Origin of the sequence: Actinocatenispora rupis, assembly GCF_016861975.1 — a bacterium.
GTDB lineage: Bacteria > Actinomycetota > Actinomycetes > Mycobacteriales > Micromonosporaceae > Actinocatenispora > Actinocatenispora rupis.
Genome location: NZ_BOMB01000013.1, coordinates 56,454 through 110,962, shown reverse-complemented (window position 1 = coordinate 110,962; position 54,509 = coordinate 56,454). Strand labels below are relative to the sequence as shown.

At 74.1% G+C, this 54,509-nt stretch carries 53 protein-coding genes and 1 pseudogene (1 of these 54 only partly in view); 24 read left to right on the top strand and 30 right to left on the bottom strand.

Annotated features, from left to right (window positions below; genetic code table 11):
* Nucleotides 1-83: 83 nt before the first annotated feature.
* Together Aru02nite_RS12740 and Aru02nite_RS37195 are read right to left on the bottom strand one after the other, a co-directional pair.
* Nucleotides 84-998, bottom strand: a complete 915-nt coding sequence (locus tag Aru02nite_RS12740) for a CDP-alcohol phosphatidyltransferase family protein (protein WP_373324862.1) — start codon at nucleotides 996-998, stop codon at nucleotides 84-86.
* Nucleotides 999-1,232: 234 nt separating this feature from the next.
* Nucleotides 1,233-2,159, bottom strand: a complete 927-nt coding sequence (locus Aru02nite_RS37195) for an NUDIX hydrolase (protein ID WP_203657682.1) — start codon at nucleotides 2,157-2,159, stop codon at nucleotides 1,233-1,235.
* Nucleotides 2,160-2,312: 153 nt separating this feature from the next.
* Here Aru02nite_RS37195 and Aru02nite_RS12730 point away from each other — a divergent pair, with 153 nt between their 5' ends.
* Entirely contained in the window at nucleotides 2,313-2,534 is a 222-nt protein-coding gene (locus Aru02nite_RS12730) for a PspC domain-containing protein (RefSeq protein WP_203657681.1), read from the top strand.
* Here Aru02nite_RS12730 and guaA read toward each other — a convergent pair whose 3' ends face one another.
* On the bottom strand, nucleotides 2,535-4,082 hold the full coding sequence (gene guaA / locus Aru02nite_RS12725; RefSeq protein WP_203657680.1) for a glutamine-hydrolyzing GMP synthase: 1,548 nt from the start codon (nucleotides 4,080-4,082) through the stop codon (nucleotides 2,535-2,537).
* Between the two features lie 56 nt (nucleotides 4,083-4,138).
* Nucleotides 4,139-4,738, bottom strand: a complete 600-nt coding sequence (locus Aru02nite_RS12720; RefSeq protein ID WP_203657679.1) for a hypothetical protein — start codon at nucleotides 4,736-4,738, stop codon at nucleotides 4,139-4,141.
* Nucleotides 4,739-4,864: 126 nt separating this feature from the next.
* Between Aru02nite_RS12720 and Aru02nite_RS12715 the strand changes: the two genes are divergently transcribed.
* The 3 genes from Aru02nite_RS12715 to Aru02nite_RS12705 all read left to right on the top strand — a co-directional run bounded on the left by Aru02nite_RS12715 (nucleotide 4,865) and on the right by Aru02nite_RS12705 (nucleotide 7,006).
* The gene (locus Aru02nite_RS12715; RefSeq protein ID WP_203657678.1) at nucleotides 4,865-5,773 is read left to right on the top strand and encodes a DUF72 domain-containing protein; all 909 of its coding nucleotides are present in this window, start codon (nucleotides 4,865-4,867) and stop codon (nucleotides 5,771-5,773) included.
* On the top strand, nucleotides 5,770-6,540 hold the full coding sequence (locus tag Aru02nite_RS12710) for a DUF72 domain-containing protein (RefSeq protein ID WP_203657677.1): 771 nt from the start codon (nucleotides 5,770-5,772) through the stop codon (nucleotides 6,538-6,540). Before Aru02nite_RS12715 ends, Aru02nite_RS12710 begins: the two co-directional genes overlap by 4 nt.
* Nucleotides 6,541-6,613: 73 nt before the next feature.
* Complete coding sequence (locus tag Aru02nite_RS12705) at nucleotides 6,614-7,006, top strand: DoxX family protein (RefSeq protein WP_239076638.1); 393 nt, start codon at nucleotides 6,614-6,616, stop codon at nucleotides 7,004-7,006.
* A gap of 11 nt (nucleotides 7,007-7,017) precedes the next feature.
* Here the strand turns inward: Aru02nite_RS12705 and Aru02nite_RS12700 are convergent, their stop codons facing one another.
* On the bottom strand, nucleotides 7,018-8,340 hold the full coding sequence (locus tag Aru02nite_RS12700) for an MFS transporter (protein WP_203657676.1): 1,323 nt from the start codon (nucleotides 8,338-8,340) through the stop codon (nucleotides 7,018-7,020).
* A gap of 233 nt (nucleotides 8,341-8,573) precedes the next feature.
* Between Aru02nite_RS12700 and Aru02nite_RS12695 the strand changes: the two genes are divergently transcribed.
* Nucleotides 8,574-9,419 carry a LysR family transcriptional regulator gene (locus Aru02nite_RS12695; protein WP_203657675.1) on the top strand — a complete coding sequence of 282 codons (846 nt, stop codon included), beginning with the start codon at nucleotides 8,574-8,576 and terminating at the stop codon, nucleotides 9,417-9,419.
* A 16-nt stretch (nucleotides 9,420-9,435) separates the two neighbouring features.
* Here Aru02nite_RS12695 and Aru02nite_RS12690 read toward each other — a convergent pair whose 3' ends face one another.
* A complete protein-coding gene (locus Aru02nite_RS12690) occupies nucleotides 9,436-11,133 on the bottom strand; it encodes an FAD-dependent oxidoreductase (RefSeq protein ID WP_203657674.1) in 1,698 nt (565 codons plus the stop codon).
* Between the two features lie 196 nt (nucleotides 11,134-11,329).
* Here Aru02nite_RS12690 and Aru02nite_RS12685 point away from each other — a divergent pair, with 196 nt between their 5' ends.
* Genes Aru02nite_RS12685 through Aru02nite_RS12675 form a run of 3 tightly spaced genes read left to right on the top strand, consistent with a single transcriptional unit; the run spans nucleotide 11,330 to nucleotide 13,925 of the window.
* Nucleotides 11,330-11,665, top strand: a complete 336-nt coding sequence (locus Aru02nite_RS12685) for a type VII secretion target (protein ID WP_203657673.1) — start codon at nucleotides 11,330-11,332, stop codon at nucleotides 11,663-11,665.
* The gene (locus Aru02nite_RS12680; RefSeq protein WP_203657672.1) at nucleotides 11,659-13,539 is read left to right on the top strand and encodes an alpha/beta hydrolase; all 1,881 of its coding nucleotides are present in this window, start codon (nucleotides 11,659-11,661) and stop codon (nucleotides 13,537-13,539) included. Before Aru02nite_RS12685 ends, Aru02nite_RS12680 begins: the two co-directional genes overlap by 7 nt.
* Nucleotides 13,536-13,925 (top strand): hypothetical protein, encoded by a 390-nt coding sequence (locus tag Aru02nite_RS12675; RefSeq protein WP_203657671.1) that lies wholly within the window; start codon nucleotides 13,536-13,538, stop codon nucleotides 13,923-13,925. The genes Aru02nite_RS12680 and Aru02nite_RS12675 overlap by 4 nt, the downstream gene beginning before the upstream one ends.
* Nucleotides 13,926-14,056: 131 nt before the next feature.
* On the opposite strand, the gene Aru02nite_RS12670 is transcribed toward Aru02nite_RS12675, so the two are convergent.
* Both Aru02nite_RS12670 and guaB read right to left on the bottom strand, forming a co-directional pair.
* Nucleotides 14,057-15,175, bottom strand: a complete 1,119-nt coding sequence (locus Aru02nite_RS12670) for a GuaB3 family IMP dehydrogenase-related protein (RefSeq protein ID WP_203657670.1) — start codon at nucleotides 15,173-15,175, stop codon at nucleotides 14,057-14,059.
* A 112-nt stretch (nucleotides 15,176-15,287) separates the two neighbouring features.
* Nucleotides 15,288-16,814 (bottom strand): IMP dehydrogenase, encoded by a 1,527-nt coding sequence (gene guaB / locus Aru02nite_RS12665; RefSeq protein WP_203657669.1) that lies wholly within the window; start codon nucleotides 16,812-16,814, stop codon nucleotides 15,288-15,290.
* Between the two features lie 222 nt (nucleotides 16,815-17,036).
* Here guaB and Aru02nite_RS12660 point away from each other — a divergent pair, with 222 nt between their 5' ends.
* Nucleotides 17,037-17,411, top strand: a complete 375-nt coding sequence (locus Aru02nite_RS12660; RefSeq protein WP_203657668.1) for a DUF5319 domain-containing protein — start codon at nucleotides 17,037-17,039, stop codon at nucleotides 17,409-17,411.
* Between the two features lie 30 nt (nucleotides 17,412-17,441).
* Here Aru02nite_RS12660 and Aru02nite_RS12655 read toward each other — a convergent pair whose 3' ends face one another.
* From Aru02nite_RS12655 to Aru02nite_RS12640, 4 genes are all read right to left on the bottom strand, one after another.
* A complete protein-coding gene (locus tag Aru02nite_RS12655) occupies nucleotides 17,442-18,353 on the bottom strand; it encodes a hypothetical protein (RefSeq protein WP_203657667.1) in 912 nt (303 codons plus the stop codon).
* Nucleotides 18,350-18,934 carry an RNA polymerase sigma factor ShbA gene (gene shbA, locus Aru02nite_RS12650; protein WP_203657666.1) on the bottom strand — a complete coding sequence of 195 codons (585 nt, stop codon included), beginning with the start codon at nucleotides 18,932-18,934 and terminating at the stop codon, nucleotides 18,350-18,352. The genes Aru02nite_RS12655 and shbA overlap by 4 nt, the downstream gene beginning before the upstream one ends.
* A 161-nt stretch (nucleotides 18,935-19,095) precedes the next feature.
* Nucleotides 19,096-19,731: a response regulator transcription factor gene (locus Aru02nite_RS12645; RefSeq protein ID WP_203657665.1), complete on the bottom strand. Its 636-nt coding sequence runs from the start codon at nucleotides 19,729-19,731 to the stop codon at nucleotides 19,096-19,098.
* A gap of 45 nt (nucleotides 19,732-19,776) precedes the next feature.
* A complete protein-coding gene (locus Aru02nite_RS12640) occupies nucleotides 19,777-20,625 on the bottom strand; it encodes a hypothetical protein (protein ID WP_203657664.1) in 849 nt (282 codons plus the stop codon).
* Between the two features lie 163 nt (nucleotides 20,626-20,788).
* Between Aru02nite_RS12640 and Aru02nite_RS12635 the strand changes: the two genes are divergently transcribed.
* Nucleotides 20,789-21,160, top strand: coding sequence for a WhiB family transcriptional regulator (locus tag Aru02nite_RS12635; RefSeq protein WP_203657663.1), 372 nt, complete (start codon nucleotides 20,789-20,791; stop codon nucleotides 21,158-21,160).
* A 200-nt stretch (nucleotides 21,161-21,360) separates the two neighbouring features.
* Here the strand turns inward: Aru02nite_RS12635 and groL are convergent, their stop codons facing one another.
* Together groL and groES are read right to left on the bottom strand one after the other, a co-directional pair.
* Nucleotides 21,361-22,998 carry a chaperonin GroEL gene (groL, locus tag Aru02nite_RS12630; protein ID WP_203657662.1) on the bottom strand — a complete coding sequence of 546 codons (1,638 nt, stop codon included), beginning with the start codon at nucleotides 22,996-22,998 and terminating at the stop codon, nucleotides 21,361-21,363.
* Nucleotides 22,999-23,091: 93 nt separating this feature from the next.
* Nucleotides 23,092-23,400 carry a co-chaperone GroES gene (gene groES / locus Aru02nite_RS12625; RefSeq protein ID WP_505712018.1) on the bottom strand — a complete coding sequence of 103 codons (309 nt, stop codon included), beginning with the start codon at nucleotides 23,398-23,400 and terminating at the stop codon, nucleotides 23,092-23,094.
* Nucleotides 23,401-23,676: 276 nt separating this feature from the next.
* On the opposite strand from groES, the gene Aru02nite_RS12620 reads away from it, so the two are divergent.
* From Aru02nite_RS12620 to ybaK, 3 genes are read left to right on the top strand one after another with little or no spacing between them, the layout of a single operon-like run.
* Nucleotides 23,677-23,871: a DUF1918 domain-containing protein gene (locus tag Aru02nite_RS12620; RefSeq protein WP_203657660.1), complete on the top strand. Its 195-nt coding sequence runs from the start codon at nucleotides 23,677-23,679 to the stop codon at nucleotides 23,869-23,871.
* 24 nt (nucleotides 23,872-23,895) lie between these two features.
* The gene (locus Aru02nite_RS12615; RefSeq protein WP_373324861.1) at nucleotides 23,896-25,116 is read left to right on the top strand and encodes a class I SAM-dependent methyltransferase; all 1,221 of its coding nucleotides are present in this window, start codon (nucleotides 23,896-23,898) and stop codon (nucleotides 25,114-25,116) included.
* Between the two features lie 11 nt (nucleotides 25,117-25,127).
* On the top strand, nucleotides 25,128-25,610 hold the full coding sequence (ybaK, locus tag Aru02nite_RS12610) for a Cys-tRNA(Pro) deacylase (protein WP_203657659.1): 483 nt from the start codon (nucleotides 25,128-25,130) through the stop codon (nucleotides 25,608-25,610).
* 3 nt (nucleotides 25,611-25,613) lie between these two features.
* Here ybaK and Aru02nite_RS12605 read toward each other — a convergent pair whose 3' ends face one another.
* Entirely contained in the window at nucleotides 25,614-27,794 is a 2,181-nt protein-coding gene (locus tag Aru02nite_RS12605) for an NHL repeat-containing protein (protein WP_203657658.1), read from the bottom strand.
* 267 nt (nucleotides 27,795-28,061) lie between these two features.
* Between Aru02nite_RS12605 and Aru02nite_RS12600 the strand changes: the two genes are divergently transcribed.
* The gene (locus tag Aru02nite_RS12600; protein ID WP_203657657.1) at nucleotides 28,062-28,631 is read left to right on the top strand and encodes a GNAT family N-acetyltransferase; all 570 of its coding nucleotides are present in this window, start codon (nucleotides 28,062-28,064) and stop codon (nucleotides 28,629-28,631) included.
* 630 nt (nucleotides 28,632-29,261) lie between these two features.
* Here the strand turns inward: Aru02nite_RS12600 and yidD are convergent.
* The 3 genes from yidD to Aru02nite_RS12585 form a co-directional block, all read right to left on the bottom strand.
* Nucleotides 29,262-30,728, bottom strand: a complete 1,467-nt coding sequence (gene yidD / locus Aru02nite_RS12595; RefSeq protein WP_239076637.1) for a membrane protein insertion efficiency factor YidD — start codon at nucleotides 30,726-30,728, stop codon at nucleotides 29,262-29,264.
* A 98-nt stretch (nucleotides 30,729-30,826) separates the two neighbouring features.
* Nucleotides 30,827-32,575 (bottom strand): ABC transporter ATP-binding protein, encoded by a 1,749-nt coding sequence (locus Aru02nite_RS12590; RefSeq protein ID WP_203657655.1) that lies wholly within the window; start codon nucleotides 32,573-32,575, stop codon nucleotides 30,827-30,829.
* Nucleotides 32,572-34,365 (bottom strand): ABC transporter ATP-binding protein, encoded by a 1,794-nt coding sequence (locus Aru02nite_RS12585; RefSeq protein WP_203657654.1) that lies wholly within the window; start codon nucleotides 34,363-34,365, stop codon nucleotides 32,572-32,574. Before Aru02nite_RS12585 ends, Aru02nite_RS12590 begins: the two co-directional genes overlap by 4 nt.
* Nucleotides 34,366-34,502: 137 nt before the next feature.
* Between Aru02nite_RS12585 and Aru02nite_RS12580 the strand changes: the two genes are divergently transcribed.
* From Aru02nite_RS12580 to Aru02nite_RS12565, 4 genes are all read left to right on the top strand, one after another.
* Nucleotides 34,503-35,381 (top strand): GNAT family N-acetyltransferase, encoded by an 879-nt coding sequence (locus Aru02nite_RS12580; RefSeq protein WP_203657653.1) that lies wholly within the window; start codon nucleotides 34,503-34,505, stop codon nucleotides 35,379-35,381.
* 294 nt (nucleotides 35,382-35,675) lie between these two features.
* Nucleotides 35,676-37,283 carry an alkaline phosphatase D family protein gene (locus Aru02nite_RS12575; protein ID WP_203657652.1) on the top strand — a complete coding sequence of 536 codons (1,608 nt, stop codon included), beginning with the start codon at nucleotides 35,676-35,678 and terminating at the stop codon, nucleotides 37,281-37,283.
* Between the two features lie 115 nt (nucleotides 37,284-37,398).
* Nucleotides 37,399-38,229, top strand: a complete 831-nt coding sequence (locus Aru02nite_RS12570; protein ID WP_203657651.1) for a helix-turn-helix transcriptional regulator — start codon at nucleotides 37,399-37,401, stop codon at nucleotides 38,227-38,229.
* A 9-nt stretch (nucleotides 38,230-38,238) separates the two neighbouring features.
* A complete protein-coding gene (locus Aru02nite_RS12565) occupies nucleotides 38,239-38,937 on the top strand; it encodes an HAD family hydrolase (RefSeq protein ID WP_203657650.1) in 699 nt (232 codons plus the stop codon).
* Between the two features lie 4 nt (nucleotides 38,938-38,941).
* Here Aru02nite_RS12565 and Aru02nite_RS12560 read toward each other — a convergent pair whose 3' ends face one another.
* From Aru02nite_RS12560 to tsaB, 4 genes are read right to left on the bottom strand one after another with little or no spacing between them, the layout of a single operon-like run.
* Nucleotides 38,942-39,196, bottom strand: a complete 255-nt coding sequence (locus tag Aru02nite_RS12560; RefSeq protein WP_203657649.1) for an antibiotic biosynthesis monooxygenase family protein — start codon at nucleotides 39,194-39,196, stop codon at nucleotides 38,942-38,944.
* A gap of 54 nt (nucleotides 39,197-39,250) precedes the next feature.
* A complete protein-coding gene (gene tsaD, locus Aru02nite_RS12555) occupies nucleotides 39,251-40,309 on the bottom strand; it encodes a tRNA (adenosine(37)-N6)-threonylcarbamoyltransferase complex transferase subunit TsaD (protein WP_203657648.1) in 1,059 nt (352 codons plus the stop codon).
* Nucleotides 40,306-40,749 carry a ribosomal protein S18-alanine N-acetyltransferase gene (gene rimI / locus Aru02nite_RS12550; RefSeq protein WP_203657647.1) on the bottom strand — a complete coding sequence of 148 codons (444 nt, stop codon included), beginning with the start codon at nucleotides 40,747-40,749 and terminating at the stop codon, nucleotides 40,306-40,308. The genes tsaD and rimI overlap by 4 nt, the downstream gene beginning before the upstream one ends.
* Nucleotides 40,746-41,420, bottom strand: a complete 675-nt coding sequence (tsaB, locus tag Aru02nite_RS12545; protein WP_203657646.1) for a tRNA (adenosine(37)-N6)-threonylcarbamoyltransferase complex dimerization subunit type 1 TsaB — start codon at nucleotides 41,418-41,420, stop codon at nucleotides 40,746-40,748. Before tsaB ends, rimI begins: the two co-directional genes overlap by 4 nt.
* Nucleotides 41,421-41,583: 163 nt before the next feature.
* On the opposite strand from tsaB, the gene Aru02nite_RS12540 reads away from it, so the two are divergent.
* A complete protein-coding gene (locus Aru02nite_RS12540) occupies nucleotides 41,584-42,408 on the top strand; it encodes an alpha/beta fold hydrolase (RefSeq protein ID WP_203657645.1) in 825 nt (274 codons plus the stop codon).
* Nucleotides 42,409-42,955: 547 nt separating this feature from the next.
* Here the strand turns inward: Aru02nite_RS12540 and tsaE are convergent.
* From tsaE to Aru02nite_RS12515, 5 genes are all read right to left on the bottom strand, one after another.
* Nucleotides 42,956-43,414 (bottom strand): tRNA (adenosine(37)-N6)-threonylcarbamoyltransferase complex ATPase subunit type 1 TsaE, encoded by a 459-nt coding sequence (gene tsaE, locus Aru02nite_RS12535; protein ID WP_203657689.1) that lies wholly within the window; start codon nucleotides 43,412-43,414, stop codon nucleotides 42,956-42,958.
* 11 nt (nucleotides 43,415-43,425) lie between these two features.
* Nucleotides 43,426-44,517: an alpha/beta fold hydrolase gene (locus Aru02nite_RS12530; RefSeq protein ID WP_203657644.1), complete on the bottom strand. Its 1,092-nt coding sequence runs from the start codon at nucleotides 44,515-44,517 to the stop codon at nucleotides 43,426-43,428.
* On the bottom strand, nucleotides 44,517-45,653 hold the full coding sequence (gene alr / locus Aru02nite_RS12525) for an alanine racemase (protein WP_203657643.1): 1,137 nt from the start codon (nucleotides 45,651-45,653) through the stop codon (nucleotides 44,517-44,519). The genes Aru02nite_RS12530 and alr overlap by 1 nt, the downstream gene beginning before the upstream one ends.
* A gap of 350 nt (nucleotides 45,654-46,003) precedes the next feature.
* On the bottom strand, nucleotides 46,004-47,434 hold the full coding sequence (locus tag Aru02nite_RS12520; RefSeq protein WP_203657642.1) for an NAD(P)H-hydrate dehydratase: 1,431 nt from the start codon (nucleotides 47,432-47,434) through the stop codon (nucleotides 46,004-46,006).
* Complete coding sequence (locus tag Aru02nite_RS12515; protein ID WP_203657641.1) at nucleotides 47,431-47,805, bottom strand: holo-ACP synthase; 375 nt, start codon at nucleotides 47,803-47,805, stop codon at nucleotides 47,431-47,433. Before Aru02nite_RS12515 ends, Aru02nite_RS12520 begins: the two co-directional genes overlap by 4 nt.
* Nucleotides 47,806-47,854: 49 nt before the next feature.
* On the opposite strand from Aru02nite_RS12515, the gene Aru02nite_RS12510 reads away from it, so the two are divergent.
* The gene (locus Aru02nite_RS12510) at nucleotides 47,855-49,873 is read left to right on the top strand and encodes a prolyl oligopeptidase family serine peptidase (RefSeq protein WP_203657640.1); all 2,019 of its coding nucleotides are present in this window, start codon (nucleotides 47,855-47,857) and stop codon (nucleotides 49,871-49,873) included.
* A 68-nt stretch (nucleotides 49,874-49,941) separates the two neighbouring features.
* Here the strand turns inward: Aru02nite_RS12510 and Aru02nite_RS12505 are convergent, their stop codons facing one another.
* A complete protein-coding gene (locus Aru02nite_RS12505; protein WP_203657639.1) occupies nucleotides 49,942-50,220 on the bottom strand; it encodes a hypothetical protein in 279 nt (92 codons plus the stop codon).
* A 111-nt stretch (nucleotides 50,221-50,331) separates the two neighbouring features.
* Between Aru02nite_RS12505 and Aru02nite_RS12500 the strand changes: the two genes are divergently transcribed.
* Genes Aru02nite_RS12500 through Aru02nite_RS12485 form a run of 4 tightly spaced genes read left to right on the top strand, consistent with a single transcriptional unit; the run spans nucleotide 50,332 to nucleotide 52,014 of the window.
* On the top strand, nucleotides 50,332-51,162 hold the full coding sequence (locus Aru02nite_RS12500; protein ID WP_203657638.1) for a helix-turn-helix domain-containing protein: 831 nt from the start codon (nucleotides 50,332-50,334) through the stop codon (nucleotides 51,160-51,162).
* A complete protein-coding gene (locus tag Aru02nite_RS37560; protein ID WP_203657637.1) occupies nucleotides 51,149-51,466 on the top strand; it encodes a DUF397 domain-containing protein in 318 nt (105 codons plus the stop codon). Before Aru02nite_RS12500 ends, Aru02nite_RS37560 begins: the two co-directional genes overlap by 14 nt.
* Nucleotides 51,467-51,520: 54 nt before the next feature.
* Entirely contained in the window at nucleotides 51,521-51,772 is a 252-nt protein-coding gene (locus Aru02nite_RS12490) for a type II toxin-antitoxin system Phd/YefM family antitoxin (protein ID WP_203657636.1), read from the top strand.
* The gene (locus Aru02nite_RS12485) at nucleotides 51,769-52,014 is read left to right on the top strand and encodes a Txe/YoeB family addiction module toxin (protein WP_203657635.1); all 246 of its coding nucleotides are present in this window, start codon (nucleotides 51,769-51,771) and stop codon (nucleotides 52,012-52,014) included. Before Aru02nite_RS12490 ends, Aru02nite_RS12485 begins: the two co-directional genes overlap by 4 nt.
* A 24-nt stretch (nucleotides 52,015-52,038) precedes the next feature.
* Here Aru02nite_RS12485 and glmS read toward each other — a convergent pair whose 3' ends face one another.
* Nucleotides 52,039-53,898: a glutamine--fructose-6-phosphate transaminase (isomerizing) gene (gene glmS / locus Aru02nite_RS36590; RefSeq protein ID WP_239076636.1), complete on the bottom strand. Its 1,860-nt coding sequence runs from the start codon at nucleotides 53,896-53,898 to the stop codon at nucleotides 52,039-52,041.
* A 139-nt stretch (nucleotides 53,899-54,037) separates the two neighbouring features.
* A pseudogene (locus Aru02nite_RS36585) lies at nucleotides 54,038-54,509 on the bottom strand (DMT family transporter); its annotated part runs 326 nt beyond the window's last position; the annotation flags it as partial.

The window sequence follows — 54,509 nt, the reverse complement described above, 5'->3', positions numbered from 1 at the left end:
CCCCGGGTGACGCTTGGACTTGGCCCAGGTTTGTCATGACGAAGGCCCCGCCGAATCTCGGCGGGGCCTTCGTCGTGCGTACGTCAGGCTGAGGCGGAACGGGCGGTGCGGCGGTGCTTGAGCCACAGCAGCGGGCCGCTCAGCAGGTAGATCGCGACGAGTACGAGGAACGTCGCAGTGAGGTTCAGCAGCGCGCCGGCCACCGGTACGACGACGAGCCAGAGCGGGAGGCGGCGGAGCTGGGCGAGCTTCGCGTACGGGAAGGTGGTGACCATCAGGATGGCCAGCACGCCGATGCTGGCGACGAGGGCCAGGCCTGGCCGCGGGTGCAGCAGGCAGGCCAGCGCGAGGATGCCGGCAACCAGCGTGGTCGGGATGCCCGAGAAGTAGCTGCCGTCCTTGGGCGACACGTTGAACCGGGCGAGCCGGATCGCGGCGCACGCGGCGACCAGGGCGCAGACCGGGGCGAGCACCGCGACCGGCGCGCCTTCGGCGAGCCACTTGTACACGAGGACCGGCGTGGCGATGCCGAACGAGCACATGTCGGCCATCGAGTCCATCTGCGCGCCGAACGGGCTGGCCACCTTGAACGCGCGGGCCAGGCCGCCGTCGAGGCCGTCGAAGACGACGCAGGCGATCAGGCAGAGCGCGCCGGCGCGCAGGTTGCCGGCCATCGCGAGGAAGATCGCGGTGACGCCGAGCAGCAGGCTCGCGACGGTGCAGCCGTTCGCCAGGGCGAAGCCGATGCGGCGCTTCCAGGTGTGCTCACCGGGCAGCAGCCGCGGTACGACGGGCGACGGCGCCGGCTCCGGCACGCGCTCGGCCGCCGGGTACGACGGGACGGCGGGGCTGACCGGGGCGATCATGCCGACGGTGCGGTGCTGGCCGTCACGCGGGGGGTCGACCGGCAGGCGCAGGCTCGCGGCGGTGTCGTGCTGGCGCCGCCCGACGAGCACCCGTCGGGCGAGGGAACCGCCGCGGCGTAGGCCCCGGGTGATGCGGCGACCGGCCGGGCGCGGACTGTCCGTCACGCGGCGGCGCCATGGAGTTCTCGGCACGCAGTCTCCTCCTCACCGGATCGGCTGGTCCCGCCAGGTCGGCGGCCGTCCGGTGCGCGTCCTACACCATGGCATATGAAACACGCCTTGGCGATATCAGTGATCGGCCACTCTAGCCGATTCCCCGACGAACCACCACATATGCACCCGACGTGGGGCAACGCTCGGTGATGGTCACCGGTCCCGCCGTACGGCCGCGTGCAGTGCCGCCTGCACCGCGCCAGTGACCGGCAGGTCGACGAGCCGGTCGGCCGGAAACCAGGCCGCGGCGTCGGTCGAACCACCCACCTCGGTCACCGTCGGTACGCTCGGCTCCCGCACGATCACCCGGTACAGTACGCGGACCGCGTGCCAGTCGATCGGGTAGCCCTCCGGTCCGAGCGCATTCGGGTCGTGTTCGCTGGACACGTCCAGCAGAGCGCCGACCGTACCGCGTTGTCCGGTCTCCTCGGTCAGTTCGCGGGCCAGCGCCGCGGCCGGCTGCTCGCCGTGGTCGGTGCCGCCGCCGGGCAGGTGCCAGCGGCCGGCGCCGGGGTAGCCGGGCGCGATCCGGCTCAACAGCACCCGACCGTCCGGATCCGTGGCGTACCCGTAGGCGGCGAAGCGCTGCCCGGACGTGGGCCGTACGGGTGGCGGCGCGGGGGCGGGCGCGCCCGGCGGCAGGTCCGCGCGTACCCGGGGCGGGGTGCTCGGCAGGCCCAGGGTGTCCGCGACGAACGGCATCAGCGGCAGCCCCGCCAGCTCGGTCCGCGGCACCCAGCGGGCCAGGTCCGTCGTACCGACCGGCTCGTCGCGCAGGTCGCCGCCGAGCAGCCGCACGTCGTACAGGATGCGGTCGGTGTGCAGGAGCTGGTCGCGCGCCGGGATCGCCAGTACGTCGGCCGTCACCGCGCGCAGCCCGTCCACCGCGACGGCCAGCCCCGTCTCCTCCGCGAACTCGCGTATGACCGCGTCGGCGGGCGGCTCGCCCTGCTCGACGCCACCACCCGGCAGGTACCAGGTGCCCGGCACGTCGGAGAGCGCCGAGGAACGGGTGAGCAGGACGCGGCCGGCGGCGTCGGTGAGCACGCCGTACGCGGCGATCCGTCGCGCGTCGCGCACCGCGCCTCCTCGGGGTCGGGGCTCAGGGTCGGACCCGGGACGCTACCCGATGCCACTCGGGTCACCAGTGCCGCACCGTGGAGGAGTCAGCAGTTCACCACCGCGGCGGCGGGCCCGACCCGCCGACGCACTCCTACCGCGGAGGCGGCAGAGATGACCGAGACGAACATCCCCCCGGTGACCGACCACTCGATCAAGCGGCTGCGGCGCAGCCGGACCGACCGGAAGCTCACCGGCGTGTGCGCGGGCATCGGCGAGTACTTCGACGTCGACCCGAACATCGTCCGGATCGCCGCCGTACTGGGTGCCTTCTTCACCGGCGGGACGCTGATCCTGGCGTACCTGGCGGCGGCGCTGCTCATCCCGGAGAGCTGATCACTCCCACTCGATGGTGCCCGGCGGCTTGCTCGTCACGTCCAGGACGACGCGGTTGACCTCGGGCACCTCGTTGGTGATGCGGGTCGAGATGCGCTCCAGCACCTCGTACGGCAGGCGGGCCCAGTCGGCGGTCATCGCGTCCTCGCTGACCACCGGCCGCAGCACCACGGGATGCCCGTACGTGCGGCCGTCGCCCTGCACCCCGACCGACCGCACGTCGGCCAGCAGTACGACCGGGAACTGCCAGATGGTCGCGTCGAGGCCGGCGGCGGTCAGCTCCTCGCGGGCCACCTTGTCCGCGGCGCGCAGGATCGCCAGCCGCTCGGCGTCGACCGCGCCGATGATCCGGATGCCCAGCCCCGGCCCCGGGAACGGGTGCCGGCCGACGATCTCCTCCGGCAGGCCCAGCTCGCGGCCGATCGCGCGTACCTCGTCCTTGAACAGCGTGCGCAGCGGCTCGACCAGCGTGAACGCCAGGTCGTCCGGGAGCCCGCCGACGTTGTGGTGCGACTTGATGTTCGCCGTACCGGTGCCTCCGCCGGACTCGACCACGTCCGGGTAGAGCGTCCCCTGCACCAGATACTCGACGCCCTCGGCGGTGGCGACCTCGCGGGCCGCCGACTCGAACACCCGGATGAACTCCCGGCCGATGATCTTGCGCTTCTGCTCGGGGTCGGTGACCCCGGCGAGCGCGGTGAGGAACCGGTCGGCCGCGTCGACCACGACCAGCTTGATGCCGGTGGCGGCCACGTAGTCCCGCTCGACCTGCTCGGCCTCGCCCGCCCGCAGCAGGCCGTGGTCGACGAACACGCAGGTCAGCTGGTCACCGACGGCCCGCTGGACGAGCGCGGCGGCGACCGCCGAGTCGACCCCGCCGGACAGCGCGCACAGCACCGCGGAGTCGCCCACCGTGGCCCGGATCGCGGCCACCTGGTCGTCGATGACGCTGCCGGTCGTCCAGTTCGGCGTCAGCTTCGCCACGTCGAACAGGAACCGGCGCAGCACGTCCTGCCCGTGCGGGGTGTGCCCCACCTCGGGGTGGAACTGCACGCCCGCCAGGCCCCGCGCGGTGTCCTCGAACGCCGCGACCGGCGCGCCCGCCGACCGGGCCGTCACCGTGAACCCGTCCGGCGCCTCGGTCACCGCGTCGTTGTGGCTCATCCACACCGGCTGCTCGGCCGGCAGGTCGGCCAGTACGGCGCCTGGGTCGGTCACCGTCAGCGCCGTCCCGCCGAACTCGCGGCGCCCGGTCTCCGCGACCGTGCCGCCGAGGGCCGTCGCCATCGCCTGGAACCCGTAGCAGATCCCGAACACCGGTACGCCCGCCTCGAACAGCGCCGGGTCGACGCCCGGCGCGTCGTCGGAGTACACGCTGGCGGGGCCGCCGGAGAGGACGACCGCGGCGGGGTTGCGCGCCAGCATCTCCGCGACCGGCATCGAGTGCGGGACGATCTCGGAATACACGTTCGCCTCGCGCACCCGGCGGGCGATGAGCTGGGCGTACTGGGCGCCGAAGTCCACCACGAGGACGGGCTTGAGATCCATCCTCCGAGCGTAGCCAGCGGCCGACCCGCGGTCGCGGCCGGTCCCGGGCGGTGTGGTCAGCCGATCCGCGGGTGGTCGAGGCTGATCGCCGCGGGCGCCTGCCGGCTCGCGGGGATCGGGGTCATCCAGACCCGGAAGTCGGACATCGGGTCCTTGCCGACCAACTTCAGCCGTACGTCGATCATCGTCGCGGTGGTCCAGCCGTCGTGCCCGCCGTACGGCGTCTCGGAGGCGCGCCAGAACGGGCGGATCGCCACCGACCAGCTGCCCGGGTGCGCCGGATCCGCGGCCATCATGGTGTCCCCGTACTCCATGGACCAGCCCGCGCCGTAGTCCCCCTCGCTCGTCCGCGGCATCGAGCGGGCGACCGCGACCAGGTGCCGGCAGGTGGCGTCGCCGCAGGACCGCAGCGTCGCCACCGCCACCTTCGGATCGCGTACGGCGTCGAGCCCGTGCACGAAACTGGTGAGGAACTGGTTCGCCTGGGCGAGGGTGCCGGCCGTCGCGCCCGCCATCGGCGGCGGCGTCGGCACCCGGAACGCCGGCGCGGTCACCGCCGCCGCGTCGTGGCCGCACCCGGCGAGCAGCAGCCCGGCGGCGAGGGCCAGCACGGCCGGGCCGGTACGGCGGAGTCGGTGCCTGTCCGCAGGACGCATGCCCGCAGGCTAGCGGCGGCGGACGGCGCGGACGAGGGGCGGGACACGAGACGCAACCGGGCCGATACCGGCCCGTGATCGGCCGTTCCGGTTGCCCGGGACCGGCCGGCGGGGTGGACTCGGCGCATGGGCGACATCCTGGTGGGTACCGCGTCGTGGACCGACAAGACCCTGCTCGCCTCCGGCTGGTACCCGGCGGACGCGGACAACGCCGAGCGCCGCCTGGAGTACTACGCGAGCCGGTTCCCGATCGTCGAGGTCGACGCCACCTACTACACGCCGCCGGCGGAACGTACGGCCGAGTTGTGGGCGGACCGCAGCCCGGCGGGCTTCACGTTCAACGTGAAGGCGTTCAGCCTGCTCACCGGGCACCCGACCCGGGTCAACGCGCTCTACAAGGACCTGCGGCCGGAGACCGACAAGACGTACGTCTACCCGAAGGACCTCGACCCGCAGACCGTGGAGGACTGCTGGGACCGCTTCTTCTCCGCCCTCGACCCCTTGGTACGCAACGGAAAGCTCGGCGCGCTGCTGTTCCAGTACCCGCCGTGGTTCACGATCCGGCGGGACAACAAGCAGTACCTGCTGGAGTGCGCACACCGGTGCGCGCCGATCCCGTGCCTGGTGGAGCTGCGGCACGCGAGCTGGTTCGACGGCGACAACGCCGACGAGACGCTGGACTTCCTGACACGCCACCGGATCCCGTACGTCGCGGTCGACATGCCGCAGGGCCACCGCTCCTCCGTCCCCCCGGTACTCCGGGCCACCGCGCCGCTGTCCGCGGTCCGCTTCCACGGCCACAGCGAGCAGTGGACCAGCAAGGACATCCACCGGAAGTTCGGCTACGACTACTCCGCCGAGGAACTGGCCGGCTGGGCGCCGAAGATCGCCGAACTCGCCGGCCACGCCGAACGCACCCACGTCCTGATGAACAACTGCTACCGCGACTACGCGACGCGCAACGCCGCCGCGCTGGCCGACCTGCTCGCCGCCGAAGGTGCGGACACCGTTGCGGCGCAAGGACACTGGCCGTGATCCTGATCGGTACGTCGGGCTGGCAGTACCGGGACTGGCGCGGGGTGCTGTACCCGCCGGGCGTCCCGCAGCGCCGCTGGCTGGAGTACTACGCGGAGCGGTTCGCGACGGTGGAACTGAACAACGCGTTCTACCGGCTGCCGGCCCGGGAGACGTTCGCCGGCTGGCACGACCGTACGCCGGCGGGGTTCGTGGTGGCGGTGAAGGCCAGCCGCTACCTGACCCACGTCCGGCGGCTGCGCGAACCGGCGGACCCGGTGGCGACGCTGCTGTCCCGGGCCGCCGGGCTCGGCGACCGTCTCGGCCCGGTACTCCTCCAGCTGCCGCCCACGCTCACCGCCGATCCCGGCCTGCTGTCCGCCACGCTCGACGCGTTCCCCGCCGGGCAGCGCGTCGCCGTCGAACCGCGGCACGAGTCCTGGTGGACCCCGGAGGTCCGCGCCGTCCTCGAACGCCACGGCGCCGCGCTCTGCTGGGCCGACCGGCTCGGCCCCGTCACCCCGACCTGGCGTACCGCGGGGTTCGGGTACCTGCGCCTGCACGAGGGCAGCGAAGACCTCTGGCCCCGGTACCCGAGGGCCCGGCTGCGCCGCTGGCTCGACCTGATCGCCGACACGTACGCCGACGCCGACACGTACGTGTACTTCAACAACGACCCGGACGGGGTGGCCGTCGCCGACGCGGTCACCCTCGCCGACCTCGCCCGTACGGCCGGGCTGCCGGTCACCCGCACCCCGACCGACCTGATCCGTACCTGGGGCGAGTGATCCCCTTGCGCCGCAACCGAACCCGCCGGCACGTCCAGGTGCCCCGGGGTCCGCGCCGGCCGGACGGAGTACGGTGCTCGCGCACGCTCCGCGCTCGCCGCCCGGGAGGGTTCCGGTGTTCGTCGCCACGGTCGTACTGTCCGTCCTGCTCGCCGTCGCGTTCCTCGCCACCGGCGCGGCCAAGCTCGCCGGCCTCCGGCCGATGCGGGACAACGCCGCCCACCTGGGCTTCCCGTACCCCGCGTGGCGTGGCATCGGCGTACTGGAGGTCGCGGCCGCGGCCGGGTTGCTGGTCGGGCTGGCCTGGGCGCCGCTCGGCGTCGCCGCCGCGGTCGGCCTGGTCCTGCTCATGCTCGGCGCGGCCGTACTCCACCTCCGGCACCGCGACGCCGCCGGCCAGACCGTCCCCTCCCTCGCGTTCGCCCTGCTCGCGGTACTCCTCCTCGTCGCGCGCGCCCTCTCCTGACCGCGCGGCGGTCACGCCCGGGCGGTGCCGGCGAGCGCGGCCGCGACGACGGCGGCGGACAGCAGCAGCGCCACCGGTACGGCAGCGAGGCCCGGCGCGACGACCGCGCCCATCGCGGCGACCCCGACCGTCGCGCCGACCTGGCGTACCGCGTTGAGGAGGCCGGACGCGGTGCCGGCGAGACCGTCCGGCGCGGCGGCGACCGTGGCCGTGACCAGTGCCGGCAGCGCGAACGAGACGCCCAGCCCGGTCACCGCCAACCCCACCGCGAGCACCGCGTACCCGGGGGCGGCGGCGAGCAGCAGCGCGCCCGCGGTGAGCAGGCCGAGGCCGGCGAGTACGGGGCGGCGCGGGCCGTACCGGGCGACGAGGCGGCCGGTGACCAGCGGGTTGAACGCGGTCGGCAGCGTCAACGGCAGGAACGCGAGGCCCGCGGCGAGCGGACCCCAGCCGTACCGGTCCTGGAGGACGAGCGTCACCACGAACAGGGTGCCGGACAGGGCGAAGTTGACCGCGGCGCCGGACAGCAGCGCCGACCGCGCCGCGGGTACCCGGAGCAGCGCCGTCGGTACGAGCGGATGCGGCGCCCGGCGCTGCCGGCGTACGAGGAGGGCGAGGGCGAGCAGGGCGGCGGCGCCGGTGGGCAGCGAGAAGGCGCCGGCCCCGATGACGGCCGCCGTGACCAGCCCGAGGAACGCGGCGGCGAGCAGCTGCGAACCCCAGTCGACCCGGCCGGTACCGCGGGGCGCGGCGAGCGTACGGCCGGCGGTGAGGAGCAGGGCGAGCGCGGCGACCGGGACGTTCACGAGGAACACGGCCCGCCAGCCGGCCAGCGACACCAGCGCGCCGCCCGCGACCGGCCCGGCGGCGAGCGCCACGCCGGTGATCGCCGCCCACGCGCCGAGCGCCCGCGCCCGTTCGGCCGCGACCGGGTAGAGCCGCGCGACCAGCGCCAGCGACGCCGGCAGGCACGCCGCGCCGGCCGCACCGAGCAGCGCGCGCAGCACGACGAGTACCCAGAGGGTCGGGGCTGCCGCGCTGGCCAGCGACAACACCCCGAACGCGGCGACACCGGCGGCGAACACCCGGCGGGCGCCGTACCGGTCGGCGACGGCGCCGGCGCCCAGCAGCAGCGCCGCGAACACCACCGTGTACCCGGCGACCGCCCACTGCTGGCCGGCGACCGGGCCGCCGAGCGAGCGGCGCAGATCGGGCAGGGCCACGGTGAGCACGGTCGTGTCGAGCAGGACGAGGAAGTACCCGAGGGAGACGCCGACGAGTCGGACGGCGCGGCGCAGAACGGCGTCGCGGCCAGCAGCGGTGCGTACGGTCATGGTCCGCAGCCTCCGGCGGAACGTGTGCGGCCGCCCACCGCGAACCCCGCACGCACCGTTCGGACATCCCGTACGGGCCAGCCCGTGTCTGCACGGGTTCGGTCGGGCGAGCCGCATTCCGTTCGTTGCGCGAGGCGGAGGTGCAGGTGGGTGCGCTCGTGCCGACAACGCGGCGAACAGGCCCCGGCGCAGCCGGCCCCGCAACCTGTGCAGACCCGGGCTAGCTTTGCGGGGTGAACCCGAGCCATCTGCGCGGCTTCCTCGCCGTACTCCGGGCCGGTGGGGTGACCGCCGCCGCGGCCCGCCTCGGCGTCGCGCCGTCCTCGGTGTCCGGCCAGGTCCGGGCGCTGGAACGCGATCTCGGGGTGCGGCTGTTCGACCGCACCGGCGCCGGCATGCGCCCCACCCGCGCCGGCCAGCGCCTCGGCCGCCACGCCGAGGACCTCCTCGGGTACGTGGAACGGGTCCGCGCCGAGGTGACCGGCCGGCACGCCGGCGTACGGGTGGGCGCGCTGGAGACGCTGGTCGCGGGGCTGCTGCCGGAGATGCTGGACCGGCTCGCCGACCGCCACCCCGACCTGACCGTACTGGCCCGGCCGATGCAGCGCGGCGCGCTGCTCGCCGCGCTGGCCGCCGACGACCTCGACGCCGGGCTGTTCCTGGACACCGGCGACACGCTCGGCGGTCTCGGGTTCGCGCCACCGCCGGGCACCACGCTCGACTTCCTCGACGTCGCCGACGTCCCCCTGGTACTGGTCGGTGCGCCGGACCGCCCGGAGGGCCCGCTGCTCTGTACGGAGCCGGGCTGCTCGTTCTGGCTGGCCGCCGACCGGGTGCTCGGCACCGCGGCGGACCGGGTCGAGCTGGGGACGGTCGGCGTGATCCGGGCGTGGGCGGCGGGCGGCCGCGGGCACGCGCTGCTGCCCGAGTTCGCCGTCGCCGACGACCTGGCCACCGGCCGTCTCGTACGGCTGCCGCAGCCGGCCGCCGCGCCGCTGTCGCTCCGCCTCGCCTGGCGTACCGGTCGGGACCGGACCGACGCCGACCTCCGCGCCGTCCTGTACGCCCTCAGCGCCTGACCGCGCCCGGAGCGCGTCAGGACGGCAGGCGGAGGGCGCCGGGGGCGCCGGCGGGCACCACGGGCGAGCGCGGCGCCACCGCCACGACCTGCCGGTACGGCTCGCCCAGCGGCGGCCGCGGGTCGGCGTCCCCGTGGTTCGGCCAGTACGCGAGGGCGCGCTCGGCCTGCGCGGTGATGGTGAGCGACGGGTTGACGCCGAGGTTGGCGGACACCGCCGCGCCGTCGAGTACGTGCAGGCCGGGGTGGCCGTGGACGCGCTGGTAGCCGTCGAGTACGCCGCGGTCGGGCGAGTCGGCGATCGGGCAGCCGCCGAGGATGTGCGCGGTGATGGGGATGTTCGCGATCTCGCCCCAGGTACCGCCGGCGTCGCCGTCGATCTCCTCGGCGAGCCGGCGTACCGCCTCGTTGCCGGCGGGGATCCACGCCGGGTTCGGCTCGCCGTACCCCTGGGTGGTGGTGAGGGTGTGGCCGCCGAACAGGGTGCGGCGCTGCCGGACGGTCAGCGAGTTGTCCAGCGACTGCATGACCAGCGCGATGATCGTGCGTTCGGACCAGTGCCGGGTGGACAGGCTGCGGGCCAGCGCGCCCGGGTGCCGCGCCGCCTCGGCCAGCCAGGTGAACGCCCGCGGCCAGCGCCCGCCGCCGTCGGTGAGGACGGTCTGCAGCAGGCTCATCGCGTTCGACCCGCGGCCGTACCGGACGGGCTCGATGTGGGTGCGCGCGTCGGGATGGAACGAGCTGGTGATCGCCACCCCGCGGGTGAAGTCCACGTCGGACCGGCGCGACCGCGCCCCGACGATCGACTCCGAGTTGGTACGGGTCAGCGTGCCCAGCGCCGGCGACAGGCCGGACAGTACGCCGTCGTCGCGCATCCGGAGCAGCAGCCGCTGGGTACCGAGGGCGCCGGCCGCGAAGACCACCTGGCCGGCCGCGAACACCCGCCGGTCGCGCGGCCCGCCCCGCGTCCCGGTACGCGCCATCTCCACCCGGTATCCGCCGCCGGGCGCGGGCCGTACCGCGGTGACGGTGCTCAGCGGGAACACCCGCGCGCCGGCCCGCTCCGCCAGGTACAGGTAGTTCTTGACCAGCGTGTTCTTCGCGTTGTGCCGGCAGCCGGTCATGCACTCGCCGCACTCCAGGCAGCCCGTGCGCGCCGGGCCCGCACCCCCGAAGTACGGGTCGGGGGCGGTGCGGCCGGGCATGCCGAGGAACACCCCGACCGGCGCCCGGTGGAACGTGTCGCCCACGCCCATCCGCTCCGCCACCGTACGCATCGCCACGTCGGACGGCGTGTCCGTGCCGTACTCCACGACGCCGAGCATCCGCTCCGCCTGGTCGTAGTACGGCGCGAGCTCAGCGGCCCAGTCGGTGATGTCGGCCCACTGCCGGTCGGCGAAGAACTCGGCGGGCGGCCGGTAGAGCGTGTTCGCGTACACCAGCGAGCCGCCGCCGACGCCGGCACCGGACAGCACGAGTACGTTGCGCAGCAGGGTGATCCGCTGGATGCCGAAGCAGCCGAGCCGCGGCGCCCACAGGAACCGGCGCAGCCGCCACGACGTCTCCGGCAGTTCGTCGTCGGCGAACCGGCGGCCCGCCTCGACGACGGCCACCCGGTACCCCTTCTCGGTGAGGCGCAGCGCCGCGGCGCTGCCGCCGAAGCCGGAGCCGATCACCACCACGTCGAAGGCGGCGACGGGATCTGCGACACCCATTGCGCTCCTCACCCACTGCGGACTTGCGCCGATGGACAATGATCCCCCGTATGGCACGTGATGGGTAGCGCGTCAGCAGTAACGACGGCACGCGGTCGAGAGATCAACAATTGACCGCACCGGCACGTCGGGTCCGGGCGGGGGTTCGCCCGACACGCCGGTCCATCTGCGGTACGCGGGCAGGAGGGAGACGGTCATGACCGCGGACCGGTTCGAGGTCGACACAGACCGGTTGCGCAGCGCCGCGGCCCGCCTCGCCGAGATCGGTACCCGGCTCGGCGGCGCGGACGACCACCGCGCCGAGGACCCCGCCCTGCCGGCGCCGGCCGAGCTGCTCGGCGACGCCGGCCTGAGTGGCTGGTCCGCCGGTGCGGCGCTGGCCAGCCTCGGCGAGCACTGGGACGCCTCCGTCCGGGGCCTTGCCGCGGAGTACTCGGACCATGCCGACCAGCTCCGCGCCGCCGCCGACCGGTACGACGACGCGGAGCGGCTGATCCAGCGCGCCCTGCGTGAGACCGGGGATCCATGTTGACCGTCGAGCAGCTCCGGAAGGTACGGCCGGAGCGGGTCGCGGCGATGGCGGAAGCCCTGCGTACGCACGCGCAGCGGATCTCGACGGTGGTGGAGCAGGCGGTCGAGTCGGCGGGCCGGGACCTGGCCGGCTGGCAGGGCCCGGCGGCGACCGCGTCGACGGCGCACCGGCACGCGCTGGCCGACGACGCGCACCGGCTCGGCGACGCGCACTCGCAGGCGTCCACGGTGATCTCGGGCCTGGCCGACCGGCTCGACGAGGCACGCCAGCTGCTCGACCTGGCCGACAACTTCGCCCACCTCGTCGGCTGCCAGGTGTACGGGCGGGCCGACGTCACCGTCCTCCCGCCGACGATGCTCGGCCCCCTCGCCGGGGTGTACGACTCGGTCCGGCGTACGGCGGCGTCGTTGGCGGCGCAGGCGCTGGTGGTGGCGGAGGCGGCCGACGCGCACGCCTCCCGCGCCCTCGGCAGCCGGCCCGCCGGCGCCGACGCGGGCCCGGACACCGACGCTGGTACGGGCGCCGGTTCCGTGGCCGCGGACGCCGACGGTACGGGCGGCGCGCTGGCGGGCGACGAGCAGGCGGACGACGACCGGTCCGACGTCGACTCGCTCGACGCGCTCGCCGCGCGGCACGGGTCGGTCGCCGACCTGGCCGGCGCCGTCCTGCTGTTCTACGGGTCGCTCCCGGCGAACCGGCGGGCCCGCGCGCGCCGGCGGCGGCCGGGGCTGGTCGCGCACCTGCCGGGCGCGCCGCTGTCCGAGCGGTACGCGGCGAACCGGCAGCTCATCGACGAGAACCGGGCCGACCTGCGCCGCAGCCGTACGGAACTGGCGGCGGCGTCGGACGAGGCGCGCACGGTGACCCGGGCCCGTACGATCGACGCGATCAACCAGCGGATCGGCACGCTCAACTCGTTCCTCGCCAGCCGTACGGTGGCCGCGGTGGACCCGGAGACCGGCGAGCGCACGAGCGGGCAGTACGAGCGGAGGTTCCTGGCGTTCGACCCGAGCGGCGCTGGCCGGATCGCGGAGGTCTTCGGCGACCTGGGCACGGCGCGGCGGGTCGCGGTGCTGGTGCCCGGCGGGCGCAACGGCCTCGACACCTTCAACTCCCTGGCGAACGACGCGCGCACGCTCGCCGACGCCACCGGCCCCGGCACCGCCGTCGTCGCCTGGCTCGGGTACGACGCGGCCGGCGCCGGCGCGGTCCCGGCCCGGGCGCGGGCGGGCGCGAGCGCGCTGCGCCGGTTCGTCGCCGGGCTCCGGCCGACGATGGCGCCGGACGCGCACACCGTGGTCGTCGCGCACGGCCTCGGCACCGTACTGGTCGCCGCCGCGCTGCGCGCCGGGTACCAGCCGGACGACGTGGTGTTCGTCGGCAGCGCCGGGCTGGGCGAACGGATCCGGTCCGCCGTCGACCTGCGCCCGGCCCGGCCCGGCCCCGCCGACGACCTGCCCGACCCCGTCCGCACCGCGCGCACCGGCACCCGGTTCTGGGCGATGCGCGCACCCGGCGACGCCCTGGCGTACTCCCGGGCGCACGGCGCGGACCCCGCCGACTTCGGTGACGTGACCCGGCTGGAGACGCAGGGCGGCGCCGAGGTCACCGGACACGGCCGCTACTACGCGGTCGGTTCCGAGTCGCTCGACAACCTGGCCCGCGTCGTCACCGGCCGGCTCGGCGACGTCACCCTCACCGACACCACCCTCGACGAGGAACTCGTGCTCGCCGGCCTCGACGAACCCGGCACACCGGCCCCGCCCGGACCGGCACCGGCCGCCGCACTCGACGGCGTCCTCGACACCGTCGGTACGGTCGGCGGCGCGCTCGTGCGGTGGTCCGGGCCCGAGCCGGGAGGTACCGGGGCGTGACCGCGGACCGTCGGCCGAACAGCCCGTACCAGGCGCGCGACGAGCTGCGGGGCCTGCTCCTCGTCGCCGCCGTCGCCGCGGTACCCGACCAGCAGCCCGTCGTCGTCCACGACGCCGGGCCCGGCGGCGCCGGTGCCATCTCCGACGGCGCGGCCACCGCCGTGACCAGCCGGATCCGCGTCGAGATCGGCGATCCCGCCGGCACCCCCGCCCCCACGCGACTCGCCGCCGCCCGCCGCTACCTCGCCGACGAGGGCTGGGCCGTCGTACGCAGCAGCCACACCGAGCTCGTCGCCGTACGCGGCGGCTTCACCATCACCGTCGCCAAGCGCGACGACGAGCGCCGCCTCGTACTCACCGGCGAAACCCCCGCCCTCCCCCTCTGAACGCGTTGGCGCACAACGGTTGCACCGACGCGAGCCGCCGGTTTCCCTTGCGTACCAAGGAAAAGTGGTGAATCGGTTGTGCCGTAACGGTGATGTGGGGAAACGGGACTTGCCGCAGCGTCATCCAAAAACTAGCGGTCGAGGATGAGGTTCACCCGCTGGAACTCCTTGAGGTCGGAGTAGCCGCACTTGGCCATGGCGCGGCGGAGGCCGCCGAAGAGGTTCATGGCGCCTTCGGGGTCGTCGGAGGGGCCGTAGAGGACCTCTTCGAGGGTGCCGAGCTGTTCGCCGGCGGGGCTGAACATGCCGCGGGGCAGTTTGGGGTGGCTGGCGGCGGAGTGCCACCAGGCGCCGCCGGCGGGGGCGTCGGTGGCGAGGGTGAGCGGTTCGCCGAGCATGACGGCGTCGGCGCCGCAGCCGAGGGCCTTGGCGATGTCGCCGGAGGTACCGAGGCCGCCGTCGGCGATGAGGTGCACGTACCGGCCGCCGGTCTCGTCGAGGTAGTCGCGGCGGGCGGCGGCGGCGTCGGAGATGGCGGTGGCCATCGGTACGCGAATGCCGAGGACGGTGTCGGTGGTGGAGAAGTCGTCGGCGCCGACGCCGACGATGACGCCGGCCGCACCGGTACGCATGAGGTGCAGTGCGGTCTGGTAGTTGGTGCAGCCACCGGCGATGACGGGCAGGTCGAGGTCGGCGATGAACTCCTTGAGGTTGAGCGGCTCGTCGGTGGTCGAGACGTGCTCGGCGGACACGATGGTGCCCTGGACGACGAGGATGTCGATGCCGGCGTCGAGGATGACGGGCGCGAGCTGGAGGGTGTGCTGCGGCGACACCCGTACGGCGACGGTGACGCCGGCGTCGCGGATCTGCTTGACGCGCTCGCCGATGAGTTCGGGGCGGATGGGTTCCGCGTACATCTGCTGGAGGCGGCGGGTGGCGGCGGCCTCCTCGTCGAGCTGGCTGAGCTCGTGCAGCACGGGGATGGGGTCCTCGTACCGCGTCCAGAGTCCTTCAGCGTTGAGGACGCCGAGGCCGCCGGCCCGGCCGAGCGCGACGGCGCTGTCGGGGCTCATGGTGGCGTCGGAGGGGTGCGCCACGCACGGGATGTCGAACCGGTACGCGTCGAGCTGCCAGGCGGTGGACACCTCGTTGACGTCCCGGGTGCGCCGGGTCGGCACCAGCGCCACCTCGTCGAGGTGGAATCCGCGCCGCGCCGCCTTGCCCATCCCGATCTCGACCATGTCACGCACGCTGGACCCCTCCCGCCGCTGGACACCCGAAACGGCACTGTACCGGGCAACACGAGCGGACGAGCCGCCGGAGCCCGCGTACGACGACGCGCACGCGGACCCCGCGCACGCTCTACCGCGTGTGGTAGTTGGGCGCCTCGGACGTCATCAGGATGTCGTGCGGGTGGCTCTCCTTGAGGCCGGCCGCGGTGATCCGGATGAGCCGGCCACGCTCCTGGAGCGCCGGGACGGTGCCGGCGCCGGAGTAGAGCATGGCCTGGCGGAGGCCGCCGACGAGCTGGTGCGCCACGGCGCGCAGCTGCCCCCGGTACGGCACCTGTCCCTCGATGCCCTCGGGGATGAGCTGGTCGTCGGTGGCGACGTCGCCCTGGAAGTACCGGTCCTTGGAGTAGGACTTGCCGGCGCCGCGGGTCTGCATCGCGCCGAGCGACCCCATCCCCCGGTACGACTTGAACTGCTTGCCGTTGATGAAGATCAGCTCGCCGGGGCTCTCCTCGCAGCCGGCGAGCAGGGAACCCAGCATCACCGAGTCGGCGCCGGCGACGATCGCCTTCGCGATGTCCCCCGAGTACTGCATGCCGCCGTCGGCGATGACCGGCACGCCGAGCGGCCGGCACGCGGCGACGGTGTCCATGATCGCCGTGATCTGCGGTACGCCGACGCCGGCGACCACCCGTGTCGTACAGATCGAGCCGGGGCCGACGCCGACCTTCACCGCGTCCACGCCCGCCTCGGCGAGCGCCTTCGCCCCCTCGTACGTGACGACGTTGCCGCCGATGACCTGCACCCCGGTGTCCTTCTTGACCCGGGCGACCATCTCCATGACGGCGCGGCTGTGCCCGTGCGCCATGTCCACCACGACCACGTCGACGCCGGCGTCCACCAGCGCGCGGGCCCGCTTGTACGAGTCGTCGCCGATGCCGACGGCCGCCGCCACCCGCAGCCGCCCGGCCGGGTCCTTCGTCGCCCCCGGGTACTGCTCGGACTTGGTGAAGTCCTTGACGGTGATCAGCCCGCGCAGCCGGCCGCCGTCGTCGACCAGCGGCAGCTTCTCCACCTTGTGCGCCCGGAGCAGCCCGAACGCGTCCTCGCGGCTCACCCCGACCGGCGCCGTGACCAGCGGCTGCGGGGTCATGACCGAGTGCACCGGGGTGGCCTTGTCCGCGACGAACCGCATGTCGCGGTTGGTCACGATGCCGAGCAGGATGCCGTCCGCGTCGACCACCGGCACCCCGGAGATCCGGTACCGCGCGCACAGCGCGTCCACGTCCCGGAGGGTGTCCTCGGGCGAACACGTCACCGGATGGGTGATCATGCCGGCCTCGGACCGTTTGACCAGGTCGACCTGGCTGGCCTGCTCCTCGATGGACAGGTTGCGGTGCAGTACGCCGATGCCGCCGAGCCGGGCCATGGCGATCGCCATCCGCGCCTCGGTGACGGTGTCCATCGCGCTGGACACCAGCGGCATGGACAGTTCGATGTCCTTGGTGAGCCTGGTCGCGGGGATGATCTCGGCCGGGTCGACGTCCGATTCGACCGGCTGGAGCAGCACGTCGTCGAAGGTGAGCCCGAGCGGCAGTGTCGCCGCGGGACCGAGCGGAAGGTCCTGGGAGTGGTCGGCGGGATGCGTGGCAGCCATGTTGATCCGATCGTGGGCGGCCCCGTGGACGGGCCGGGTTTCTACCGACACGCGCGCATCCGCGACAACGCTCCGTGCGGTCCGGGCGCCGCGTAGTCCGATCCTACGCCCCGCGACCTGCACGAACCGGACCGGCCGTACGCCAACGGGGTGTTGCCCCCACCACGCGAGGCGTACCGGCGAGGGCGGCGCGAAACGCCCCAATGGCGATACCGTTGTCAGGTGCGTGACGAGCCGCTCGACCCCTTCGCCAACGACCCGGCCGATCCGACGGCGGGCCTGTCCGACGACGTGTCCGGGCAGCCGTTGAGTCCGGAGGAGCGGGACGAGGTCAGCGCGGACCTCGACGACCTGGACGAGTTCCAGCGCTGGTTGGAGCCCACCGGCATCCGCGGTCTCGTCATCGACTGCGAGGACTGCCACGAGCCGCACTACTTCGGGTGGGAGCTGCTCCGCGGCAACCTGCGGCACCTGCTGGAGCACGACCAGCCCCGCCTGCACGAGCCCGCGTACCAGCCCGACCCCGACCACTACGTCACCTGGGAGTACGCGCGGGGTTACGTCGACGGCGCCCACGACGCCACCGGCGAGGACTGAGCCAGGGCCCCGCGCAGGACCGGGCGCGGCTCAGCGAACGGGGAGCAGCGCGGTCAGAGCGCCGAGGCTCAGCGACTCATGTTTCTTGTGCCCTTTGCCTTGGCCACCGTTGCCGTCCTGGCTGCCGTTGCCGTCGTCGCCGTTCGTCGTCGCGGACTCGCCGGACGGCGACGGGCTCGGCGGCGGCTGCTCGGACGCGCCACCCGACGGCGACGGCGACCCCGGCTCGGTACTCGGGCTCGGCTGCCCGCTGCTCGGCGGCGCGATGTTGTTGTTGCCGCCGGCCGCGTCCGTCGACGGCGACGGCCCGAGACTCCGGCGTACGTCGTCGGCGTCCCGGCGCACGGCGTCCGCGTCGGACGACGGCATCTCGCGGCTGTGCCGGTCCGCGTCGTCCAGGTACCGCCGGGCGTCGTCGTCGCGGCCCTCGGCGGCGGCCTTGCGCGCGGACGCGAGGTCGTGCGCGGCGGCGGCCTGGTGCTCCCGTACCGAGGCGCGGTCCGGGTAGATGACCTTGGTCAGGGAGAACAGCGGGCTGCCCGGCGTCGCGCCGCCCGCGGCCATCGCCACCCCGGCGAACCCGGTCGTGGCAAGCACCGCGACCCCGGTCGCCAGGGCCAGCCGGCTGCCGCGCCGACGACCACGCCGCTTCCCCGGCCGGGTACGGTCCGGCTCCACCGACCCGGCCGTACGCCGGCGGGTACGGGCGATGTCCGGCGCCGCGGCCCGTACCGTCGCAGGCTCTTCAACGTCGTATGCCGGAACGGGGCCGTCGGCGGACAGGTCCGCGTGCCAGGCGGCGAGCAGGCGCAGGGTCGGGTCGTCGGTACGCGCATCGGCCGGGTCGCCGAGTCCGGCCAGCGCGTCCAGCGCCCGGTCGTCCCGCTCGACCGCGTCCAGCGTGACCCTCTCCCGGTCGGCCCGCGTGTCGTCGCCCCTCATACCGGAACCTCGTCGTACAGCTCGGCGGCGAGCGCGCGGAGCCGGTTGAGGGCCCGGTGCTGCGTCACCCGTACGGCGCCGGCGGTCATGCCGAGCGCCCGGCCGGTCTCCTCGGCCGTCAGCCCCACGCCGACCCGCAGCACGATGACCTCACGGTGCTGCGGGCTGAGCCGGTCCAGCAGCCGGCGCATCCGCCCGACCGCGTCGAGCTGCACCGCGCGCGCCTCCGGACCGGCGTGCACGTCGGCCCGCTCGGGCAGCGCCGCCACCGGCTCGGACTTCTCCCGGGAGGCACCGCGGTGCGCGTCGGCGACCTTGTGCGCGGCGATCCCGAACACGAACGCGGTGAACGGCGACCCGGACTCCCGGTACCGCGGTAGTGCGCCCAGCACGGCGATGCACACCTCCTGCGCCACATCATCGGCCGTCGTGTACGCGCCGCCTCCTGTCCGGCCCAGCCTGGCCCGGCAGTACCGGACGACGATCGGTCGGACCCTCGCGAGCAGCTCGTCCACCGCCGCTCGGTCTCCGGCGGCGGCGCGCACGGCGAGTTCGGTGAGACCCGCCTCCGGTGATGTCATCGCGCGCTCGCACTCTCCCGTTACGGCCGGGGTCACGAGTCACGGCCCGTCCTGCGCTCCGCCATCACTGCGACGCGCGACCCCGGGGCCTTCCGCCGAACGGTAGCGTGTTTGCGGCGATCTTCGCTCAGTCGACGTCCGTCGATCCGTACTCCGACCCGTCAGGTCACCAGACCGGAGCGGAACGCGGAGGCCACGGCGTGTGCGCGGTCCCGCGCACCGAGCTTCCGGAACAGTCGACGGGCGTGCGTCTTGACCGTGTCCTCCGACACGAACAGCTCCCGGCCGATCTCCGCGTTGCTCTTGCCCTCGCTCATGCCGCGCAGGACCTGGAGCTCGCGTTCGGTCAGGACACTGCGCCGTACGGTGGGCGCGGTGGTGGGGCGGCCCAGCGCCGGGCTGGCGACCGGGGTCGTACGGCTGCCGTTCGGGCAGGCCAGGAGGATGCCCTGGGCCAGCGCGCTGACCAGGTCCTCCCCGTGTTCGCCGGCCCGGATCACGCCGCGGGCACCCGCGGCGACGGCGGCGGCGGCGGCCCGCGGGTCGTCCGCACCGACGAGTACCAGCGCGGTGTGTGGTCCGCGGCTGAGGACCCGGCGCGTGAACTGCACCGGGTCGGGTCGGGTCATGCCGACATCGATCAGGACGACGTCCGCCGGGCGCTCGCCCATACGGGCCAGCGCCTCCTCACCGGACAGCGCCGTCCGGACCGCGGCGGCCACGCCGAGATGCGCCGCCCATGCGGCGATCCGCTGCGCCGCCACGGGCGTTCGTACACAGACGAGCACCGAGCGCACGTGTTTCTCCTCTCTCGCTGACAGAGAGACCCCGGTGACTCGGGCTCATGACGCGACTTTGGTGTACGTGTTCTGCGCCACAGCTTCCCCCGTCACAGTGACCTCCTCCAAGGTCTCCTGCCGCTGCCGGCACGCCACCTCCAGCAGTGGAAACGCCTCGACCGCCGCCGCGAGCCGTTCCGCTCTCCCCAGTATCACCGCCGCGGACCGGAATAGGGGTGCGACCGCTTGTCTGCGAGCAAGTTCCCGCATTGAAACGCCATAAAAGAGCAAACTCTTCGCAAGGTGCCGGGGCGCCTGGGCCGCCTCGGCCCGCCGTACGGCATCGCGGGACGCCTCGGCGGCCCGTGCCGGCCGGTCGGTGAGCAGCGCCAGTTCACACGCCACCCATCCCCGCCGTACGCCCGCGCGCCAGCCGGCGCCGTCCACCATCGCGTCCAACTCGGCCAGGCGTACGGCCGCGGTGTGAGGGTCGGCGGCGCCCACCGCGTCGGCGGTCAACCCGACCAGGGCGTCGGCGCGTGCCTCGGCGTCCGCGCCCGCCGCGGCCAGCGCGTACGCGTCGCGTTCGGCGGCCTCCGCGTACCTGCCGCACTGCCGGGCCACGCTCGCCGACGCCGCCGCGAGCAGCGCCGGCCACCGCCCGGCCGACCCCGGGAACGCGACGGCCCCGGCCTCCTCGTACCGGCCGGTGGCGAGCAACGCGACGGTCCGCAGCCAGCCGGTACGCGGGGTGTCCGGATGCTCGCCGAGCAGGGACAACGCCCGTTTCGGGGTGCCGAACCACAGCGCGCGCTCCACCGCGTCGAGGCTTCCCGGTACGACCCGTTTGCGGGCGGGCGGCCCCGGGTACGCCCAGGGCAGACACCAGACATCCGGGGCCGACTCGTGCACGTACGCCATCGTCGCCGATGGCGGCGGGCAGCGGGGGGCCGGCACCGGATGACACGTGAGCGTGGTCGGCCGGCCGGCCACGTGTGGTCGGCCAAGGTCCGGCGGACCGCCGCACCCGCGGCGGCGAACCGGACGGAGGGCGAACGATGAGCAAGGAGGGCTGATGGCGGACATCCGTCGCCTACCGGGTACCAACGCCGACCTGTGGGACTGGCAGCTCGCCGGCAACTGCCGGGGGTTGCCGAGCGCGGTCTTCTTCCATCCGGAAGGCGAGCGCGGACCGTCCCGTACCCGGCGCGAGCGGGACGCGAAGGCCGTGTGCGGCAGCTGCCCCGTACGGGCCCAGTGCGCCGCGCACGCCCTGAAGGTGCACGAGCCGTACGGCGTGTGGGGCGGGCTGAGCGAATCCGAACGCCAGCGCCTGATCGACACCGGCTGGGAGGACCTGGCGGACCGCCGCCACCGCCGCGTCGACCTCCACCGCCTGGACGCCCGCCTCCGCGGCGCCGACACCCCCGAATCCGTCCCCGCGTAGACCCCCCGGACACGACGGTGGGGCTGACCAAAGGTCAGCCCCACCGTGTATCGCTCGAACATCACCTACTGGGGACGCGAGCGAGCCGAGCCTGATTCGTTCGCCGGCAAGCCGAGATTCGGCGCCGTGTGCGTCAGCACACAAGCCGGAGATCGGCGCAGTCCGGCGGACGAATCAGGCCGGCGCAGCGACCCCTACCCTCAGAAGCCGGGGCCGTGCTGGTGGCCGTGGCCGTGCGAGTGGCCGTGGCCGGCTTCCTCGGCCTCCTCGGGCTTGTCCACGACCAGGCTCTCCGTGGTGAGCAGCAGGCTGGCGATGCTCGCCGCGTTCGCCACCGCGTTGCGGGTGACCTTGACCGGGTCGATGATGCCGGCCTTGGCCAGCTCCACGTACTCCCCGGTGGCCGCGTTGAGCCCGGTGCCGAACTCGGCGTCGCGGACGCGCTCGACCGCGACGTGACCGTCCCGGCCGGCGTTCTCCGCGATCCAGCGCAGCGGCTCGGACAGCGACCTGCGGACCAGCGCCACGCCGACCGCCTCGTCGCCGGTCAGGCCGAGCCCGCCGTCGAGTTCGCCGGCGACCTGGATGAGCGCCGCGCCGCCGCCCGGTACGGTGCCCTCCTCGACCGCGGCCTTGGTCGCCGAGATGGCGTCCTCGATGCGGTGCTTCTTCTCCTTCATCTCGACCTCGGTGGCGGCACCCACCTTGATGACCGCCACGCCGCCGGACAGCTTCGCGAGCCGCTCGGACAGCTTCTCCCGGTCCCAGTCGGAGTCGGAGTCGTCGATCTCGCGCTTGATCTGCTCCACCCGGTCGGCGACCGCGGTGTCGGAGCCGCCGCCGTCGACGACGGTGGTGGTCTCCTTGGTGACGACCACCCGGTGCGCGGTGCCGAGCACGTCCAGGCCGACCGCGTCGAGCTTGTACCCCAGCTCGGGGGAGACGACCTCGGCGCCGGTCAGGATCGCCAGGTCCTGCAGCATCGCCTTGCGGCGGTCGCCGAACCCGGGCGCCTTGACCGCGCACGCCTTGAGCGTCTTGCGGACCGCGTTCACCGCGAGCGTCGACAGCGCCTGGCCGTCCACGTCCTCGGCCACGATCAGCAGCGGCTTGCCCGCCTCCAGGACCTTCTCCAGTACGGGGAGGAGGTCCTCGACGGAGGAGATCTTCTCGGTCGTGATCAGGATGTACGCGTCCTCCAGCACCGATTCGCCGGACTCGGCGTCGGTGATGAAGTGGGGCGAGAGGAACCCCTTGTCGAACTGCATCCCCTCGGTGATCTCCAGCTCGGTGGTCAGCGTCGAGCCGTCCTCGACGGTGATCACGCCTTCGCGGCCGACCCGCTCCATGGCCTCGGCGATCAGGTCACCGATCGTCGAGTCCTGGGCCGAGACGGTTGCCACGTGGGCGATCCGCTCCTGGGTGTCGACCTCGGTGGCCTTGGCGAGCAGCGCGTCCGAGACGGTCGTGACGGCGGCGTCGATGCCGCGCTTGAGCGCGGTCGGGTTGGCGCCGGCCGCCACGTTGCGCAGACCGAACCGGACCATCGCCTGGGCCAGGACCGTGGCCGTGGTCGTACCGTCGCCGGCCACGTCGTTGGTCTTGGTGGCGACCTCCTTGGCGAGCTGCGCGCCGAGGTTCTCGTACGGGTCGGCGAGGTCGATCTCCTTGGCGATGGTGACGCCGTCGTTGGTGATCGTCGGAGCGCCGAACTTCTTGTCGAGCACGACGTTGCGCCCGCGCGGACCGAGGGTCACCTTGACCGCGTCGGCGAGCGCGTTGACCCCGCGCTCCAAGCCTTTCCGGGCGTCGTCGGAGAAGCTGAGAATCTTGGGCATCTCCGGTCCTTCGTGTCGTTACGGGATTGAAGATGGAACCGCCCCGGGGTCGGCACGCGGCCAACCCCGGGGCGAGTGGTTACTGCGCTGTCGTCACTTCTGGACGATCGCGAGGACGTCGCGCGCGGAGAGGATGAGGTACTCCTCGCCCGCGTACTTGACCTCGGTGCCGCCGTACTTCGAGTAGATGACGACGTCGCCTTCCTTGACGTCGACCGGCACTCGGTTGCCCTTGTCGTCGATACGGCCGGGGCCGACGGCGAGGACGGTGCCCTCCTGCGGCTTCTCCTTGGCGGTGTCGGGAATGACGATGCCCGACGCGGTCGTGGTCTCAGCCTCGTTGGCGGAGACGACGATCCGGTCCTCCAACGGCTTGATCGCAACCTTGGTCGCGGTGGTCACGGCAAGACCCTCCATGGGTACTTGATCTTCATGCCTGATGTGACCGGCGGGTCCGTCGTCGCGGGTGGCCGGACCGCTCGGCCTTCTCGTACTTGCTGGCACCCTAAGAGCGAGAGTGCTAACCGAAGGTTAGGTCGGCGGCTGGCACTCCGTCAAGGAGAGTGCCAATCGCCACGCCGGTACGGTGCCGCAGCCGAGCGTACGCCGTGAGCCGAACCGCTTCCGTGCGTCCCCGCCCGACCGCAGACTGGAGGGTGACGTACGGAGGTGAGGAACATGCAGGCCACAGTTGGTGACCACCTGCACGTCCATGGTCGTACGGTCGGCGAACACGACCGGGTGGGCGAGATCATCGAGGTGCGCGGCGACCACGGCGAGCCGCCGTACCTGGTGCGCTTCCCGGACGGACACGAGAACCTGGTCTTCCCCGGCCCGGACTGCGTCGTCGACGAGCACCTGCCGCACGCCTGACCGCGGTAGGGCAGCATCGGCGGGGTGACACCGGAGATGCTGCAGGCGCTGCTCGGCGCGGACGGCTCGGCGGCGCTCGCCGCGGCGGCACCGCTGGCGGCGGGTGACCCGCTGGCCGGGGTGGAGGCACTGCGCCGGTCCGGATACCCGGCCGACCTGGCGGCCGCGGCGTACGGGCAGGCGACGCTGCGCGCGCGGGCGGCGGCGAAGTTCGGACCGGACGCCGCCCGGATGTGGTTCACGGCCGACGGGCTCCAGCAGGCCACCCGCCCCGTGGTCGCCGACCGGCGGGCCCGGCGACTCGCCGCCGCCGGCGTACGGACGGTGCTGGACCTGTGCTGCGGCATCGGCACCGACGCCCTCGCGTACGCGCGGGCCGGGTTGCGGGTGACCGCCGTCGACGCCGACCCCGGTACGGCCGCGGTCGCCGCGGCCAACGCGGAGTCGGCCGGGTTGAGCCATCTCGTCGACGTACGGTGCGCGGACGCGACGACCGTCGACCGCGCCGGCGCCGACGCGGTGTTCTGCGACCCGGCCCGGCGCAGCGGTGGACGCCGCGTCTTCGACCCCTCCGCGTACTCGCCGCCCTGGGACTTCCTGCTCGACCTCACCGCCGGTACGACGTGCCTCAAGCTCGGCCCCGGCATCGACCACGCGCTGCTGCCGCCCGGCGCCGAGGCCGAATGGGTCTCGGTCCGCGGCGAGGTCGTCGAGGCGGCGCTCTGGTGCGGCCCGCTCGCCCGGGTACCGCGGCGCGCCACCGTGCTCGACGCCACCGGCGCCGCCGACCTGACCGGCGACGGTACGCGGGAGGCGACGGTCGGCCCGGTCCGGGCGTACCTGTACGAGCCGGACGGGGCGGTGCTGCGCGCGCACCTCGTCGCCGAACTCGCCGACCGGATCGGCGGCACCATCGGCGAACCCGGCGTCGGCTACCTCTACACCGACCGCCCCGCCGCCACCCCCTTCGCCCGCGGGTACGCGGTGGACGAGGTGCTGGCGTACTCGGTGAAGCGGTTGCGCGCGGTGCTGCGCTCGCGCGGCGTCGGTGTCGTCACCATCAAGAAGCGCGGCATCGCGCTCGACCCGGACGCGCTGCGCAGGCAGCTCAAGCCGGCCGGCGACGCGACCGCCACCGTGGTCGTCACCCGGATCGCCGGCACCCCGACCGCCCTGCTCTGCACCCCGCTGCCGGCCGGCGGCGCGGTGGGAAATGCCCGGCCGGCCGGTACCGGCGGCGGGTAGGCTCCGCTGCCGTGGCGGGCAAGGGAACGCCGGCGACCGCTCTCGTCGCGCGGCAGAAGGTGACACACCGGGTCCACGAGTACACGCACGACCCGCGGGCCGAGTCGTACGGGGCGGAGGCCGCCGAAGCGCTCGGCGTACCGGCGGGGCGGGTGTTCAAGACGCTGGTCGCCGAGGTGGACGGGGCGCTCACGGTCGCCGTCGTACCGGTGACGGCGTCGCTGGACCTGAAGGCGCTGGCCGCCGCGGTCGGCGGGAAGAAGGCCGCGATGGCCGACCCGACCGCCGCCGAGCGCGCCACCGGGTACGTGCGGGGCGGCATCAGCCCGCTCGGCCAGCGCAAGCGCCTGCCCACCGTGCTCGACACGTCGGCCGGGGAGTACGAGACGGTGTACTGCTCGGCGGGGCGCCGCGGGCTCGAACTCGAACTCGCCGCCGCCGACCTCGCCCGCCTCACGAACGCGGTGACCGCGCCGATCGCCGCGACCGACTGACCGTCAGTCGGCGAGGATGCTGCGGCCCGCGCGACCGGGACCGTCCGGCATCGACACGCCCGCCGACCGCGCACCCGACGCCGGTACGGCGGCGTCGTCGACGGTCATGGACACGGTGGTCGGCCGCGGCGCGGGCCCCGGCACCGCGGCCGGCCGTACGGTGACGCGGGTGTCGGGGGCCGGACGGCGACGCCGCCGCCGGAACGACAGGACGCCGGCGGCTGCCGCGACGAGCACCACGCCCGGCCCGACCACCAGGTACCAGCGGGTGCCGGGGGACGCGGCCGGGGTGGGCCGCGGCGCCGTGCCGACGACGCGGAGCCGGTGCGCGCCGGGGTCCGCGACGAACAGCGCGCCGTGCGGGCCGACCGCCACGTCCGCCGGCCCGTCGAGACCGCGCGTCCCGCCGGGGACGGTGGTGATGGTGCCGCGGGCCAGGTCGACCGCGCGGATCCGGTGTCCGGCAGGATCGGCGAGGTAGAGCGTGCGGCCGGTGACGGCGAGGCCCGCGACGGACAGCGCGCCGGTCGACGTGGCCGGACCGCCGTCCGAGTACGGGCCGGTGCCGGACGCGGCGCCGGCGACCGTGGCGACCGTCCCGGTCGGGGCGACGGCGCGGACCCGGCCGCCGTCCACCACGTACGCGGTGCCGGTGGTGTCGACGGTGATCGCGCCCGCGGCCGGCACCCGCGCGTGCGTGGCGAGGACCCGGCAGCTGCCGGAACGGAGCACGCAGACGCCCGCGCGGGACGACACGTACAGGGTGCCGCGGGGGTCGGTGGCGAGGTGGGCGGCGCCGGGCGCGCCACGTACCGCGGTGGTGGTGTGGGTGGACAGGTCGACGGCACGGACGCCGCGCCGGTCCGCCACGTACAGCGTGTGGTGGTGGAGGGCGAGGTCGCGGGGGTGGTCGAGGCCGGTGGCGACGCGGGTGCGGGTGCCGTGCCGCGGGTCGACCGCGTCGACGACGCCGCGCCGCCCGTCCGCCACGTACGCGGTGGCGTCGGTGCCGACCGCGACGGCAGTGGGGTCGGCGAACGTGCTGTCCCGGAACGGATAGCTGGTGACGGGCCGGGCCGGGCCGGGGTCGGCGCGCGCCGGCGGATGCGCGGTGACGGCGCGGATCCGGTGGTGCCGCGGATCGGACAGGTACACCGGGCCGCCCGGCGCGGCCGCCACGTCGGTGTCCGCGCCGAACGCCACCGCGGTCGGCGTTCCCCCGTCGCCGAGCCGGTCCGGGTCGCCGCCGCCGGCGTACCGGTGCAGGGCGGCTCCCGGGTCGCCGAGGCGCAGGGTGTGCACGCCGGCGTCGTCCACCACGTACAGCGTGTGGGCGGCGACGGTGAGGTGGCTGGGGTGCCGCAGCGCGTCGGCGCCGGAGCCGTCGAACACCGTCACCGCACCGGATCCCGGTCGTACGGCGAGGATCCGGTTGCGGTCCGCCACGTACACGGTGGCGTCGGGGGCGACGGCGACCGCGACCGGCTCCAGGTACGTGCGCAGCGCGGTGGCGCCGGTGTCACCGCCGAACCCGCCCCGGTGGTACAGCGGGTCGTCGGTGCCGCCGCCGGCGAACGTGCGGATCGTGTGCCGGTCCGGGTCGACCGCGCGGATCCGGCCGTCGCGGCGGTCCGCGATGTAGAGCGTGCCGTCCGGCGCGACCGCGACGTCGGTGGGATCGGACAGCCGGGCCTCGTCCGCCGGGGCGCCGTCACCGAGCCGACCCCCGCCCGCCACCGTACCGATCCGGTGGGTGTGCGGGTCGACCGCGCGCACCCGGTCGTTGCCGGTGTCCGCCACGTACAGCGTGCCGTCGCGGGCGACGGCGAGGCCACCGATCGACCGGCCCAGGCTGGCCCGCGTCGCCGCGCCACCGTCCCCCGACCATCCGGTACGCCCGGTCCCGGCCACCGTACGGATCGTGCCGTTCGGCTCAACGGCGCGGATCCGCGACCCCGACACCAGGTAGAGCGTGCCGTCCGGGGCGAGCGCCACCGGCCCCGAGACCGGGACACCCGCGCGCGTCGCCCGACCACCGTCCCCCGAGTACTCCCCGTCACCGGTGCCGGCGACCGTGGTGAGCACGGGTGCGCTCGGTGCCGACCACGCCACACCCGGCGACGCCAACGCCGCCGCCGCGACCAGGATCGCGGCGAACGGGGCGATGCGCGCCTGTCGGATCATGCCGGCGACTCCTGACGATCGGGACCGGCATAGACCTTAGAGGTCCTGACAGAAAGGACTGTCGGCGCCTGGCGGACTCAGGACGACGCTGCCGACGTTGTCGGCACAGTCGCATACAACACCGGTATGCGACTGCACCTCCGCCTTGGCAGCCCCGCCCTGAGCCTCGCCAGCCATCCGACGCCTTTCTGCCAGGACCTCTGAGGCGCGACCCGCAACAGCCGAAAACCCGCGGCACCCCCGCCGGTTCCCGGATACCGTCGCCCGGTGACCGTCACTCTCAGCGAGAAGCCGACCCTCGTCGGCACGCGCGCGCTGCTCCGTCCCGTCGGCATCGACGACGTCGAACCGCTGCTCGCGGCCATGTCCGACCCCGAGACGCAACGGCTCACCGGCAGCCATCCCCGGCCGTACGACGTCGACCCCGAGACGCAACGCCGCGCCGTCGAGGAGTGGTACCGCACCCGGCACGAACACGCCGACCGGCTCGACCTCGCCATCGTCGACCGAGACAGCGGCCGCTGCGCCGGCGAGGTCGTCCTCAACGAACTCTCCGTCCCCGACCGGTCCTGCAACCTGCGCATCATGATCGGCCCCGAATGGACCGGCCGCGGGCTCGGCACCGAGGCCATCTCGCTGCTCCTCGCCCACGCCTTCGACACCGTCGGCCTCCACCGCATCTCCCTCGGCGTGTACGCGTTCAACCCGCGCGCCCAGCGCGTGTACGAGAAGGTCGGCTTCCGGCTCGAAGGCACCCTGCGCGACGCCCTCCACTGGGACGGCACGTACGTCGACGAGCTCGTCATGGCCGTCCTCGCCACCGATCCCCGCCCATGACCCCCGGGTACTCCCGCGCGCGGTGCGCCCAGGTGTGACCGGGGCCGGGGCGACCCCGGGGCCGGCGGTGCCGCCGCGGGTCGGTCGGTGACCCGCCGCTCGGGTTGCCGAGATGGCTCAACCCCAACGATCCCGGGGCTCGTCCGCTTCGCCGGCGCCGGGCGGCGACATCGCCAGACCTTCCGATGGGACCTTCCGGGATGGCAGACGCGACGAGTCGTGCTTGACACCGGGTGGCCCGGGAGTGGGCGCGGTCCAACCGGCTCAACCCCAACGATCCCGTTGGCGTACGCATCGCGACACGGGCCGGCGTGCCATCACCCGGCCGACCCGACCACACACGAACGCCCACCCACCACCACAGCGCGGCAGGCAGGTCGACCCGATCCGCTCAACCCCAACGATCCCGTTGGCGTACGCATCGCGACACGGGCCGGTGCGCCACCACCACACGAACGTCCACGTGCCACCACAGCGCGGCAGGCAGGTCGGCCCGATCGGCTCAACCGCAACGGTTCCCGGCGCTGGCAGGTGCCCGCGTGGATGCCGCGCACCGGACCGGCAGGGCCGGGACGGACACGTCGAGGCGGCACGCGCAGGTGAGCCGCGCGACGGCGCGCGGAGTACCAGTCAGGCGGGGAGGGGGTCGGCGGTGCCGGGTACGACGTCAACTGTGCAGCGGTGGATCCGGGCGACGGTGATCCGGGCGCCGGCGAGCAGCCCGTACGCCTGGATCGCGGCGACGCCGTAGCGCGAGCAGGTCGGGGTGTAGCGGCACCGGGTCGGCAGGCCGGGCGAGATCCGTTGGTACGCACGGATCGCGGCGACGCCGACCCGCGCCGGCACGCCGGGCCGGTCGGTGGCGGTGCGGTGCAGGTACGGCAGGGTGGGGGCGGCCGACGAGACGGTGTGCAGGACGTTGCCGCAGTTCGGGTCGGAGCTGCCGCAGCCGGAGTCGTCGCAGCTGGATCCGCCGCAGCTCGGGTCGAACGCGGTGCACCCGCTGCCCAGGTCGCCGCACGCCGAGTCGCACGCCGACTGGAACGGGTGGCAGCTCACGCCCTGTACCGAGCAGTTGCCGCTGGACGGGTCGGTGGTGTGGCCGCCGGCGCCCGGCGTGCCGTGCGCTCCCGGGCCGCCGCCGGGAGTCTCGCCGGGGGTCGGGTGACCGTGCCCGGGCGTACCGGACGGGCTGGGTGCGGGGCCGCCGCCCGGTGGGGCGCCGCGGCCGGCGCCACGCAGCCACACGTACACGACGCCGACGGCGAGGGAGCCGAGCGCCGCGAGCGCCGCCAACCCGCCCAACCACCGCCACGGCCGCCGCGGTACGAGCCGGCGCCAGCCCCGGCGGTCCGACCCCGGCGTACGCGGATCGTGGTCGGCGCCGGCGTCCGCGGCCGACCCGGCCGGTACCGCCGCCCGCGCGGTGACGACCTCCCCGCCGTGCTCCGCGACCGGCTCGTTCCGCCCGCCCGGCCCGCGGCACCCGCCGTGCTCCTCCGCCGCCGGCCCACCCGCGTCCGCGGCCGGATCCGCGCCGTTCCGGGAAACGCCGACCGTCCGGGCCGCGTCCTCCCCGTCGCCCCGCACGCCGTCGGAACCCGCGTCGCCCCGCACGCCGTCGGAACCCGCGTCGCCACCCGCGTGAGCGGCGGCACCGCCGGATCCGTCGTCGGCGTCCTCACCGCCGGGCGAGGCCACACCGCCGGCATGGTCGCCGGAGCCCGCGTCGCCGCCCACGGACGAGGCCGCGCGGCCGGGGCCGCCGGCGTTGCCGGCACCATCAGGAGAGCCCGAGGCGGCGGGGCTGCCGGATGGTGCGCCGGCGGAACTGGCCCGGTCCGTACCCGGCGTGGCGTCCGACCCGGCATCGGGCGCGGCGTCCGGCGCGGCGCGACCGTCCGCGGCGTCGGGTACGGCCCAGCCGCGGGACGGCGGCGCGAACCAGCTGTCGCCGTCCGGCGTCGGCCGATCCAGGCGCGGCGGCTCGGCGGTACGTCCGTCGGGGTCGCGGCCCGTACCGGAGCGGCCGGGCGGGTCGGCGCCGGGCGGCACCGGGTCGGCGCCGGGGCTCGGGTCGCGGTCGGGCTCGGTCACGCACGCCTCCAGGGGATCGGCCGACATCATGGCCGAACGGGGCAACCCGCCCGTTCCCCGCCACCGTCACCCGCACCCCGGCGGGGCGTACCGGAGGGTCAGGGTTTGCCGTGCCAGGAGGACCAGAGGGCGGCGTAGTCGCCGTCGGCGGCGACGAGGTCGGTGTGCGGGCCGAGTTCGGTGATGCGGCCGTCGGCGACGACGGCGACCCGGTCGGCGTCGTGCGCGGTGTGCAGCCGGTGTGCGATGGCGATGACGGTACGCCCGGCCAGTACGGCGCCGAGGGACCGTTCGAGGTGCCGGGCGGCGCGGGGGTCGATGAGGGAGGTGGCCTCGTCGAGTACGAGGGTGTGCGGGTCGGCGAGGACGAGGCGGGCCAGGGCGAGCTGCTGGGCCTGCGCCGGGGTGAGCGTCTCGCCGCCGGAACCGACCACTGTGGACAGTCCGGCGGGGAGCGCGTCGACCCAGCCGAGGGCGTCGACGGCGCGCAACGCGGCGCGGATCTCGGCCTCGGTGGCGTCCGGCCGGGGCAGCGCGACGTTGTCGGCGACGGTACCGACGAAGACGTGGTGTTCCTGGGTGACGAGGGCGACGCGGCGGCGGCGTTCGGCGAGCGGCAGGGACGCCAGCGGTACGCCGCCGACGGTCACGGATCCGGCGCGGGGTGGGTGGATGCCGGCGAGCAGCCGGCCGAGGGTGGACTTGCCGGCACCGCTCGGGCCGACCATGGCCAGCCGTTCCCCGGGCCGTACGGCGAGGTCGATGCCGCGCACCACGTCCCGACCGTCCACATAGGAGTAGCGAACCCCGGTGGCGACCAGTTCGCGGCCGTTTCCGTTGCCGGGCAAGGGTTTCGCCGGCCGCTCCGGTTCGTCGGAGGACACCCCGAGCAGCCGGGCCAGCGAGGCGCCGCCGACCTGGAGCTCGTCCAGCCAGGACAGCAGGCGGTCGACCGGGTCGATGAGCTGCTGCACGTACAGGGTGGCGGCGGTGACCTGGCCGAGGCTCGCCAGGTGGTGGGTGTAGAGCAGGCCGCCGACGAGCAGGGTCGCCACCGTGGGGATGACGTAGCTGATCTCGGCGGTGGGGAACCACACCGACCGCAGCCACAGCGTGTACCGCTCGGCGGCGAACGACCGCCCGATGTCGCCGTCGGTGCGCCGGACCCGTTGCCGCAGCAGGCGAAGCGCCTCGACCGTACGGGCGCCCTCGACGGTTTCCGCGAGTCCCTCGTTGACGTCCGAGTACGCGGCGTTCTCGCGCAGGTAGCCGGCGGGGGCGCGGCGCAGGTACCACCGGGTGGACGCCCAGAGGATCGGGACGGCGACGAGGCAGGGCAGCGCGACGAGCGGGCCGACCAGGGCCAGCGCACCGAGCGTCAGTACGGTCGTGACGAGGGCGATGAGCGTCTCCGGCACCGCGAACCGCACCGTACGGGCGAGCGCGTCGACGTCGCGGGACGTGCGGGTGAGCAGGTCGCCGGTGCCGGCACGTTCCACTGTGGACAGAGGCAGGGCGAGCACCCGGCGGACGAACTCCTCGCGCAGCTCGGCGAGAACCCGTTCGCCGAGCCGGAACGACACGAGGCGCGCGTACCGGGTGAGGACGGACTGGGCGAGCACGAAGACCGCGATCGCCACGGCGACCTTGTCGACGGTGAGCCGGGTCGTACCGTCCTGGACGGCCTGGACCAGCTCGCCGAGCAGCCGCGGCGCCGCGAGCCCGGCGATCGCCGCGAACGCGTGCAGGGCCAGCGCGGCGGCGAGCGCGCGCGGGTGCCGCCGGAACAGGGTGCGCGCGTACCGCCGGACCTGCGCCGCGTTCGCGACCGGGAGCTGCACCGTCATTCCGCCGCCTCCGCACGGTTCGGGCCGTCGCCGGCACCCGCCGCGGCCGGTACCGGCCGGTCGGGTGGCGCGGGCTGGTCGCCGTCGTCGTCCCCGCGCAGCACCACGCCCCGGTACGCCGGGTCGGCGAGCAGGTCGGTGTGCGCGCCCGCGCCCGCGACGTGCCCGTCCCGTACGAACAGGACGGTGTCGGCGTGTGCCGCGAGCAGCGGGCTCGCCGTCACGACCACCGTGGTACGCCCGGCGCGGGCCGTGCCCAGGTTCGCCGCGATCCGCGCCTCGGTGTGCGCGTCGACCGCGGACGTCGGCTCGACCAGTACCAGCACGTCCGGGTCGGCGAGCAGGGCGCGGGCCAGGACGAGGCGCTGCTGCTGGCCGCCGGACACCGACCGGCCGCGCTCCTCGACGGCGGTGTCCAGCCCGTCCGGCATCCCGACCAGGATGTCCGTACCGGACGCGGCGGCCAGCGCGGCGTGGATGCGCTCGTCGGGCAGCTCGCCCGACGGGTCCAGCTCGGTCCGCAACGTACCGGCGAACAGGCGGGATCCGGTGTCCGACACCAGGATCCGGCGGCGTACCTCGGCCAGCGGCAGCCGCGCCAGCGGTACGCCACGGAACAGCACCGGGCCGTCGACGTACCGGCCGAGGCGGTCGGCGAGGTCCGCGCCGGACAGCCGGCCGGACACCACGAGGACGGTCAGCGACCCGCCGGCCACGCGTACGCCGGAGTCCGGGTCGGCAAGCTCCACCTCGCACGGCCCGCCCGGTACGGGCACCGGGTCGGCCGGGTCGGCCAGTTCCGGGGTGATGCCGAGGATGTGCACGACCCGGCGGGCGGCGACCAGGCCGCGGGTGATCTTGTCCGCCGCCTCCGTCCCGGTACTCAACGGCGTCACCAGGAACGCCGCGTACCCGTAGAACGCGACGAGCTGGCCGGCCGAGATGGTGCCGTCCAGCGCGAACCGGGCCCCGAGCCAGGTCACGAGTACGACGAAGATGCCGGGGAGCAGAATCTGCGCGGCGTCCAGCGTCGACTCGACGCCCGCGACGCGGTAGCCGGCCGCGCGCACCCGCTGCGACCGTTCCGCGTACCGGGTGGCGAAGACGTCCTCGCCGCCGACGCCGCGCAGCACCCGCAGCCCGTGCACGATGTCGTTGGCGTACGTGGTGAGGTCGCCGGCCAGCTCCCGCTGCGCGCGTTGCCGGTGGTGCAGCGGCCGCAGCACCGGGCCGATCGCCAGCACCAGCACCGGTACGCCGATGAGCACGAGCAGGCCCAGCGGCACGGAGGTGGCGAGCAGGATGACCGCCACCGTCACGAACGACACCACCGAACCCGCCAGCCGCCCCGCGATCTCGACCGTGTTGCCGATCTGCGCGATGTCGGTGCCGCCGACGGTGACGACCTCGCCCGTCGCGACCCGCTTCGGCAGCGTCGCGCCCAGCCGCGCCGAGTGCCGCGTCACGACCTGGACCGTCCGGTACGCCGCGGTCAGCCAGTTCGACACGGCGAGCCGGTGCCGCATCACGCCCGCGGCGGCCTGTACCGCGCCGAGACCGAGCAGTACCGCCGACCAGTCGAGCAGCGCGGTCGCGTCCCGGTGGCCGAGGCCCTCGTCGATCGCCTTGCCGATCGCGGCCGGCATCAACGCCTGCGCGAGCATCCACAGCACGCCGAAACCCATCGCCGCGGCGATGGCGCCACCCTGCTTCCGCGCCACCCAGCGCAGGTACGCGGCGGGTGTGCGGTGTACGGGAATGCCGGGGTCGGCGAGCGGAAGCGTACGCACGACCCCTGACGCTACGAGCGGCGCCCGGCGCTCCGCGACCGAGTTTCCCGCGTACGAGGGCGGCGTTGTGCGCCGTGCACCACAGTTCGGTCGTCGGCCGCGCGGACGCCGGCGTACCGGCACATAGGGTGCCCGGCGTGACCTTCACCCGGCGCCTGTTGGCGGACGGCGAGACCGCCACCGTGCTCGCGTCGCTGCGCGCGTGGGAACCGCCCGCCGGGTGCGGCTGGCAGCTCCAGGCCGGCGACCTCGGCTGGGCGCTGCGGTTCGAACCGGCGATCCGGGACGAGCAGATCCGGGTCTGGTGGGACGCGACCGGCCGGCCCGCCGCCGTGGTCCTCCGCGACCAGCCGGGCGCCGCCCGCTGCGCCGTCAACCCCGCGTACCTGCACGACTCCGCGCTCGCCGACGCCGTACTGGCCGACCTGGCGCGGCGGCTGGAACGTACCGACGGCGGACCGTGGATCGACCCGCCGCCCGGCCCCGGCGCGCTGACCCGGGCGCTGCTGTCCGCCGGGTACGAGCCGGATCCGGACATCTGGCTGCACCTGTGGCGCCCGCTCCCCCCAGTACCGGCGGCGGACGGCGTTCCGGTCCGGGCGTACCGGGAGGCGGACGAGGCGGCGCGGGTGGCGGTGCAGCACGCGGCGTTCCCGGGGTCCTCCCTGACCGCCGAACGGTACCGACGGCTGCGCGCGGTACCGGGCTACCGGCCGGACCTCGACCTGGTGGCGGACGTGAACGGCCGCATCACCGCGTTCTGCCTGGCGTGGCTGGGCCCGGCGGGCGGCACGGCGCTGCTCGAACCCGCCGGCACCCACCCCGACCACCGCCGCCGCGGGTACGCCACGGCCGTGCTCGGCGCCGCCTTCCGCCGGCTCGCCGGGCTCGGCGCGACCGGCGTCGCCGTCCTCACCCCGGTCGCGAACCGGCCCGCGGTCGCGCTCTACCGCTCCCTCGGGTTCAGCGCCGTCGGCGAGCGCCGCGCGTACCACCCGGCCCCCACCGACACCTGACCACCGGCCAGACCCCTTCCGTACCAACGGATCCCGCGTGACGCGCACTGTCGCGCGCCGGGCGGTTCGCGTACCGCGCGCGGCACCCACATCCCCGAACGGCAGGCGTACCGCGACCGCGCGTCGGCCGGGGGTCACTCGGGCGGTCGGCGGAGGTCACCGGATCGTCACCGTCCGCCTGCCCCGCATTAGCGGAAATGTGCGGCGTCGGTGGGCGGCGCTCCACCTGGCGGCCACATAGGTGCGAAACGGTCATAACCGTCACTCGATCCCCTCGAACGACGGGTGCCGACCATGGACCTCAGCAGACGTCGACTCCTCGGTCTCGCCGGCGCCGGTGTCGCCGCGATCAGCTTGTACACCAACGGAATCAGCCACGGCAAGGCGTGGGCGGCACCGCGGTTCGCGGACGACCCGTTCCGGCTGGGTGTGGCGGCCGGCGACCCGACCGCCGACGGGTTCGTGCTGTGGACGCGGCTCGCGCCGGACCCGCTGGCGGTGGACGGCCGCGGCGGCCTGCCGGAGCGTACGGTCGCGGTCGACTGGCAGGTCGCCAGCGACGACCGGTTCCGGCGGGTGGTGCGGTCGGGCACCGCGCACGCCGTACCGGAGCTGGGGCATTCGGTGCATCCGGAGGTGCACGGGCTCGCGCCCGGCCGGGAGTACTTCTACCGGTTCCGTGCGGGCGGGGTGCTCAGTCCGGTGGGGCGGGCGCGCACCGCGCCGTTCCCCGCCGACCTGGGTACCGGGTCGTTGTCGTTCGCGTTCGCGTCCTGCCAGGCGTGGTACGAGGGCTGGTACTCCGCGTACCGGCACATGGCCTCGGCCGGGCACGACCTGGTCGTCTTCCTCGGCGACTACCTGTACGAGTACGGCGTCGGGCCGGACGCCGGGTGCCGGCACCGGACGCTGCCCGCGCAGTACCAGCGGGAGGCGCACACGCTCGTCGAGTACCGCAACCGGTACGCGCTGACGAAGCTGGACGCCGACCTGCAGGCCGCGCACGCCGCCGCCGCGTGGGTGCTGACCTGGGACGACCACGAGATCGAGAACAACTGGGCGGGCGACGTCGCCGAGCCGGACGACGACGGCTACCCGGACGGTGACGTCGCCGCGTTCCGCCGCCGCAAGGCCGCCGCGTTCCAGGCGTACTACGAGCACCTGCCGCTGCGGCTGCCGCAGAAACCCGCCGGGGCGCGGGCCCGGATGTACCGGCGGCTCGGCTTCGGCACGCTGCTGGACCTGCACGTGCTCGACTCCCGCTCGTACCGGTCGGATCAGGTCGCCGGGGACGGCACCGGGAAGGCCCGGGACGCGCAGCGCCGCGACCCGCGGCGGACGATGCTCGGCGCGGCGCAGGAGGCGTGGCTGCTCGACGGCGCCGCCCGGTCCGCCGCCACGTGGCAGGTGGTCGCCAACCAGACCCTGATCGCGCAGGTCAACCAGCGTCCCGACGCGAAGCACCCGTCCTGGGGTACCGACATGTGGGACGGGTACGTGGCGTCCCGGGACCGGCTGCTCGGCGGCCTGCACGACCGCGGCGTACGCAGCGCGGTCGTCCTCACCGGCGACATCCACCGCGCCACCGTCGCCGACCTGAAGCTCGACTTCGACGACCCCGGCTCGCCGGTGGTGGCCACCGAGTTCGCCGGTACGTCGATCTCGTCGGGCGGGAACGGGGCGGCCACCGACCAGATCGGCCGGGACTGGATGACGCCCGGCATCAACCCGCACCTGAAGTGGCACAACGCCCAGCGCGGCTACACCAGCGTCCGCCTGGACCACCGCGAACTGCGCGCCGGCTACCACGTCCTCGGGTACGTGACGCGGCCCGGTGCGCCCGTCTCGACCGCCGCCCGCTTCGTGGTGGAGGCGGGTCGGCCCGGCGCCCACCATGCCTGACGCCGCCGGTCCGCGACGGACATCGTTGGCGCGCAACGAGCGCCAGGGTGCGGCGGGGCGAGCCAGGGACCGGCGGTACCAGGATGCGGGCGGGCGGCGGCGTGATACTTGCGGCATGGACCGTGCCGAGTTAGCCGACTTCCTCCGCCTGCGCCGCGCCCGGATCCAGCCGGCGGACGTGGGCCTGCCACCCGGCAACCACCGCCGTACGCCGGGGCTGCGCCGCGAGGAGGTCGCGCACCTGGCCGGCATGTCCGTGGACTACTACGTACGGCTGGAGCAGGCGCGCGGGCCGCACCCGTCCGAACAGGTACTCGACGCGCTGTCCCGGGCACTGCGGCTGTCCGAGGACGAACGGCGCCACCTGTTCCACCTGGCCGCGCGTACGCCGGGGCCGGGTGCGGGGCCGCGCCGGGACGTACCGGCGGGAATCCTGCGGTTGCTGGACCGGCTGGACGACACGCCGGCGATGGTGGTCGACGCGAAGTCGGACATCCTGGCGTGGAACCCGATGCTGTGCGCCACCCTCGGCCGTGACCTGGCCGCGTACCCGGAGCGGGAGCGGAACGGGCTGCGCTGGCTGTTCCAGCCGGGCGGTACGGAGACGGCGGACCGGGTGACGTTCGCCCGGGAGATGGTGGCGGACCTGCGCGCCGCCGCGGCCCGCTACCCGGACGACGCGAGCATCCGGGAGCTGGTGGCGGACCTGGCCGGGCATCCGCTCTTCGACGAGCTGTGGGCGGCGCACGAGGTCGACACGCGGCGGTCGACCAGCAAGCTGATCCGGCACCCGACCCTCGGTACGTTCGAGGTGGACTGCCAGACCCTCGACATCCCCGAACGCGACCAGCGGCTCATCTTCTACACCGCCGCCCCCGGCACCCCCGGGTACGAGGCGCTCGGGATGGTCCGGGTGATCGGCACCGCCGACCTGGCCACCCGGTAGCGTTCGGGCGTGACCCGAGCGATCCTGTTCGACCTGTTCGGCACGCTGGTGCCGGGCGACACCAACGCCGAGCGGGACGAGACCTCCCGCCGGATCGCCGCCGTCCTCGGCGTCGACCCGACCCGTTTCGCCGCCGAGGTTCGCGCCAGCCGCCGGGACCGGTTCACCGGGCACCTCGGCGACATCCCCGAAACCGTGCGTACGCTCGCGGAACGGGTGGGCGGCAACCCCACGCCGGCCGCCGTCGACAGCGCCGTACGGCAGCGCCTCGCGTTGACGCGGCGCCAGCTCGTACCGGGGCCAGGGGTGTTGGACGCGCTGGACCGGCTGCGCGGCGACGGCTGGCGGCTGGCGCTGGTGACGAACTGCAGCGCGGAGACCGCGCAGCTGTGGCGGGAGACCGAGTTCGTGACCCGGTTCGAGCTGGCGGTGTTCTCCAGCACGCTGGGCCACGCCAAGCCCGACCCGCGGGCGTACCTGGCGGCGGTGGTGGCGCTGAACCTGCCGCCCGCGTCGTGCGCGTTCGTCGGGGACGGCGCGAGCGGCGAGCTGCCCGGCGCGGTGGCGCTGGGCCTGCCGACCGTACTGGCCGCCACGCCGCTGGCCGACCCGGACGTGGACACCGCCGACTGGGCCGGCCCGCGGATCACGTCGCTGTCCGAGCTGCCCGCCCTGCTGGCCGACCTGGTACCGGATCAGGCGGACTGACGGCTCAGCGGTCGACCGGGGTGAAGTCCCAGGCGTGCGGGTCGCGCGGGACGAGGTGGCCGGGCGGTTCGGGCATCACGGCCGGCTCGCCGCGCCACCGGGAGATCACGACGACGCGCCGGTCGGCCGCGCTGAACACCTCGGTGTCCAGGTGACCCGGGGCGGACTCCAGCCCCGGCACCGCGTCCTCGCAGACCCAGTCCAGCAGCTCGGCGAAACCGTCGCGGTACGCCCGGGCCTCCCACATGCGCACGATCACGCCGCTCATTGTGCCCCGCCCCGATTCGTCGACATCGATCGATACCCGTACCGGTCAGAGCCGGTCGGCCAGGCTGACGGTCGTCACCGGCAGCGCCGAGTCGGCCGGAATGTCCAATGTGGACGGCGGTACGGCGGCGGCGACCAGGTGCGAGCCGAGCGCCGCGACCATCGCGCCGTTGTCGGTGCACAGCTTCGGTCGCGGGATCCGCACCGTGATGCCGTACGCCGCGGCCCGCTCGGTCACCATCGCGCGCAGCCGCGAGTTCGCCGCGACGCCGCCGCCGACGAGCAGCGTGTCCACCCCGCGGGTACGGCAGGCGTCGATCGCCTTGCGGGACAACACGTCGCACACCGCCTCCTGGAACGACGCGGCCACGTCGGCCACCGGCACCGGCTCCCCGGTACGCTCGCGCGCCTCCACCCAGCGCGCCACCGCCGTCTTCAACCCCGAGAACGAGAAGTCGAACCGGTGCCGTACCAGATCGCGCGGTCCGGTCAGGCCGCGCGGGAAGTCGATCGAGACCGGGTCGCCGTCGCGCGCCGCCCGGTCGATCGGCGGCCCGCCCGGGAACGGCAGCCCCAGCAGCCGGGCCACCTTGTCGAACGCCTCGCCCGCGGCGTCGTCGATCGTCGCGCCGAGCGGCTCCACCCGGCCCGCCAGGTCCTCCACCATCAGCAGCGACGAGTGCCCACCGGACACCAGCATCGCGATCGCCGGCTCGGGCAGCGGCCCGTGCTCCAGCGTGTCCACCGCGACGTGCGCGGACAGGTGGTTCACGCCGTACAGGGGCTTTCCGGCGGCCAGCGCGTACGCCTTCGCCGCGGCCACCCCGACCAGCAGCGCGCCCGCCAGCCCCGGCCCGGCGGTCACCGCGACGGCGTCCACATCGGACAGTCGTACGCCGGCGGTGTCGAGCGCCTGCCGCATCGTGCCGGCCATCGCCTCCAGGTGCGCCCGGCTCGCCACCTCCGGCACCACCCCGCCGAACTTCGCGTGCTCGGCCATGCTCGACGCGACCGCGTCGGCCAGCAGCGTCGTCCCGCGTACCACGCCGATGCCCGTCTCGTCGCAGGACGTCTCGATCCCGAGCACCAGCGGCTCGTCCGTCACCGTTCCTCCCGCCTCTCCATCACCAGCGCGTCGGTGTTGCTCGGCTGGTAGTAGCCCTTGCGTACGCCGACCGGGACGAACCCGTACCGCTCGTACAGGCGCTTGGCCGGCTCGTTGTCCACCGCGACCTCCAGCAGTACCCGGGTCGCGCCGCGCCGGGCCGCCTCCGCGAGCAGGTCCGACAGCAGCGCCCGGCCGATGCCCGCGTGCTGCCGGTCCCGGCGTACCGCGATGTTCTGCACCCACGCCTCGTCCGGCCCGGTCACCGCGAGCCCCGCGTACCCGACGATCTCGCCGTCCTCGCGGGCGATCCGGTAGTAGTGGCCGGAGGCCAGCTCGTTCCAGAACATGGCGGCGCTCCACCGTTCCGCGCCGAACAGGTCCTCCTCGATCGGCAGCAGCTCACGGATGTGCCACCACCGCAGCCGGTCGATCGTCACCGGGGCGTCCCGGCCGCGGCGGGCCGGGTCGCCGCCGGCGCGGCCGGTGTCACGTCCGGCCGCCGCAGGTACCGCGGCTCCAGCACCTCGCCCGGCGCCCCGGCCAGGATCCGCTCCGCCGCCAGGCCCACCAGCACCGCACCCACCGGGTACCGCGGCTCCGGCACGATCCGGACACCCAGCACCTCCGCGTACTTCCCGGCCCCGTCGCCGACCGCCCGCTCCGCGTCCACGTGGACGTCGGCGGGTTTCGCCACGGCGGGCCCGTCGGTACGGACCCCGTCGACGTACCGCGCCCAGTAGACCTCGCGGCGGCGCGCGTCCGTCGCCACGAGTACCCGGCCCGGCCCGGCGGCGGCGCCCAGCGCGTCCAGCGAACACACCCCGTACGTCGGGACGCCGAGTGCCTGCGCCATCGCCGTCGCCGTCACCAGACCCACCCGCAGCCCCGTGAACGGCCCCGGCCCGGTGCCCGCCACCACCGCCGACAGCTCGCCGACCGTACGCCCGGCTCGGGTCAGCACCTCGGCCACCGACGGCGCCAGCCGCTCCCCGTGCGCCCGCCCGTCGACGGTCACCGCCGACGCCAGCTCGCGTACGCCGTCCGCGTCCACCTCGGCGAGGACCGCCGTCACCGCCGCCGTCGCCGTGTCCACTCCCAGCACCAACACGTCGTCAATCCTGCCTCGCGCCACCCCGCCGCGCGCACCGGCACCACCGGGTACCACCCCGCAACGCGCACCACGTCGGATGTCCGGACATTCTCCCCCACCGTTCCGCGGTCGGCGATGCTGCGACCCTGGACCAACGACCGACCGGACGAAGGGCGACGCCGTGCACGACTGGAACCTCACGCAGACCTTCGACAGCACGTCCGGGGAGGTCCGCTGGGACAGCCTCGGCCCCGACGACGGCGACCCCGTCGTCCTCCTCCACGGCACACCCTTCTCCTCGTACGTCTGGCGCAACGTCGCCGCCGCCCTCGCCACCCGCCACCGCGTGTACGTCTGGGACATGCCCGGCTACGGCACCTCCGCCATGTACGACGGCCAGGACGTGTCCCTCGCCGCGCAGGGCCGCATCTTCACCGACCTGCTCCGCCACTGGCGCCTCGACACCCCCGCCGTCGTCGCCCACGACTTCGGCGGCGCCGTCGCCCTCCGCGCCCACCTCCTGCACGGCGCCCGGTACCGGCGGCTCGCCCTCGTCGACCCCGTCGCCGTCGCCCCCTGGGGCTCCCCGTTCTTCCGGCTCGTCGCCGCCAACGCGGCCGTCTTCGAGCAGCTCCCGCCGCACCTGCACGCCGCGCTCGTCCGCGAGTACATCTCCACGGCCAGCTCGCCCGGCCTGCACCCCACCACCCTCGACACCCTCGCCGCCCCCTGGCTCACCCCCACCGGCCAGGCCGCCTTCTACCACCAGATCGCCCAGGCCGACCAGCGCTACACCGACGAGATCCAACCCCACTACCCCGACATCGACATCCCCGTACTCCTCTGCTGGGGCACCGACGACACCTGGATCCCCGTCGCCCGCGCCCACACCCTCCACAGCCTCATCCCCACCGCCACCCTCACCTTCCTCCCCCAAGCAGCCCACCTCCCCCAAGAAGACAACCCCGCACTCCTCACCACCCACCTGCTGGACTGGACGCGATAGTCAGGGACGCTGCGGCGAACCGATTCGCCCCCTCGCGGCGCCGATCCCGACCTTGTGTGCTGACGCACACGGCGGCCGGTCTCGACTTGCGAGCGAACGAATCGGACTCGCCTCGCTCCCCTCCCCCCACACCACCCTTTACTTCAAAAACCAAGCCATACAAGACCTTCCCCGGTACGGCGGGCGCCGAAGGCGCCAACAACACCCGGGTAGCGAGAGGGCGGAGCAACGAGCAGCACAAGAAACGGTGGCGACCAGCGCAACGAAGAGGCCGCCTACTTTTCAGGGCGAACAGCAAGCCCGGTGAAAGAAGCCAACTCCGGTTGACGCACAAGGACTTGGACCGGTGACGAGAGGCGAACGCGAACGCATCTGCCTACTTGTGGGGGTTTCCAAAGGGGGCGAAGCCCCCTTTGGCAGGAGAGAGCGCGAGAGAGGACAGCGTCCTCTCTCGCACCCCCAAGCCCCGGCACGGGCAACCGACACCGGGGAAGAACCACCACAAGAGCGAGCAGTACCAAGGAAACCCAAGGCCGGGCGGCCACGTTCAGAACGAGGCGAGCCGAGCCCCCCAGTCCCCGCCGTGCGGCACCAACTCAACCTCCCGTACGTCGTCGTCGCGCCGCGAGATCCGTACGTCGAGCCGGGCGGGGCTCAGCTGCTCGACCAGCCCCTCGCCCCATTCGACGACGGTCACGGACTCGTCGATGCTGGCGTCGAGGTCCAGGTCGTCGACCTCGACGACCCCGCCGAGCCGGTACGCGTCGACGTGCACCATCGGTACGCCGCCGCTGCCGGCCCGGTGTACGCGGGAGATGACGAACGTGGGGCTGGTGACGGCGCCGGTGACGCCGAGCCCGGCGCCGATCCCTTGCGCCAGCGCGGTTTTCCCGGCACCGAGCGGTCCGACGAGGACGACGAGGTCGCCGGCGCGCAGCAGCGCGGCGAGCCGTTTCCCGAACTCCCGGGTGTCGTCCACGGTGGACAGTTCACAGTGGACGGTCATGTCCGCCTCGGTCATCGTTTCCTTCCCGCCCGTTCCACGAGTGCGAGCAGCGCCTGGTTCACCACGTCCGGGTACTCCAGCAGCGCCATGTGCCCGGAGTCCGGTACCACCAGCAGTTCCGCCGTGGGCAGCAGCCGGGCGATCTCCTCGGCGTGCGCGAGCGGCGTGAACAGGTCCTTGTCGCCGGCGACGACCAGCACGTCGGTGTCGGCCAGCACCGAGAGCACCGCGTACCGGCTGTGGGTGAACAGCGTCTCCAGGTAGCCGGCGATGACCTCGATGGAGGTCCGCTCGTTCATGCGTTCCACGTACGCGACGACGGCGGGGCTGGGCGACGCGCCGCCGAACCCGTACCGCCGGGTCAGCAGGTACGCGACGTCGGTGGCGGCGCCACGCGCCCGGTCGATCACGCCGGGCGTCAGCTTCGCCGCGCCGGCGAGTACCGGAAGCAGGCGGGCGCGGGCCCGGGGCAGGACGTTCGGCAACCCGAGCGGTACCTCGGACAGCTTCCCGGCGGACGTGGAGATGAGCGCGACGGCGCGGACCCGGCCGCGCCGGCCGAACAGCTGCGGGTGCTGCTCGGCGAGCGCCATGATGGTCATCGCGCCCATCGAGTGCCCGACGAGCACGAGCGGCCCGTCCGGCGCGACCTGCTCGATCACCCGCCACAGCGCCGATCCGAGCGCCTGGATGCTGTACCCTCCGTCCGCGGCACGCGCCGAACGCCCGTGCCCCGGCTGGTCGTACGCGACGACGCGGTAGCCGGCCTCGGTCAGCGCGCGCCGCTGGAAGTGGAAGGTGCCCATGTCGAGCGCGTACCCGTGGACGAGGACGACGGTCGGCGCGGACCGCTTGCGCCGCCCCGGTGCCTCGACGACCTCGACGTGCAGGTCGACCCCGCCGTCCGTGGTCACCGTCGTCTCCGTGTCGTACGGCAGCGCGTCGAACGGCTCGTCCCGGTACGGGTCCGGCCCGGCCTTCTCCTTGCGTACCAACAGTTTCTGTACGGCGATGCCACCCGCAACGCCGGCCGCGGCGACACCCACGACGGCGCCGAGCAGCCCCGCGGTACGCGCGCGCCGGCGCCGGTCCGGGGTCGCCATCAGGCCGCCGGGTCGGTGTCGGGGGCGCCCACGTACACCCGGCGGGCGCGCGGCCCGATCCGGCTGACGACCTCGTAGCTGATGGTGGACAGCACGGCGGCCCAGTCGTCGGCGGTCGGTTCGCCGTCGGTGCCCGGCCCGAACAGCACCGCGACGTCCCCGTCGGCGACCGGGTCGTCCCCGGCGTCGACGACGAACTGGTCCATGCAGACGCGCCCGGCGATGGTGTGCCGGGCGCCGCCGACGAGTACCGGGCCGGCGTTGCTCGCGGCGCGCGGGATCCCGTCCGCGTACCCGAGGGGCACCACGGCCAGCGTCGTCTCCCGCGGCGTCGTGTACGTCAACCCGTACGACACGCCCTGCCCGGCCGGTACCCGCTTGGTGACGAGGATCCGGGCCCGCAGCGTCATCGCCGGTACGAGCGCCGCCGCGGCCGGCCACCCCGCGATCGGCGACAGCCCGTACGTCGAGATGCCGGCACGTACCAGGTCGAAGTGCGTGTCGGGCCGGCTGAGCAGCCCCGCCGAGTTGGCCAGGTGCCGGTACGCGGGCCGCAGCCCGGCGCGTTCGGCGACGGCGAGCGCGTCGGTGAACGCGGCGAGCTGCCGGTCGACGCTCGGGTGTCCCGGCTCGTCGGCGCAGGCCAGGTGGCTCCACGTGCCGACCACCTCGACGGCGCCGTCGGCCTGCGCCTTGGCCGCCGCGGTCACCAGGTCGGGCCAGTACTGCGGGGTCGCGCCGCCCCGCCCCAGCCCCGTGTCGATCTTGAGGTGTACCCGCGCGGCGCGGCCCTCCCGCCGCCCGGCGTCGGCCACCTCGTCGAGCTGACCGACCGTGGCGGCCGACAGGTCGATGTCCCGGCGTACGGCACCGGCCAGCGGCGTACCGGGAGTGACCAGCCAGGCGAGCATCGGCGCGTCGATACCGGCACCGCGCAGCTCGTACGCCTCGTCGAGGGTGGCCACGCCCAGCCACGTCGCCCCGCCCCGCAGCGCGGCCCGCGCCACCGGAACCGCGCCGTGCCCGTACCCGTCGGCCTTGACGACGGCCATGACCTCGGCGCGGGTGAGCCCGCGCAGGTGCGCGACGTTGCCGGCGACCGCACCCAGGTCGACCACCGCTTCCGCCTGCCACATGACCCCAGTCTCGCAGGCAGTGGCCGGATCCTGCACGCACGGCCCGTCGTACTGCCGCGTCCGGTGGTGATCGCGCCGGTGACCGCCCGCACCCCCCAGTACCGGGCGGTCACCGACACGAGGATGGCACCTCAGAGTGCCGACCTCAACACAATGTGTCAGGCGGACCCCATGATGCCGGGTAACCCGAACCCCGTCCAACCCGTACACCCCGATTGGTGGCGTCATGTCACCCGGACGGCGGTCACCCGACTGCGGAGAGTGTTCATGGCGCGGGGATCCGCCCCCGGCCGCCCGCGTACGACGGTCACCGGTTGTGCCGGTGTGACTTCCCCATCTGAAAGCCGAGGTCACCCGGTCAAGGAGTGCACGACAGGCCGAAGGGACGCAAGAATGTTCTGCGCGCTCACCGGCCCGCTTGCCGCCGCGTACCGGCCGGCGAGGCCGTGCACGAACGACGCCGCGAGCGCCGCCCGCTCCGCCGGCAACCCCGCCGCCAGCAGCGCGCCCAGCAGCCCGGACAGCACGTCGCCGCTGCCGGCCGTGGCGAGCGCCGGGCTGCCCGTCGAGTTCACCAGGCAGCCGCCGCCCGGCGCGGCCACCACCGTGCGGTCGCCCTTCAGCAGCACCGTCACGCCCAGCCGGTCCGCCAGCCCGCGCGCCGCGGCCACCCGGTCCGGCCCCGGCTCCCCACCCGCCAGCCTCGCGTACTCCCGGTCGTGCGGGGTGACCACCGTCGGCGCCGTACGGTCGGCGAGCCAGCCGGCGGGGTCCTCCGCCAGCAGCGTCAACCCGTCCGCGTCCACGCACACCGGTACGTCCGCGGCCAGCGCGGCGCGCAGCTCGCCCTTCGCCCGCACGTCCGTGCCGAGCCCCGAGCCGACCACCCACGCCTGTACCCGGCCCGCGTCGCTCACCCGGTCGGCGACCACCGCCTCCGGCCACCGCAGCCGTACGTGGTCGGCGGCGTGCCCGGCGTACCGGACGAAGCCGGCGGGTCCGGCGAGCGCGCCGCCCACCGACAGCACCGCGGCCCCCGGGTACGTCTCGGAGCCGGTGGCCACCCCCGCCACCCCGCGGGTGTACTTGTCGTCCAGCGGTCCCGGCGTCGGCCACCACGCGGCGACGTCCTCGGCGTCCGGTACCCGCAGCCACGGCTCGTCGGGCAGGTGTGGCCCGAGGCCGATGTCGACGAGTTCGACCAGGCCGGCCCGCGGCGCCGCCGGCCCGACCACCAGGCACGGCTTGAGCGTGCCGAACGTGACCGTCACGTCCGCCCGTACGGACTCGTCGGGTGCGGCGCCGGTGTCCACGTCGACCCCGGACGGTACGTCGACGGCGAGGACCGGAGCCCCGGCCGTGGCGCGTACCGCGGCGAGTGCGGCCGGTCGCAGGCCGGGTCGTCCGCCGATGCCGACGATCCCGTCCAGCACCAGGTCGGTACGCCCGTCGGCGGTGTCGACGATCCGCCCGCCCGCGGCCCGGTACGTGGCGAGCCCGTCGGCGTGCGTCGAGTCCGGCGACAGCAGCAGTGCCCGTACGGCGGCGCCGCGGCGGGCGAGCCGGGCCCCCGCGTACAGGGTGTCGCCGCCGTTGTCGCCGGAGCCGACGAGCAGCAGTACGTGCGACGCGTAGACGCCGCCCGCACCCTCGGCGAGCAGGGCCGCGGCGCGGGCGGCGAGGCCGGCGGCGGCGCGCTGCATGAGCGTGCCGGGCGGCAGTGTCGCCATCAGTTCCTGTTCGGCGGCCCGCACCTCGGCCACCCGGTACGCGCGCCTCATCGTCCCCCCTCCGCGACGACCATGGCCGACGCGATCCCTCCGTCGTGCGACAGCGACAGGTGCCACCGGTCGATGCCCTGCCCGCCCGCGGCGTCGGCGACCGTACCGGTGACGGTCAGCCACGGTCGTCCGGTGCCGTCGACGACGATCTCGCAGTCGCGCCAGTTCAGGCCGGTGGGCGCGCCGAGCGCCTTCGCCACCGCCTCCTTCGCCGCGAACCGTGCGGCCAGCGACTCCGCGGACCGCGGGTGGCCGGCCGCGGTGACCCGTTCGTCCGCGGTGAACAGGCGTTCGGCGAGCAGCGGCGTGCGCTGCAACGCCCGGACGAACCGGTCCACCAGGACGACGTCGACCCCGACACCGATGATCACGCCGTCCACCCTGACACACCGCCCGAGGGGCTGGTGCACACTGGCCGGCATGAGCGAGCGCGCGACGGACGGCGAGGATGAGTTCGGCTGGCTGGAGGAGGTCACCGGCGACGAAGCCCTGGCCTGGGTACGCGAGCGCAACGCCGGCACCGTCGCCGACCTGGCCGCCGGCTCCCGGTACGACGGGCTGCGCGCGGGGATCCGGGAGGTACTGGACGCCGACGACCGGATCCCGTACATCACCCGGCGCGGGGACTTCCGGTACAACTTCTGGCGGGACGCGGCGCACCCGCGCGGGCTGTGGCGGCGCACCACGCTCGCGTCGTACCGGACGGCGGAGCCGGAGTGGGACGTGCTGCTGGACCTGGACGCGCTGGCCGACGCCGAGGGCGAGAACTGGGTGTGGGACTCCGCGCAGGTCCTCCGCCCGGCGTACGAGCGGGCGCTGGTGCAGCTGTCGCGGGGCGGCGCGGACGCGACGGTGGTGCGCGAGTTCGACCTGGTGCGGCGGGAGTTCGTGGCGGACGGGTTCACGCTGCCGGAGGCGAAGACGTTCGTCGACTGGATCGACGCGGACCGCGTCTACGTGGGCACGGACACCGGCCCGGGCAGCCTCACCAACGCCGGCCTGCCCCGTACGGTGCGGGAGTGGCGCCGGGGCACGCCGGTGGCGGAGGCGCCGCTGGTGTTCGAGGGCAAGCCCGACGACACGTACGTGACGGGCCACCACGACGACACCGAGGGGTACGAGCGGGACTTCGTGCGCCGCGGCATCGACTTCTACCGGGACGAGCTGTACCTGCGCGACGGCGACACGCTGACCCGGATCGACCTGCCGGACGACGCGATCGTGACGGTGCAACGGGAGTGGCTGCTGGTCGAGCTGCGTACGCCGTGGCGCGGCTTCCCCGCGGGCGCGCTGCTCGCCACCGGCTTCGACGCGTACGTGGCGGGCGAGGACCCGGCGTTCGTCCCGCTGTTCGAGCCGGACCCGCACACCGCGCTCGCCGGATACTCGTGGACCCGGCACCACCTGATCCTCACCGAGATGCACGACGTGTCGAGCCGGCTGACCGTACTGACGCCGCGGGAGTCGGGGCCGTGGCACGCGGAGCCGCTGGCGGGCGTACCGGAGCTGGGCACGGCGTCGGCGCACGGCACGGACGCGGACGTCGACGACGAGTACCTGCTGGAGGTGACGGGGTTCCTCACGCCGACGACGCTGTCGGTGGGCACGATCGGCGCGGGCGCGGAGCCCGTCAAGCACGCCCCGGCGTACTTCGACGCGACGGGTCTGGTGGTGCGGCAGCACTTCGCGGTGTCCGCGGACGGCACCCGCGTGCCGTACTTCGTGGTCGGCCCGGACACCGACGGCCCGCTGCCCACCGTCCTGTACGGCTACGGCGGCTTCGAGGTCCCCTGGCAGCCCACGTACTCGGGCACGATCGGCCGCGCCTGGCTGTCCCGCGGCCACCGGTACGTGCTGGCGAACATCCGCGGCGGCGGCGAGTACGGGCCGACGTGGCACTCCGGCGCGGTCCGCGAGAACCGCCGCCTCGTGTACGAGGACTTCGCCGCGGTGGCAACGGATCTGGTGTCGCGCGGGCTGACGACCGCGCCGCGGCTCGGCATCCACGGCGGCAGCAACGGCGGCCTGCTCGTGTCCGTCATGCTCACCCGCCACCCCGAACTGTTCGGTGCGGCGGTCTCGCAGGTGCCGCTCACCGACATGCGCCGGTACCACCGGCTGCTGGCTGGCGCGCTGTGGGTGGCCGAGTACGGCGACCCGGACGAGCCCGACGACTGGGCGTTCATGCGGGAGTTCTCGCCGTACCACCAGGTCCGGCCGGACGCCGCCTACCCGCCGGTGCTGTACACGACGTCGACCCGGGACGACCGGGTGCACCCGGCGCACGCCCGCAAGATGGTCGCCCGGCTGCTCGCGCAGGGCCACGACGTGACCTACTACGAGAACATCGAGGGCGGCCACGGCGGCGCCGCGGACAACGCGCAGGCCGCGTTCGTGTCCGCCCTCGTGTACGAGTTCTTCGCCCGGCACCTGACCTGAGGGCGGGCCGCCCGGCCCGGTCGCGGGTCGGGCGTCGCGGCGCGTCGCGGGCCGGAGCTGGCTCCGCGTCAGGCATCCAGCCAGACGAGCGCGTTGTCCATCGCCAGGTCGATCAGGCCGGCGATGTGCTCGGCGCTGTCCGCCCGGTGCGTACTGCTGCCGCCCGGGTGGAAGGCCACGGCCCGTTTCTCGGTCTGGAGTCCCCACAGGTGCAGGACGGGTTCGTCGTCGGCGTCGAACCGGAAGATGGCGAAGCGGCGCGGCGTCTCGGGCAGCGTCGCGCCCGGAAGCTCGTCCTCGATGCGGGCCGCGAGCGCGCCGTCCACGGCGCCGGATTGTGTACTCATGTCCCCAGAGTGCCGTCTGTACTTCACGCAGGGTAGGGGCTTAGGCTCCACGGGTCAGCGCTGTCCCGCGCGCGCGGGGCGCCCGTACCGACGCCGTACCGGTGGTGTGCGATGCCTGTGGAGACGCGTGTGGACGCGGCCCCCGACGCGATGCGGCGATACTTCGCGGCCGAGCTGCGCCGGCTGCGTACCGAACGCGGCCTCACCCAGGAGCAGGCCGCGCGGCTCATGACGTTCTCCGCGTCGCTCGTCGCCGAGGTCGAGAAGCTGCGGCGCGTCCCCACTGAACCCTTCGCCGTACGCTGCGACGAGGTCTTCGCCACCGACGGCTTCTTCACCCGCATGGTCCAGGCCATGCCCCGCGGCTACCCCAAATGGTTCCAGCCCTTCGTCAAACTCGAAGCGGAAGCCCTTGCGCTGCACAGCTTCGAGGTCCAGGTAGTCCCCGGCCTCCTCCAAACCGAGGACTACGCCCGCGCGGTCCTGAACACCTGGCCACCGAAGAAGCCCGAGGAAATCGAGAAACAAGTCCGTGCGCGCCTCCAACGCCAAGAGCTCCTCGTCAGGCATGACATGCCTCGGCTCTGGTTCGTGTTGGACGAGAGCGTCCTGCGTCGCCCGATGGGAGACGACGACGTCATGTCAGAGCAACTTCGGCGCCTGATCGAGCACGCCGAACTACCCAACCTGTCGCTGCAAGTCCTCCCTTATGCCCAGGCGAAGAAGGCACCGACCTCCGGATCGTTCGTCGTGCTGACAAGCCCTGACCGCAGCCGATTCCTCTACATGGAAGGCCCCGGTGACGGTCGCGTGACGCCGGATCAGGCGATCGTGGAGAGCTACACCGAGGCCCTGGATGCCGCTCGCGCGCAAGCCCTCCCGGTGGAAGACTCGATCGCGTTCATCGCCGGCCTGAGGAGTGAACTGTATGGGCACCGTTGACGTGAACGGCTTGCGCTGGTGGAAGTCGAGCCGCAGCGGAGGGGAAGGCGGCAACTGCGTCGAAGTGGCGACCACCTGGCGAAAGTCCACCCACAGCGGCGGCGAAGGCGGCCAGTGCGTCGAGGTCGCGACCGGATGGCGGAAGTCGAGCCGCAGCGACAGTCAGGGCGGCGAGTGCGTTGAGGTCGCGGACGTGAACGACGTGTGGTTCGTGCGGGACAGCAAGGACCCGGACGGCGGCGTCCTGCGCGTCTCCGGCACCGCCTGGCGCACCTTCCTCACCACCGTGACAGCCGACGCATAGCGCGCCGCCCTCCATCGACGTACAATATTCTGTACGTAGGCGAGAGGAGGATGCATGCGGACGATGAGCTACTCGGAGTCCCGGGCGCGCTACGCGGAGACGCTTGACCGCGTTGTGGAAGACCGCGAGGAGGTGGTGGTCACCCGGGCCGGACACGAGCCCGTCGTGATCGTCTCCCTGGACGACTACGAGTCGTTGAAGGAAGCGGCATACCTGCTGCGCAGCCCGGCGAACGCCCGCCGCCTGCTGGCATCGATCGAACGGCTCGAAGCCGGCAAGGGAACCCGGCGGGACATCGTCGAATGATCCTGGTGTGGGACGAGAACGCCTGGGAAGACTACGTCTGGTGGCAGCAGCAGGATCGCAAGATCCTCAAGCGGATCAACACGCTGATCAAGGACATCGACCGGAACGGCAACGAGGGGCTCGGGAAACCCGAGCCCCTCAAACATGGCTTCCACGGATTCTGGTCACGCCGGATCACCGACGAGCACCGGCTGGTCTACAAGATCGACGGCGAGGAGATCCGCATCGCCCAGTGCCGCTAACACTACGAGGACTGAGCCGTCGCGTCATTCGACGGTGACGGACTTGGCGAGGTTGCGGGGCTGGTCGACGTCGTGGCCGCGGGTCGCGGCGATCTCGCAGGCGAGTACCTGCAACGGCACCGTACTGACGAGCGGCGCGAGCAGCGTCGGCGTCCGCGGTACGTGGATGACGTGGTCGGCGTGCGGGAGTACGGCGGTGTCGCCTTCCTCGGCGATGGCGATGACGCGGGCACCGCGCGCGCGTACCTCCTGGATGTTGGACACGATCTTGTCGTGCAGCACGGCGCGGCCGCGGGGCGACGGCACGACGCAGACGACCGGGGTGCCGGCGTCGATGAGCGCGATCGGGCCGTGCTTCAGCTCGCCCGCCGCGAACCCCTCCGCGTGCATGTACGCCAGCTCCTTGAGCTTGAGCGCACCCTCCAGCGCCACCGGGTAGCCGACGTGCCGGCCGATGAACAGCACCGAGCGGGCGGTGCCGAGCGACCGGCCCAGCTCGCGTACCGGCTCCATCGTGGCGAGCACGGCCTCCACCTTCGACGGCATCGCCTGCAACTGCGCGACCACCGCCGCCACCTCGTCCGCGTACTTGATGCCGCGCACCTGCGCCAGGTGCAGCCCCACCAGGTAGCACGCCACGAGCTGGGTGAGGAACGCCTTCGTCGACGCCACCGCGACCTCCGGCCCGGCGTGCGTGTACAGCACCGCGTCGGACTCGCGCGGGATGGTCGACCCGTTCGTGTTGGAGATGGCGAGCACGCGGGCCTTCTGCACCTTCGCGTGCCGCAGCGCCATGATCGTGTCCATCGTCTCGCCGGACTGCGAGATCGCCACCACCAGCGTCGACCGGTCCAGCACCGGATCCCGGTACCGGAACTCGCTCGCCAGCTCCACCTCGCACGGGATCCGCGTCCAGTGCTCGATCGCGTACTTGGCGACCAACCCCGCGTGGTACGCCGTACCGCACGCCACGATGAAGATCTTGTCCACGTCGCGCAGGTCCTGGTCCGACAGGCGTACCTCGTCGAGGGTGATCTCGCCGGCGTCGGTGAGCCGGCCGCGCAGCGTGTCCGCGACCGCCTTCGGCTGCTCGGCGATCTCCTTCAACATGAAGTAGTCGTAGCCGCCCTTCTCGGCGGCGCTCGCGTCCCAGTCCACGTGGTACGCGGTGGTCGCGGCCGGCGCGCCCGCCAGGTCGGTCACCTCCACACCCTTCGGCGTGATCGTCACCACCTGGTCCTGGCCCAGCTCGATCGCGTCCCGGGTGTGCGCGATGAACGCCGACACGTCCGACGCCAGGAAGTACTCCCCGGCGCCGACGCCGACCACCAGCGGCGAGTTGCGCCGGGCGCCGACCACCAGGTCCGGCTCGTCCGCCGCCACCGCGAGCAGCGTGAACGCGCCGTCCAACCGGCCCGCCACCGTACGCATCGCGGCGGCCAGCCCGACGTCCGCGGCCGTCTCCGCCGCCAGCAGGTGCGCCACGACCTCCGAGTCGGTGTCGCTCGCGAACTCCACCCCGGCCGACTCCAGCTCGTCGCGCAGCCGCGCGAAGTTCTCGATGATGCCGTTGTGGATGACCGCGACCCGGCCGTCCGCCGACGTGTGCGGGTGCGCGTTGCGGTCGGTCGGCGCGCCGTGCGTCGCCCACCGCGTGTGCCCGATGCCGGTCGTCGCGGTCTCCAGACCGTCACCGCCCGGACGCTCGTCCAGCGCCTTGCACAGGTTGGCGAGCTTGCCCGCCCGCTTCGCCGACCGGACCGCCCCGTCCGCCACGACCGCGATCCCGGCCGAGTCGTACCCCCGGTACTCCAGCCGGCGCAAGCCGTCCACGACGATGCCGGAGGCCGGCTGGTGCCCGACGTACCCCACGATGCCGCACATAATCCGGGAGCCTAGCCGAGAAACGCGCAGGACCGGTGCGCAGTTCGCGGGGTGTCGAACTGGCCATTTGCGCGTTTCGCGGCCGAAAGCCATCGTTCACCGCCCGTCCGCGCGGGCGTCGCCGTACCGTCGTCAGCGCCGAACCGGCCAGGATCAGCACCAGACCCAGCACCGCCGCCGGCGTCAACCGCTCCCCCGCCAGACCCACGCCGTACGCCACCGAGAACACCGGCGCCAGGTACGACACCAGGCTCGCCGCGCCCGGCCCCGACCGCGTCACCAGGTGGTTGAACAGCGCGAACCCACCCGCCGTGCACACGATCCCGAGTACGGCCAGGGCCACCAGCGTGCGGGTCGGCGGCACCGCGCGCGGCACGTACGCCAGCGCGAACGGCAGTACCAGCAGCGCCGCCACCGCCTGCCCCGCCGCCGTCAACGGCACCGCCGGTACGCCCGGCAACAGCCGACCCAGCAGCAGCGCGCCCGCCGCGTAACTCACCGCCGCCGCCGTGACCAGAACCACGCCCACCGGATCCGGCCGGCCCGCCCCGAACGGATCCGCCAGCGCCACCACACCCAGCAGCCCCACCGCCACGCCCGCCAGCGCCACC

Bases quoted from the DNA above. Each gene is read 5' to 3' on its own strand.
- Aru02nite_RS12715 (WP_203657678.1), top strand. From the start codon at position 4,865: ATGGGCGACATCCTGGTGGGTACCGCGTCGTGGACCGACAAGACCCTG.
- Aru02nite_RS12500 (WP_203657638.1), top strand. From the start codon at position 50,332: ATGCCTGTGGAGACGCGTGTGGACGCGGCCCCCGACGCGATGCGGCGA.
- Aru02nite_RS12570 (WP_203657651.1), top strand. From the start codon at position 37,399: ATGGACCGTGCCGAGTTAGCCGACTTCCTCCGCCTGCGCCGCGCCCGG.
- glmS (WP_239076636.1), bottom strand. From the start codon at position 53,898: ATGTGCGGCATCGTGGGGTACGTCGGGCACCAGCCGGCCTCCGGCATC.
- guaA (WP_203657680.1), bottom strand. From the start codon at position 4,082: ATGGATCTCAAGCCCGTCCTCGTGGTGGACTTCGGCGCCCAGTACGCC.
- groL (WP_203657662.1), bottom strand. From the start codon at position 22,998: ATGCCCAAGATTCTCAGCTTCTCCGACGACGCCCGGAAAGGCTTGGAG.
- Aru02nite_RS12510 (WP_203657640.1), top strand. From the start codon at position 47,855: ATGAGCGAGCGCGCGACGGACGGCGAGGATGAGTTCGGCTGGCTGGAG.
- Aru02nite_RS12700 (WP_203657676.1), bottom strand. From the start codon at position 8,340: ATGACCGTACGCACCGCTGCTGGCCGCGACGCCGTTCTGCGCCGCGCC.
- Aru02nite_RS12520 (WP_203657642.1), bottom strand. From the start codon at position 47,434: ATGAGGCGCGCGTACCGGGTGGCCGAGGTGCGGGCCGCCGAACAGGAA.
- Aru02nite_RS37560 (WP_203657637.1), top strand. From the start codon at position 51,149: ATGGGCACCGTTGACGTGAACGGCTTGCGCTGGTGGAAGTCGAGCCGC.
- Aru02nite_RS12620 (WP_203657660.1), top strand. From the start codon at position 23,677: ATGCAGGCCACAGTTGGTGACCACCTGCACGTCCATGGTCGTACGGTC.
- Aru02nite_RS12490 (WP_203657636.1), top strand. From the start codon at position 51,521: ATGCGGACGATGAGCTACTCGGAGTCCCGGGCGCGCTACGCGGAGACG.
- Aru02nite_RS12730 (WP_203657681.1), top strand. From the start codon at position 2,313: ATGACCGAGACGAACATCCCCCCGGTGACCGACCACTCGATCAAGCGG.
- Aru02nite_RS12635 (WP_203657663.1), top strand. From the start codon at position 20,789: ATGGCGGACATCCGTCGCCTACCGGGTACCAACGCCGACCTGTGGGAC.
- Aru02nite_RS12530 (WP_203657644.1), bottom strand. From the start codon at position 44,517: ATGGCGACCCCGGACCGGCGCCGGCGCGCGCGTACCGCGGGGCTGCTC.
- Aru02nite_RS12685 (WP_203657673.1), top strand. From the start codon at position 11,330: ATGACCGCGGACCGGTTCGAGGTCGACACAGACCGGTTGCGCAGCGCC.
- Aru02nite_RS12605 (WP_203657658.1), bottom strand. From the start codon at position 27,794: ATGATCCGACAGGCGCGCATCGCCCCGTTCGCCGCGATCCTGGTCGCG.
- tsaE (WP_203657689.1), bottom strand. From the start codon at position 43,414: ATGACCGTCCACTGTGAACTGTCCACCGTGGACGACACCCGGGAGTTC.
- Aru02nite_RS12485 (WP_203657635.1), top strand. From the start codon at position 51,769: ATGATCCTGGTGTGGGACGAGAACGCCTGGGAAGACTACGTCTGGTGG.
- Aru02nite_RS12690 (WP_203657674.1), bottom strand. From the start codon at position 11,133: ATGGGTGTCGCAGATCCCGTCGCCGCCTTCGACGTGGTGGTGATCGGC.
- Aru02nite_RS12720 (WP_203657679.1), bottom strand. From the start codon at position 4,738: ATGCGTCCTGCGGACAGGCACCGACTCCGCCGTACCGGCCCGGCCGTG.
- Aru02nite_RS12655 (WP_203657667.1), bottom strand. From the start codon at position 18,353: ATGAGGGGCGACGACACGCGGGCCGACCGGGAGAGGGTCACGCTGGAC.
- Aru02nite_RS12505 (WP_203657639.1), bottom strand. From the start codon at position 50,220: ATGAGTACACAATCCGGCGCCGTGGACGGCGCGCTCGCGGCCCGCATC.
- guaB (WP_203657669.1), bottom strand. From the start codon at position 16,814: ATGGCTGCCACGCATCCCGCCGACCACTCCCAGGACCTTCCGCTCGGT.
- Aru02nite_RS12575 (WP_203657652.1), top strand. From the start codon at position 35,676: ATGGACCTCAGCAGACGTCGACTCCTCGGTCTCGCCGGCGCCGGTGTC.
- alr (WP_203657643.1), bottom strand. From the start codon at position 45,653: ATGTGGCAGGCGGAAGCGGTGGTCGACCTGGGTGCGGTCGCCGGCAAC.
- shbA (WP_203657666.1), bottom strand. From the start codon at position 18,934: ATGACATCACCGGAGGCGGGTCTCACCGAACTCGCCGTGCGCGCCGCC.
- Aru02nite_RS12590 (WP_203657655.1), bottom strand. From the start codon at position 32,575: ATGACGGTGCAGCTCCCGGTCGCGAACGCGGCGCAGGTCCGGCGGTAC.
- Aru02nite_RS12680 (WP_203657672.1), top strand. From the start codon at position 11,659: ATGTTGACCGTCGAGCAGCTCCGGAAGGTACGGCCGGAGCGGGTCGCG.